Origin of the sequence: Oceanobacillus rekensis (assembly GCF_002153375.1) — a bacterium.
Taxonomy (GTDB): domain Bacteria; phylum Bacillota; class Bacilli; order Bacillales; family Amphibacillaceae; genus Oceanobacillus; species Oceanobacillus rekensis.
In genome coordinates, this window is record NZ_MTBQ01000002.1 from 634,388 (window position 1) to 692,058 (window position 57,671).

The window sequence follows — 57,671 nt, forward strand, 5'->3', positions numbered from 1 at the left end:
TCAATTATATATGGGCAAATAAAATTTAATCCAATCTTTTATACTATACACAATTTAATGCATTCAATTTATTTTCATACTTCTTTTCGATAGTTATAAGGTATTTTTTATGGACTGGAGAGAATGTTATCACAGGGTATTTTTAATTTCCTATCCGTTAATACTAGTTATAAAGGAGTGGAAAGATAATGCTTAAATTGCAAACTGATATTGAAGGGACAAAGGCATACTTTGGTGACGTACATAGATTATTTAAGTCTAACGGGTTTACCTTCTGTAGTAATTTTGAATATGATCATGGGAAATTTGATATGGTTTTGTGCCGGGAAGGGGGAGAAACAATTTATATCAGAATTCCCTTTGATGTTTTGCAAGGGGAACTGGATCACCCCAGTGCATACATACAATTTGGCCAACCATATGTCATAAAACATATTGTGAATACAGGACTAGATTGGGATGAAAATTCGCTATTGACGACAACAGGTTTTAATCAGTTCCAGGAGCCTGTTGATAAGGATGGAAAGATATTGGATAAAAGTAGGTGGGAGGAAGCTGGTGAGCAACAGATTCATCGTATGTTTCTTTCACTAAATGACTCGCGAATTTCCTAACATCGGTACATGAACATTTTAATGAAACAAAAATCGATCTTTCTTCTATAGATAAGGTCGATTTTTATTATGATTAAATCAAATTGCTATGTTCTCGCCCAATCCCAGCACATCACATTAGAGGTATTCGAAATCGTATGAATAGTAAAATTTACATTCATTAAGGGTTTATGCTTAAATAAATATAATACAGGAGTATATATAGGCCTGGTAGCGTCAAAATAGACAAAAGAGTCGTCCACATCGAACCCATCGCCGCATAATCCGTGTCCCCACCAAATTTTTGTGCATATAAGGCAATAGTTGGAGCTGCGGGCATACCGGAAACAAGTATTGCTGTTGCCAATAATGGAAATGGCAAAGAATAAAAGATAAGTGGAAATAACAATAAGGGAATAATTAGCAGTCGTAAACCTGTAACGATCCACAAGGTTTTATTTCTTAAAAGGAATAGCGATTTTTTCAAGTTCATATTTGCAACAAATGTCCCTATTACAAGCATGGATAGCGGAATGGTCATGTTCCCAATACTTTTAAGCATATCAGATACCATACTAGGCCAATGAATAGGGAGAACAAAGATTAGAAGTCCGATGAAGGTTGAAAGAATGCCTGGATTGAGGAAAATCGTTTTCCATGGAACATCATCTTTCTTACCCACAAAGAGATAGATACCATATGTCCAGATCAAAATAAGATAAGGCAAATTAAAAAGGGTGACATATAACGCTCCGAGATCAGGGAAAAGACTGGAGATTAATGCAAAACCAATAAAACCTTGATTCCCGAATATGATGAGACCTTCAAATACACCTTGTTGGTTTTCAGGCAATTTCAAAATCCTTCTCATTAGAAAAGCAATCACACAAGAAATGATCAAAATGAAAACAGATATGGGTATAAGCCAGAAAAGATGGCTTGCAATCTTCATAGTATAAGGCTGGTCCATGGAATAAAGAATCAAAAAAGGCAAGGTTAGCGACAGAATAAGTTGCGTTAAAACCTCAATCGAATGTTCATTAAGGATACCTTTTTTTCTTGCTAAAAATCCTACAAAACCAATTGCATATAATACGACTATTTGCTGCAAAAACACTGCTAAACTCACCATCATTCCCCCCCTTGCCAATAGAATATGAGATGGATTATCTACTGGTGTCTGATACATAAGGCATATAGAGGTTTAATGTGAAAAAACCCCGTATCAATATAAGATACAGGGTTTTAAATCTTAAGGATTACTTGTGTTGACAAACATGGAAAAGCGATAATATGTTTGTCTTAGATAAAAAACGTTTAAAAAATGATGTATGTTTAGATCAAAAGAATCGTCAAGTAGTCCATCTACATTAGTTATGGGCTATGTGACGATTCATTGTACTTTTTCCACTGTGCAATAATAAAGCAATAATCATCTATTATTAATCCCTCGTTGCAAATAAATCATTTCTTCGGCAAGTTTTTGAATTCTCTCGGAAACACTTTGATCTATAATTTCATCACTTTCCAAGTTAAAGGAGTCATTTTGGATATAGACATTCCCGGTAGGAATCAGTCCTTTGAAATAAGAAAGGACAGGCTTTAATTGATATTCTGGTACAAGAAAATGATTGCTGGACCATCCTGTTGCTATAATACCAGTGACTTTATATTTAAAGGCATTTTCAGGGAGAAGGTCCAGCAGGTTTTTTAATGCACCAGAAATGGATGCCTGGTAAATTGGCGTACCAAACACGAGAAAATCAGCAGATAATATTTTATTTACAACAGTCCAAGTGTCATCATTATAATCTATTAATGGGCCACCAACAGAAAATTCAATGTCATACTCCCTTAGGTCAATTAATTCCTTTTGTATCGTCGAGTCAAGAAGTTGGGCCTCGACCAAAACATTATTTACAGCTAGAGATGTTTTGTCACCAGCAAGTGCCCCTGATATTCCGACAAGTTTCATCATACACCCTCACTTTATAATTCGTATTTTGATTAAATATGGTATTCTTTACATCTTATTTAACAAATGTGTGTTTGAAACGTTTTACTGAGCTTTTCCTTTTTTAGTGAAGCTTATCTTATGCTGATTTTCCATGCAACTAAATTGCTTATCCCCGAGCGAGATTAATCCACTTGCCATATGATATGATGTTGTTAGTAAAAAAATAGATGGTAGGGGTTAGAGTGGTTTTTCTTATTTGTTTGATTATTGGATTGTTTACCGCTTTGATTGGTTCAACAATGGGTTTGGGCGGTGGAATTATCCTTATTCCAAGTTTGTTATTGATGGGATCTATTTCGGATAGTTTTTCCTGGGTGACACCACAGTCAATTGTTGGTGTTTCGTTGATAACAATGATTATTACAGCTTTAGCGTCCACGCTTTCATATGCTAAAATTAAACGAATAGACTATAAGACGGGTATTCTGTTACTTAGCGGAAGTATTCCTGGTGGTATGGTTGGATCTTGGCTAAACCAATTTATTAATTCACAGTCCTTTTTATTATATTTTGGAATGTTAATGATTGTCATTTCCCTTTTGTTCTTAATCAAACGAACAACGTCCAGTAAAAAACGCTACGATGGAGACATGCGTGGTGTACGGACGATTGAATTATATGGAGAGACATATCAATACCGGATAACCATTCCGGTTGCATTCCTTTTATCATTCGTTGTTGGTACGTTATCCGGCCTGTTTGGAATAGGTGGGGGATCGATTATTGTTCCTGCTTTGATTTTATTATTTGGAGTACCGACACATATTGCTACAGCTACCTCCATGTTTATGATTCTATTTGTAAGTATATTTGGAGCATCAACCCATATTGCATTGGGGCATATTCCGTGGGAGTACGTCATTTTCTTTATACCAGGATCCTGGATTGGTGGTAAACTTGGAGCAAAGGTGAATCAATTGCTGCCTGGAAAAGCGCTTGAATGGATATTGCGGATTCTGCTTGTTTTTATTGGATTGCGTATGATATATCAAGGTTTATAGTTAGGAGTTATATAAATGGAAGAAAAGCTTTATTTTTATTATACGAATGATCTACATAGTAATTTCGAACAATGGCCACGAGTATCAAGTTATTTAAAGAAATCCAAGGCACTCCGAAAACGAAGAGGGGAATCTAGCTGGATTATCGATATCGGCGATCATGTGGACCGTTCCCATCCAATTACGGAAGCCTCGATGGGTAAGTCCAATATCAAACTATTAAATAACGCAGATTATGATTTTGTAACGATTGGAAACAATGAAGGTATTACCTTATCACACCAAGATTTATATCACTTATACGATGAAGCGGATTTTCAGGTCGTGTGTGCAAATCTCAATAGTATGGATCAAGTGGAACCGCCATGGTTGAATAAAACAATCAAGATTGAATCGGTTAATGGAATAAAAATTGGTCTCATTGGATTGACTGCACCATTTAATGCGTTTTATGAATTATTGGGCTGGCATATTTCCAATGAGTTTGATGTGCTTGATTGGCATATTGCTGATTTAAAACAGTCCGTAGATGTTATTATCGTCATGTCTCATCTTGGTATTAGTGTTGATCAGGAAATAGCAAGAAGATATGAGGATATTGATGTTATTATTGGTGGCCACACCCATCATCTATTACGTCATGGTGAATATATAAATAATAGTGTCATTACTGCTGCTGGCAAGCATTGTTCATTTATTGGTGAAGTTATTTTAACATGGGATCATAGCGAGAAAAGTCTCGTGAAAAAAGAAGCTTATACAACCGATATAACAAATACTGTTAAGGATTTGCCAACAGAGCAACATATGCAGGAAATGCAACTGGAAGCAGATCAATTACTTGGCCAAACGGTTGTACAGTTAGATCAACCGATGGAAGTCAACTGGTTTACTGAAACACCAATAATAAAAGAGTTGACCAATACATTAAAGGTTTGGACGAAAGCCGACGCTGCGATGCTGAATGCTGGCATGTTGCTTGATGGATTGCCTGCAGGTGCTGTAACACACAAAGACATACACCGTATTTGTCCACACCCGATTAATCCCGTTGTTGTTGACCTAAAAGGGGATGAGCTAATTGAAGTAATCCGTGCTGCTCTCTCCCATGATTTTATGGAATTAAAATTGAAAGGTTTCGGTTTTCGTGGTGAGGTATTGGGCAGGATGATGTTTTCCGGTCTGAAAGTCGAAACAGCATATCATAAAAATGGAAAAGAGTATGTGAAACAAGTTTTACTTAGTAATGGTCAGCCAGTTGACCCAGATCATACGTATTATATTGCAACGGCAGATACATTTACATTCGGCCGCCTGCTACCGGAAATTGCCAAATCAGACACGAAGCATTATTTCGTACCAGAATTCTTGAGAGATCTACTTGCACACACACTTCGCACTAAGTTTTCCGGAAGGTAGTTTTCTACAAGATTGGTACTTAGATACTTGTCCAATAGAAAAATTTAGTTTTTGCTACGAAATCTATAAACTGCGCCATACCTACTGCTTCGGAAATACACTACGCGTCTTGCTTTAGGGCTCGCGAAGAGCATCCTCGTGAACAGGAGTTTTTGTGTATTACCGTGTCCTAGGGTGGAATGAAAGCTATCACTTTATTGATTAGAACATGAAATTCAACTATTATGGCAGTTGATTGGAGCGAAGGACAGTTGACTCCTGCGGGAATAGCACGTGTCCGCGGAAAGCAACTGCCCGTAGCGGAAATCAACCAGCAGTTACGTCGTAGTTTGAGAATATAAAATAACAAACATTAACCAAAGAGCCTTCCTAAAAGACTATCTCGGAGGATTAGTGACACGTTGCCCCCTGATTGCATACAAATATAAGGTAAATTGCGAAGGGGGCAATCATTTATTATGATTACGATAAATCCGCTTGAAGTAGATGGAATGATGTTCACGGCCGTTAGTGTTGAGCTTCCAAAAACAACTCTGTTAACGATTTCCAATGATACTGGCTACATTATGTGTGCAGCATTGGACGTGGATATCTTTAACGAGATTCCGAAATTAAAAGAACGTCATGTTGTAGCAGGCCGGGCTATGGGCGTACGCACGATTGATGAATTATTACATGCACCACTGGAAAAAATAACCGATGCATCGAAAGAACATGGTTGGGAAGTTGGCATGACAGGAAAAGATGCTCTACTGAAAATATCATAACACTGCTTTTGTTTTTTATTCTAAGCCCCCTCATACAAGCATAAATTGTATTTGAGGGGGTTTTTAGATTGAGATTCAAGAAACGTTATCGGAAGAAAAGATTCACAACGCCTCCAAAACATTATATTGTGATGATAACATTACTCTTATTTATAGGAAGTATCATTTTGAGCATCTGGATCGTTGATAAGGAGATTGAACCGGTATTAATGGAAATTGCTGAAGTGAAGACAGATGAATTCGCAACACGTGCCATTAACTCTGCTGTTAGATTTGCTGAAGACTATAGCTTCGAAGATATGTTACATATTACGTATGATAATGAGGGGAATTTTGTAACATACAATTATAATCCATCCATCATAAGTGAAATTAATCGAGTGGCGACAGATAGGGTGGAAGAATTCTTTATAAATGTAAATCGTGGAGAACCATTAGAATTTGAGGACCCAATTGGGGAACCACATGAATACAATGATGGAGCAGAAGACCTTGCCAAACAGGATCCTACATTAATAGAGATCCCTTTAGGGCAAGTCACTGGAAATTCAGTTCTTGCCAACCTTGGTCCTAAAATACCGATAAATCTGGAAGTTGTTGGCAACGTGCGAACGAACATTATTCGTGAAGATGAAGAATTCGGAATCAATGGTGCCTGGGTGTCTTTATATATTAATGTGGAGGCTGACGTGCAAATTGTCATCCCATTCACAACAGAAGTAAAGACCGTCAATACAGAAATCTACCTCGATGGCGGAGCAATTATGGGCAAAGTACCTGACTTTTACGGTGGTGACGGTGATGGTGATGGTCCGTCCATTGCGATACCTAAGGATGACTTGCAGAGTGACTGAAAATCTTGTATAGTTACTCTATAATTAAATATTAAACCTTATCAGATCGGTGAGGTAGAGGCGCAAATAATATGAGTAATTAATCGGAGGATGACAACGATGATGGTTGATGGAAGGATTGTTTGCCGAAGCATAATTTGAGTCAAACTTACTATTGCTGGTACATCTCCTGAATAAAGGGTGTACTGTCATGCAGACGAATAAGGGTGTGTATGGAGAACTACTGATCGAAATGGAGGATAACGTGTATATTGTAGAAACAATGATAGGTTATTTTCTGTCGTTGTTTTTTTGTGTGCAAAATTAATAATGCATACTCGTAAACTAGCCATTTCGTAATCACTATGTTCATCTTCTTGCACAATCAAGAATACTACTATTGGAGGTAACATAATGGAAGGAACCATTTTTTCAATTATTCCGGCTATACTCATGCTATTGCTAGTCATATTAACAAGAAAAGTATTACTATCATTAGGTGCAGGGATTGTCGTTGGAGCACTCATGATTCATGATTTTAATATTATAGATTCATTAACGGAAATCTGGGCAGTCTTTGTTGGAATTTTTGTTTCCGAAGGGTCTTTAAATACAGGAAACCTGCTATTATTAAGCTTTTTATTATTATTAGGTATGATGACAGCATTTCTGCAAGCGTCTGGTGGAAGCAGGGCGTTTGGAGAATGGATGATGAAACGGATAAAAACTCGTACAGGGGCACAAGCGATGACAGGTGTTTTAGGAATCATTATATTTATCGATGATTACTTTAATAGTCTAGCTGTTGGTCAAATTGCGAGACCATTAACAGATCGTCATAAAATTTCTCGTGCAAAACTTGCTTATTTTATCGATTCTACTTCAGCTCCAATAACAGTTATTTCTCCTATCTCAAGCTGGGGAGCTTATATTATTGGTATCCTTGGTGGTCTATTTACTGTAAATGGAATTACGGATATCCAACCATTAACAGCTTTTATCCAAATGATTCCGCTAAACTTATACGCGCTTTCTTCCATATTACTTGTGTTCTTAGTGGCCTATTTAAAAATCGATATTGGACCAATGAGGACACATGAAATACGTGCGATTGAAACAGGAGCACTACTGAATCCAGAACAGGATAAGGTACCCGGAGATTTAAGTGGTACGTTTGAGCCACATAAATCAGGGAAGATTATTTACTTAATCCTGCCAATTATTGTATTGGTAGTTGGCACGGTTCTGTCCATGATTGTTACAGGAGCTAATGCATCTGAAGGTACGATTACTATATTAACGATATTTGCTAATACAAATGTTAATCTTTCCTTATTTATTGGAGGGGTTGCTGCTGTTTTAACATCGTTATTATTCCACTTTGGGCTGAGTGCACCAAAAGTAAATGTAGGGAAGATTTTCATCGAAGGTATCAAAACGATGCTGCCAGCCATTTATATTCTGTTATTGGCATGGATGATTGGTTCCATTATAGGGGCTCTTGAAACAGGAACATACTTGGCAAAACTAGTTAGTGATGCTTCGATTAGTCCGTCCATGCTGCCAGTTCTGTTCTTTATCATCGCAGGAATAATGGCGGTGGCAACTGGTACGTCATGGGGCACATTTGGTATTATGTTACCAATTGCAGTTGAAGTTGCAGTCATCTCTGATATTGATATGCTTCTCCCAACATTAGCTGCAGTACTAGCTGGGTCTGTTTTTGGGGATCATTGTACACCTATTTCAGATACAACAATTCTTTCGTCAACAGGTGCAGGAGCAAACCATATTGATCATGTGGTAACACAATTACCATATGCCTTTATTGTTGCTGGAGCAGCTACCATAGGCTATTTGTTAGTAGGTATTACGAATATGGTATTCATACCATTACTAATTACACTTGGAATCGTACTAATTATAGGTATTACCATTCATTCTGTTAATAAGTCAAAAATGAAAAAAGCATAATCTTTCTAAAATAATCTTTCATCATTCTGATGAAGGATTATTTTTAGGTTCTGAGCAGAACAATTAATAGAATATTTAAAAAGTAAATTGACATAGGCGAAAAGCGTTGTTATAATACAAGCATAAATGTTAGAAAAGAAAGAAAATTTAAAACATTACTTTTTACTGTATTGCATAAGATTGGAAGTAGAAAGGTTAGAAAACTAAGGTGTCACTAAGTTTTTAAGTGACGACCTTAGTTACACTTATGCAGTAAGAAAGTATTGATACTTTCTTAACTGCAAAAAGGGGAGGTCAATACATGGAAAATCGTTCGCAATGGGGAACAAGAGCTGGTTTTATTTTGGCTGCAGTTGGATCTGCAGTTGGACTAGGTAATATTTGGCGCTTTCCGGCGGTTGCCTATGAAAATGGGGGAGGAGCCTTTTTTATTCCATACCTGTTTGCACTTCTAACTGCCGGCATTCCGATACTTATTATGGAATTTACGATGGGACATAAGTATCGTGGTTCAGCTCCTTTAACGTTTAGAAGAATGAATAAGAAAACAGAATGGGTAGGCTGGTGGGGAGTTTTAGTGGCATTTGTCATATCCACTTACTACTCTGTTATCATTGCCTGGGCAATATCATATTCTATTTTCTCCTTTAATCTAGGCTGGGGGTCAGATACAGAAGGGTTCCTATTCGGCGATTATTTAAATTTAACTGTTGATCCAGGACAGACGGGAAGCTTGGTACCCGGGGTCTTAATTCCATTAATCATTGTTTGGATTGTCGTTTTAGGTATTTTATTTAAAGGTGTTAAAAAGGGAATTGAACTTGCAAATAGAATTTTCATTCCAGCATTAGTAATTATTTTTCTTATCATTGTTATTTATGCATTAACATTGCCAGGAGCAATTACTGGCTTAGAGGCGTTCTTTGCACCAGATTTCAGTAGGATAGCTGACCCGGATGTCTGGGTAGCAGCATATGGACAGATATTCTTTAGTTTGTCGATTGCCTTTGCGATTATGATTACGTATTCAAGTTACTTGCCGAAGAAGTCTGATATCACAAATAACGCTTTTATTGTAGGTTTTGGTAACTCCAGTTTTGAATTGCTGGCAGGTATCGGTGTCTTCGCTATTTTAGGATTTATGGCAACAGCTGCTGGTGTGGGGGTAGATGAAGTAGTTGCTGGTGGTGTTGGTTTAGCTTTCGTCGTATTCCCAGCGATTATTAATGAATTCCCTGTCCTTAACGAATTCTTTGGTTTCCTTTTCTTTGCTTCATTGGTTTTAGCAGGATTGACTTCGTTAATGTCAATTACGGAGACATATGTTGCAGGACTTGTAGATAAATTTAAAATTTCCAGAGCAAAAGCAGTTTTATTTGGTGGCGGTTTGGCAGCGGTTATTTCATTACTCTATGCAACACAGGGTGGACTGTATTTCCTTGATGCTGCAGACTATTTCATTAACCAATTTGGAGTTGCTTTGATCGGATTAGTAGAAGTTGTCATGATTGCCTGGTTCTTGCGTGAATTAAAAGGACTTCAGTCATATGCAAATGAAATTTCGGATATTCGACTCGGGTCATGGTGGACGATATGTTTAAGTGTAGTTACACCAATTGTATTGGGTTATATGATGTTTGGACTGTTTAAACAAAACCTTCTAAAAGAATTTGCGACAGATAATGGTAACTATGAAGGTTATTCCAACACCTTTATTATGTTTGGTGGATGGGCAGTTGCGGCAGCAGCACTATTAGTCGGAATATTAATGTCGTTTACGAAATGGAAAACGACTGAAGCTGTTGAAGAAGAAATAGAAAAGACGGGGGAGGCAAAATAATGAGTGTTGGGGCTATTATTGTCATGATCTTTGGAATTGTAATTATATGGGGAGGACTTGGAACTAGTATTTGGAATGCGATTCGAAAAACAAAAGACGCAAAATAAAAGAAAAAAGAGCCTTCCATTTTTTGGAGGCTCTCATTTTTAATTTTTATCCTTTGCCATTCGTTCCCATTTAATCAAATATGGATAGGGATCGAACGACCATTCACTATATCCATTATCTTTATACATTCCATAATGAAGATGGGGAGGGAATTTCCCGGATGTGCCAGGAGGTCCATAGCCTGTAGACCCGACACTTCCTAGGACATCCCCAGGTTTCACAACTTGGCCAACTTTTAAATCGTCGCTAAAACCACTCATATGTGCATAATAATGATATATATTGAAAATATCACGTATTCCAACTCGCCAACCACCATAAAGATTCCAGCCCATCATTTCAATAACACCGTACGTGGTCGAATGAACGGGAACTCCATAATTTGCAAAGATATCTGTTCCTTCGTGAATTCGATTTCCTCCGAATCCGCGTTTGTCACCCCATGTATTCCGGTAACTGTAATTATGGTTTGTGGCCACTGGAAAGTCTCTGTCCGTTAAATGAATATCCTGAAACGTTTGGAATACTTTTGATGTATTCATAATGGTTTGTACCGTTAAGTCACGATTGTAATGGTTCCAAAGTGCAATTCGAATATCATCTTTTGAAGGTCCATATTCAAGAAGAATCATTGCCATTGTATAGAGAACATCTTCTTCGTTATCTGGATCTGCAATTCCATCTCCATTCCCATCTTTTCCTTTCCCGTTGAATGTATCGATGAGAGTGATTTCTTTCAGTGAGGAACTATTACCTAGACCAAACCATTTTTCTGGCTGAATTTCGATGGAGATGATTTGCTCGGGTTCGTCACTATTCTTAATATTACGCTCGTAATTATCAATTGCTGCTAAATAGTACCATGGAATCTGTGTTAATGCTTCTGTCTTCTTAAATAGAGCCATACGCTCGTCATAAATATTTTCCTCGTCGTCCTTTTCTGCATGAACATCATATGACTGTAATAGAAAAAACATTATACTTAAGCATATTAAGATAACCCGAAAGGACATTTTCTCACCTCCAATATGAATGAATTTGCAAAGCTTAATTGTTCCTTATTTCCTCATTATCCTTTCCTTGTGAAGACTTTTTCATTTCTTTAATAATCAGGTTTATGGTGTTATCGTAATTGCGATTTCCAGTTGAAGAATTGTGCAGACTTTGAATGTCATGTATTAGTGTTTCATTATCAGAGACATGAATGTCGAAATAGCTTGGCATAATTGACATTGCTGTTCGTTTGGCAATATCTGCTGCTGAACTTTCAGATGTTCCTTCATTTCTGTCATATGCAATGAGGACCTCACGATCTGTAACCAGTGTAGCAACTTCATTAAAGCCATTATTCTGTAAAATAATGCGAGTAATCATATCAGCCATTTCATTGCGGTCAATCGAGAATGTCTTATTCCTGTTTACAGTATCATTTTCAAACTGTTCCTTTGTATAGCGGACATAGCCGATTTGAGAGTTCGTATTGTCCCCGGCAGGTGCTTCATAATTTCTGGATGGATCCAACTCGTCTACAATCTGTTCTCTTTCAGTCATTGTATTATCATTGGTATTACATCCAGCGATAAATACAATACCAATAATAGCTGCAATAAATAATGATCTCATGTTTTCCCTCCTAACATATTATCAGATATCTATAGTTTCTTTAAAAGTCAGGAATTAATGCATGTAAAATATTTGTGGTTTCTATATTGGTTCGTATGGTAAACTAGAATCAGTTTAAGAGGTCGTTCAAAAAATCGGGTGAAAATGACACATCGCATTTCTTCGTTGGCTTTCCTTTTCGCTCCTTGGAAAAGAAAAACATTTTTCCTGCGTGCAAGATCGTTTGCTCGCGCTAAAATATTCAGGGATCTTCTACTAAAACCGTCCACGTCCTGGGACTCCGGTTACTCGTCCCGCCGAAAACATTTGTGGACAACGTAGAAGTCACCACATCCTGTGGAAGCCATGCCGCTTCGAACTGCTTGGTCCTTTTCATCGTCCTTTTTGAACACGCACTTTAAGTGGGGTGAGTTTCTTGGTCGAACTGAATGGAAAGAATTATGAGATTATAGAGGATATTAAAGATGGATTTCAGGAAGAAGCATTAAAAGCCCGATATTCTGAAATATTAGCGAAGTACGATTATATTGTAGGGGATTGGGGCTATGATCAGCTCCGATTAAAAGGGTTTTATAAAGATAGAAATGCGAAAGCAGCAATTGATTCAAAAATAGGTACATTAGACGATTACCTGCTGGAGTACTGTAATTTTGGTTGTGCTTATTTTGTACTGAAAAAATTACCGAAGTAGACATATAATTCGAAAGGCGACTGCAGTTTTACCAGCAGTCGCCTTCTGTTTTGGTCATAATTCTTTAATTATTCTTTCCCATCATGGGTTGGGTGGGCACCATCGGCTTGCCTTGGTAAGCCTTCATGCTGAGCTCTATCGGGAAAGACATATGCACTGTCACGATATTGTCCCTCTGTCCATGGTTCAGACTTTCCTGTAACCTTTTCATCCTGATTCATTTCTGAACCATATGCACCTTCAGGAAATTCTTCTGGTATCAACTGATTTCTTTGTTTTTCCACATTCGAAAAATCCGAAAACTCTTTCTCGCGATAATCCTTCAATTGAAATCACCACCTATTCTTTGCAAGGGGAGGATGCATTCACTATAGTATGTGTGCAAATGTAAGGATTATTATAAATTAAGGCTCTTAACTGCTGGTTTTTTATCAGTATGTAGAAACTTCGGCAACCGCTCTGGGAAATACAATGCGCGCATCCTAGGGCGGCTGGTGAGCCCCTTCATGCTGAAGCATTTCATTTTGAAGGGTGGCTGCTTAGTTTGCTTTATCTTTCACATCGTATATAACCCCTAAATTTCTTCTCAAGAAGTCTTCCTAAACGAAATAGTGCATCCTCATTACCTGTTGCGCTCATGATTTGAACACTGATTGGCATATTGTTCTCATCGACACCTACAGGAACCGTTAATGAAGGCAGGCCCCATACATTCGCATATGCTACATATGGCATAAACTGTAAAAATGTTTTTCGGATGGAGAATATCTCTTTAAATACTCGGCCATGTGGGAGTGCGCCAGTATGATATACAGGGAAAATCAATAACCGATTTTTTAGGTAAGTCGCCAGTAATTCATCCCCTTGTTCCAGTGTTTCCTCAATCTCACGTATTCGCTTTAACGACGGACGAAACATCTTTGATCCCAAAATCGCCCATGAAAGGTAGGGATGTACCTTTGTCCGCTGGGTTAGTTTTTCTTTGAAAAAAGAGGTATATACATTTGATCGATCATTGTTGTAAGCTTCTAATTCGATTAATTTGCTACCCTCAATGGACATTATTTCCTGCCAAATTAATGAACTGTTTTCAAAATAGGGTGGAATTGCCCGTTTCGTTGAGTACGTCTTTCCCAGAAGAAGATTAAGCTCATCAAGAATTTCCTTTGTGGTTTGTGATAAGGGATAATCCATGTTTCCTGGTAGTATTTCAATTCTAAATCGATGTAATGGTTTAGCATCCAGTGATGATCCTGTAAGTATTTGAAATAATAATTTCATATCACGGACAGTTTTACCCATCGGTCCGATTGTCATCATTCGCTCCTGTAGTGGATGTACTACTAGTGGGTAATGGCCATGGTTTGAAACTTGGTTCATTCCGGGTTTGAAGCCGATTACACCATTAAAGTGAGCAGGAAAACGAATCGAACCACCGATATCTGAGCCAATGCCAACAGCAGATCCACCTACAGCAAGGAGTGCGCCTTCACCACCACTGGAACCTCCTGCAGTTCGGTTAATATCCCATGGGTTATTTGTTCTACCATATAATTTGTTTTCTGTTTCTTGGCAAAAACTTAATGCAGGAGTATTCGTTTTACCTAATATAATGGCACCAGCATTTTTTAATTGGGTAATAACCTCTGCATCTTCCTTGGATATTAAATCCTGTCGATGTTCAAGCCCGCCGGTAGTTTTCATCTCTGCCACTTGTAAAGATTCTTTAATACTAATTGGAACACCATGCAACGGGCCTATTATTTCATTTCTATCGATTAATGCATCCATATCATGTGCTTCTTTGAGAGCCATCTCGAAACGATCTTCTACAAGAGCATTGATTGTGGGATTCTGTTCGGAGATATGTTTGATATAAGCCTGAACGGCATCGGTACTGGTTATTTCTCGTTTCTGAATGGCATTCGCAATCGTCGTTGCATCCATATTGATTATCTGTCTTTCTTCCATATTTTTCCCTCATTATATTTTCGTTATTTTAAATATATCATGTTGCAGCTTATATACCTAAAAAAATATGATATGATAAATTATAGACAGTTAATGGGGGTAATATGTATGTATTTCGTAGATCGAAGTAAAATTGAGCGAACGCTCTCATATATGGAAGGCATTCTTAGTGAAGTTAAGAAGCAGTCATTCAGTAGCTTGATGGAAAAATTAAGTTTGGAACGGATGGTTCATGTATTGATTGAGTCTATGCTTGATGTAGGAAATATGATGATTGATGGGTTTATTATGAGAGATCCGGGAAGTTATGAAGATATAATTGATATTTTAATTGATGAAAAAGTATTGCCAACTGAAGAAGAACCGGCCTACAAGTCATTCATTGGTCTTCGGAAAATGCTAGTTAATGACTATACAAATATTGATCATGCTGCATTGCTTCAGACGATGGAAAAACATGAAAGGGTATTAAACCAGTTCAGCAGCAATATTCGTATCTATTTAAAGAATGAACTTGGAGTAGCTAACGCTTTTTCAAATGAATGAGTAGATAAAACAGGCTAAAGTTAAAAAGGAAAAGCTGGTAACTCCTGAAAAAAGTTTTCTATCGAAAGAAGTGTCGGAATGAAAAAGTATAAAGGTTATTTAATTGACTTGGATGGAACAATGTATCGAGGAACGGAATCAATCAATGGTGCAGCTGATTTTGTTGACGAACTGTCTCGGAGAGGTATTCCTTATTTATTCGTTACCAATAATTCATCCAAAACACAGGAAGATGTTTCCAATAAATTGAATTCAATGGGAATAAAAGCGGAGCCAAATCAGATTGTTACAACAAGTCTCGCAACCGCAAACTATATTCGGTCACAGAAAGAGCAAGCCCGCTGCTTTTGTATTGGTGAAGACGGACTGCATCATGCTTTAGAAGCAAGTGGCATGGTAATGACAGATGTGGACTGTGACTTTGTTGTCATGGGAATTGATCGACAAGTGACATATGAAAAATTTACAAAGGCGTGTATTGCCGTACGAAATGGTGCTGCATTTATATCTACCAACAGTGATATTGCCATTCCAACCGAACGTGGTCTCCTACCAGGAAATGGTGCATTAACTTCGGTTGTTGCAGTCAGTACCGAGCAACAGCCAACATTTATCGGTAAACCGGAAGCAATCATAATGGAAGAAGCTTTAACTTTACTAGGTTTGACAAAAGAGGAAACGTTAATGGTAGGCGATAATTATAATACAGATATTAAGGCTGGAATCAATGCAAGTATCGATACATTAATGGTATTTACAGGAGTGACGCCATTTGAAGAATTGGCAAATGTAGATATCCAGCCTACATACCATGTACATAATCTGAATGATTGGATAGAACTTATATAGGCATCCTACAAAATGGAAAAGGCCGTGTACAATAATGTACACGGTCTTTAATTTTGCTATGACGGAAAGTTACTAATTATGCATAAATATTTTTTAAATAATTTTTTCTGTAGTACTAATAATGGAAACAAGCTACTTACACATCGACATCGTCCAAATCATCTGCATCACTATGTGCTAATCTGCTGGATGCTGCAGCAGCGATCGCGCCGACAATATCATCAAGGAAGGTGTGGATTTCACCGCTGGATTTATCGTTTAGCTTTTTTAGAATTCCTGGTTTTTGTTTGTCAATATATCCGAAATTAGTCATTCCTATAGAGCCATACACATTCACAATTGATAATGCGATAACTTCGTCGATTCCATATAGGCCTTCATCGATTTCGATTGTTTTCTGCAACGGTTGATCGAGTTTCTTTTGCTCTGCAAGAACATCGAGCTGAATTCCTGTGAGAATTGCATTTTGAACCTCTCTTTTTGTAAGTACTCGGTCAACATTATGCAGACATTCATCCATCGATAAATTTTTATGATAGTTGGATTGTAAATAATAGACCAATTCGGCAATATCATTTAATTCTACCCCACGTTGTGTCAGTAATTTTCTTGCCTTTACCTCGAGTTCACTTTTTGTAGTATATTTCGCCATTAGATCACCTTTTCATTTTTTGTAGTTAAGATATCTTCCATTCGTTCATACACTCTTATTAAAAGGGGAAGTTCAAAAAGTACCATATGATAAGCGGCAAATCTCTTCGTTGTCTTGCTTTTTGGCTACTTACTTATTAAAGTTTTAATTTCGTTCCATGTTAGGGAAAGATTCCTAGGTGTCCAAAGCTACGCAGCCACATTTTTCAAGACCCAATTCGGCACCCTTTTAAAAAAATAAAAAGGAGAGATTGCATTGCCATTGGAAGAAATGTTGAATATCCATTACCGTATCCAGTCGGACGATAAAGTATTTCTAGGTGTAAAAGAAGGATACAGGCAGGGTGATAATATCTATGTTACCATTTCTGGTAAGAACAGGGAAACAATTCTAATGGAACAAGCTGTCCTATCCTATTATTTAAGAGATAATTCAGTAGAAATGCTTGCAATACCAATCCCAAATTTGAATGGTGAATGGTACACACCCTATAAAGATGATTCTTGGATGGTTTTGCATATGAAAGAAGAAAGGAATGAAAGTCGTCTTAACGATAAACCAATCGGCCGCCAATTAGCGGAACTGCATCAGGTCGGTGGAAAATTTAGTTATGAGCCTAAAGCCATATCAAGCTATGGCAAATGGAAAGAACTATGGATTGAAAAATTAACAACCTTTGAGGAGGTAATCGAGGATCAGGCAAGGGAGACACCTTCAGACTATTACCGGACTTTGATGGACTTTCTGCCATATTTAATTGGTATAAGTGAAAATGCGATTCAATATCTTCAGGAAAGCGAGCGAGAAAAACGCATTTTAGATACCGACCAAGGGACAACAACATTTATTAGATTCGATCAGTTTATGGAACAGTCCATAGTTTGGACGGATCAACTAGCCTATGATCATCCTACAAGAGACATTGCTGAATATATACGTTCTTCCTTTTTAAAAAATGACAGCCCAAAAAAGATTATAAATTTTTTAAATGATTATCAGACGGTATCACCGCTTTCTATCTTCGGTTGGCGATTAGTTTATGCACGTTTACTCTTTCCTATCCAACTCTTTGATTTTATAGAACAGGGATTTACAAAGCCACAGAAGGAAATCGAATTAAGAAGGATGATTAAAATCCAGACAGCCTATGAAAAACAGCTCCGGGACTTTTATGAAATGGTAGGGGTGGATGCTGAAAAATGGGAGATCCCTGTGATACACTGGTTATAAAGAGGAAAGACGGACAGGATAATAATGATATTATAAATGGAATTGATGCAATAACAAATGTTAGGTAAGAAGAGAAAAAAGGCAGACAAAATGGATTGTCTGCCTTCTAATATAAAAGATGTCTTTAAAAGACTTGTTCGATTTCTTTAACACCAGGAACTTCTGCCATAAGTGCGCGCTCGATTCCTGCTTTTAATGTAATTGTGGAACTTGGGCAATTGCCACATGCACCCATAAGGCGAAGGAGAACAATACCTTCATCATCCACATCGATTAACTCGACATCTCCACCGTCACGCAGTAAGAATGGACGTAATTTATTCAATACTTCTTGTACTTGTTCTTGCATATCCATCTACTCCTTTCCATACTCCCATTATAAATTGTTCATGCCAAAAAATCTATCTTTAGAATTATATTAAGTATCCAGTTAATTATATTTTACCTTTATATGAACATTTTGTAAAATGAAAGTATCTACATTTAAGAAAAAACGAAAGGTGGGGGTTAAATGGGAACAAAGAAAGTTACGATTACCATTTATGGAGCGGAGCAAATTTGTGCCAGTTGTGTTGGGGCGCCAGGGTCAAAAGATACATATGAATGGCTCCAGGCTGCAATTGGAAGGAAATATATCGATGACCCAATTGCATATGAATATATTGATATCAATCAACCACAAGAAGAGGAAAAGCATCAACAGTTTGTGAAGCGGATAATGGAAGAAGACTTATTTTACCCGATTGTCTTTGTTAATGATGAAATGGTCGCAGAAGGGATCCCGCGTCTGAAGACGATCTATCAATCATTGGATAAATATGGTATTCAGTTGCAGGCATATAGAATTCAGGAATAAAAATTTGGCTGTTTCGCATAGATTGTTGTTATCTGCCTCGTAGTCGAGATAAATTGCGAAGTAACTGCTAGTAGAATTCTTTTATTATGTGCTTTTCCCGCCGTCCGGGATCGCTCTGGGCGGATGCGCACCTTAGGGTACGGCCTCAGCCCCGAAGAGAACTAAGCAGTTAATTGTTTACACCAGCTCTGGGAAATATACGTAGACTCCAGCCCGGAGGAAAGGCATAGGTAAGACAACATAGCGCTATAGCGCAAGTTGGCTCACCAGCCGCCCTAAGGTGCGTGAAGTAATGTTTCCCAGTGCGGTCGCCGAAGTTGCTACTTACTGATAGAAATCAACCAGCAGTTACTTCGCAGTTTAGATAAAATGCTACGAAGGTTAAAAAATATTTATCCTTTCAATAGAGACCAAATTAAAATTAAATGGTTGAATAACGGCAGTTGTATTTGTATACTTAAGATAAGTTAAATGAGGAGGTCCGTAAAATGGTCATTAATATTACTGAGAATGCCAGTGCCCAAATCAAAGAAATGATGAAGGAAGAATCGGCTGACGTACATTTCCGCTTTGGTATCAAAGGCGGCGGTTGCAGCGGATTATCTTATTCAATGGGATTTGATTATGAAGTAAATCAAGAATTAGATGTCGTAGAAGATATAGACGGAATTCCTGTAGTTTTATTCAATCAGGATGTTCCCATTATAGAAGGAACAACAATTGATTTTAAACAAAATATGATGGGCGGAGGGTTTAGTATCGATAACCCGAACGCAATCGTATCCTGTGGGTGTGGATCATCTTTCCGTACGAAGGATAAAGTAGGAAGCCCAGGAGACTGTTAAGATGAACCGAAGCGCAACACGAACGCTTCTTTTCTAACTCAACAGAACAAAAAACCTGCCAGCAATATTATTTGCTGGCAGGTTTTAAAAATAAAAAAGCATAAGCATTAAGTTCTTTATGAAGTTTTTAGTAAGGGTAAGCCACGTCCAGCTCCAGCGCCCAACGACTGATAGACTTCCTTCACCTCCGTCAGATAAGTCAACATCGATTCACTACGTTCCCAAAGAGTTTTCCTTGATCTTCAAAAGTTGTTATGGAAGTTCAACAAAACCGCCACATCACGTGGCAGGTGTTTTGATGGGGCGAGTAATCACAGTCCCAACGTTGAACCACACCACATCGTGTGGGGCGCAGTCTACAAGCGCTAAACCTAGCTTTAAGCTTTGGCTCCTTAAAACATTGCTGTTGAATGTTTTGGCTGAATACGTGCTTTTGGATCGATATAGTTTTTCGCGTTATTGACTGCTGTTGGACCTTCGCCAAAGCCGGTTACAATTAGCTTTACTTTACCTTCATATGTGCAAATATCTCCTGCAGCATAGATTCCTGGAATATTCGTTTCCATTTTCGTATTTACGACAATACTATTTTTCTCGATGTTAAGGTCCCAATCTTTTATTGGTCCAAGGCTTGAGATGAATCCATAATTACAGATGACATCATCGACTTCAAGTTCCATCTTTCTTTCACCTTTTACTTCTTCAAAAACAATTTTATCAATTTTATCTGACGTGACAATGTCTGATGGCGCAAATGGTGTAAGCACCTCTACCGAAGAATTCATCAACTGTTCTACACTATGTTCATGTGCACGAAATTGATCGCGACGATGGATAAGTTTCACATTCTTTGCAACCTTTTCAAGCATAAGTGCCCAGTCAACTGCAGAGTCTCCACCGCCCAGAAGTACAACGTTCCTATCTTTAAATTGATTCATGTCTTTAACATAATAATGCAAGTTATTTCCTTCAAAACTTTCGCTATTACCGATGTTTAAACGGCGTGGTTGGAATGCGCCGTTTCCTGCAGTAATAATAATGGTCTTCGTATAATGAACTTCACCGGTAGTGGAGGTCATTTTGAACGAATTGTCTTCCAGTCGTTCTAGTGTGTCGACCGCTTGTCCAAGAACAATCTCAGGATCAAACATACTAGCTTGCTCCTCGAGTTTATCTACTAGTTCCTGTGCACGAACATTTGGGAATCCCGCTACATCATATATATATTTTTCCGGATAAAGGGCTGTTAGCTGTCCACCAGTATGTGGAAGACTCTCGATTATTTTTACACTAGCCTGGCGCATTCCACCATAGAAAGCTGTAAATAATCCAGCTGGCCCCGCTCCGATAATTGTAATATCAAATACTTTTTCAGACATAGTAAACCCTCATTTCTAACTATTAATTTCTGCCAGTTATATCGTACCATAAACTGTTCAAGCATGCGTACATATAATCTTCAGAGAAGATCCAAGGAAGAGAAAAAGCATTAAAATCTATAATTAGGGTTGAAATTTATAATGAAAAAGGCTAGTATATAAAAGGTATTGTTACAAAAAGATTACAAAGAGATTTTATTTTTGTAACTTTTTCATTGATTCATAGTTATTTCAATGGTTTGCATTTTAGTGAAATTTATCAAATATTAAACAACTAAGATAATTGGAGTAGTGAAATATAATGAACAAAAAACATATAGTGATTTTGGGTGCTGGATATGGTGGTATGATGACAGCAGCAAAATTGCAAAAAAATTTGCATCCAAACGAAGCTGAAATCACACTAATAAATAAAAATGATTATCATTACCAAACCACATGGTTGCATGAGAATGCAGCTGGAACACTTCATCATGACCGAACTAAAATTAAAATTAAAGATGTCATTGACTCAAACAAAGTCAAAATCGTTTTAGATGAAGTCAAATGCATTAAGCCGGAGGAAAAAGCGGTTAAATTGCAAAATGGGGCCATCCATTATGATACCCTTATAATAGGATTGGGTTTTGAAACAGCTACATTTGGTATACCTGGAATAAAGGAACATGCATTTACGATTGGAAATATTAATAATGCCCGATTATTAAGGGAACACCTCGACTTTAATTTCGCTAGTTATCATAATGAATTAGAGAAAAAAAATGCCCGTCTAAACATTGTCATTGGTGGTGGGGGATTTACTGGAATTGAATTTGCTGGAGAATTGGCAAATCGCATTCCACAACTTTGTGAAGAATACGATATTGAAAAAGCACAAGTGCGTATCATAATCATGGAAGGTGCCGCTACTGTCTTACCTGGTTTTGATGAGCAACTCGTGGAATATGCAATGAATTCCTTGGAGTCTCGTGGTGTGGAATTTATTAATGGAGCACTGTTGAGAGAATGCAAGAAAGATAGTATTGTTTACGAAAAAGATGGTAAGTTATGTGAGCTTCCAACAATGACAACGATTTGGGCAGCGGGAGTACGCGCGAACTCCATTGTGGAAAAGTCTGGTTTTGAAACGAATGGTGGCAAAGTAGAAGTGCGATGTGACATGCGTACACCTGATTTTGAGGATGTTTTCGTTATTGGTGATTGTGCATTGATTAAAAACCAAGAAACTGGTCGAGCTTATCCTCCAACTGCCCAAATTGCGATCCAGCAGGCAGAAACAGTGGCAAATAATGTGAAGGCAAGCATCCACCAAGAAGAAATGGATAGCTTCACACCAAACCTGCAAGGGACAATTACTTCGCTTGGTAATAATGACGCGATTGCTGAAGTATTTGGACGTAAATTATTTGGCTGGAAAGCTTCGTGTATGAAAAAAATGAGCGATAACCGCTACCTGTTAAAATTAGGTGGATTAAGTCTCCTCATGAAAAAAGGGAAATTTAACTTCTTTTATTGATAATATTTAAGGCAATAAAGCAAAGGCCCCGAGCGTATAGCCTTTGCTTTTTCTTTAATTTATTATAAAATGGCTTTTGTATGCTTACATAGTTAGTAAAGGTGAGGGGAGATTATTCATTGATACAATTAATCGTATCCATTCTGTTATATTTTGTTATATTTTTCGGGATAGCTTTTATTTTGAATATGCTTTTAAGAAGGACTTGGCTCATGTCATTTATCTATCCGTTTATTGTGATTATGATCATAGATAATATTTCCACATGGAGTTATTTTACAAATACGGGAGAAGCAATGGCCACGTTATCTTCTGAAGTAACTAGTTTGGCAGTAATGGATATCGTTATTTTAGGGTCGGGATTTATTGGTACCATTGTTTCCGGATGGGTTATAAAATTCTTGCGTAAGAGTGGATATCAGATGTTTTAGTAATTTTTTTGAATAAAATTTTAATAGATTGGAAATGATAACATCCAAGAGGTGTTATCATGAAAAACAAAAGAAATATTTGGCATTTAGTGATGGTTCCGCTGATTATGGTACTGTTTTGGCAGGCAGTAACATCCATTGCAAATGTCAGTTGGAGTGAAGACCTTGTTGAGCCGGCAAATGCCCAGCCGTATACTCCACAAGCTGCAGTGTACAGACATATTGCATTAAAAGATAAAGGGTTAAATGTTTTACCAGCAAATCAAAGGCAAATCTCAAGCGATGAGATTGATACTCCCGAGACAATTGAAGAAGCAATTGATTTTGAACAATATCCAGTTGAAATGGTTTTGGCTACAGGCTACACCGCTGGAATTGAGTCGACGGGAAAAACACCTAATCATCCTGAATATGGGATTACTTTCTCGGGTGTTAAGGTGAAGCGAGACTTGTATTCTACTATTGCAGCAGATTTAGATGTTTATCCGATTGGGACAATCCTGTATATACCAGATTATGGATATGGTGTTGTTGCCGATAAGGGTAGTGCAATTACAGGAAATAAAGTCGATTTATTTTACAACACTGTTGACGATGTTTATTCCGAGTGGGGTAAAAAAGAAGTGGAAGTATATGTCATTGAAATGGGTGATGGGAAACTGAGTGAAGAGCAACTCATCCAACTAAATGAAGAAGAATCCATGCAGGTATTTAGACAACAAATGAATGAGAGTTAATATGAAAAGCAAGGGAACTTGAAGGTTCTCTTGCTTTTTGTTTTGCTTCTTTGGGACAAGAAACCTATTCCCAGGTTCCTCTGACTTCATGCTAATTTAAGTATAGCTGCTGTTCTTATTTGTTAATTGCTTGTGAGCATAGTCGAAGTATTAATTCTTTCATATCGACGAGTCGTGGAAATTTAATTTTTTCGGTGGTTCCAGCTATTACTAACGGTACCAGCGTTTCCTGTTTGTGTAATGAACCATGTGCTGCACCACTTAGGTGGAATGGGTTCGATTGAGATTTGAAATCACAGCCAGGTTTAGCATTAACTACAATGAAACGGCCTGAATGGGAATGCAGGGCACTATAAATTCTAGCTAATGCATCTGGATAATCCCCATAGGACAATTGTTTATTATTTGTCATATGTAAATCTAGAAGATTGGGATTTCCTTCAATTCCCCATGTTTGGTTATATACATCCTTATAATCACCTGTTGGAAAATAACGTAATGAACCTTCTCTCATACCTGACTTGATTTGGATATAATTTTCTTCCTTCCAGGCAATGATATCGATCCGTTGATCATTTTTAACTTGTTCAACAATAGCAGATAGTGGAATATTTTTATCCAGTACATAAATATAGGCCATGCGCTGGTTTACACATAGTACAAGCTGGTCCTTTTTATGTACAGGACGTTCGATTCGGGCTATGCGATATTTTTTTAGTATTTTACGCAAGTCAATAATAAATTTCTTATAATTGGCCCCTGTTGGAGAATGACCATTATCGCCCATCACCATCCATACATTTCGATTTAGTGCTTCCTCCCAGCTGGAATACATATTCAACATTTTTTGAATTTGCTTGTCAATCTTGGCAATGCCCTTTATATCCATCGGTCCTTTAAAATGGATACGACTGTCTAAATCTTGGAAGATGCAGAATGTAAACGCTGGAAGGTTATTTTTACGAATTAAATACTTAAGCTCCCGAGCGGTATATTTATAATTTCCAGCAGCTATTTGCGGTGTGAATCCATGTTGCCTTAGTTTGGAAAAAATTCCTAAAGACATGATGGGTGGTGTTTTCGTTGTCCACTCGCCATTTTCAAAGCGGGTCAAAGTGCTGAGCAGTCGAGGAACACGTAACTTTCTTGGTGTATTTCCACGATAGACAAACGAATTAATCGAAGCAGAAGGGAGGCCCATCTCAGCTAAATCCTCATAAATCGTCGAAACCTTACTGCTTAAATGCTCATTATTTAGTCGATAAAGCATATTATGGACGGATCTGCGGATACCTAATCGAAATGTTTCACGAAAACCTGTCCCATAGTTAATAATTTCTTTTCTGGAGTCATCGAACCAAGTTAACCCTGGAACATGGTGCATGTCAGCATATGTACCTGTTAAAAGACTGCTATCGATCGTTACCGACATTGTTGGAAATGAACTAACCATATTAGGAATATAAGTCCCATTCTCCATCAGAAATTCAAGTGCAGGAGCACGTCCGGTTTGAACAGCTACTTCCAACGGCTCAGACATTAAAGAATCGATATTTAGTAAGATTATTGGTTTTATCGTTTGTGGATTTTTCTTCATATAGTTTCATCCTCACTACTAGCTATTGGTTTGTAGTTATTGTTTGACTTTTAGCTTTTAATATACGGCTACTTTCTACTCGTAGTTATTACTTGGCGAACAGAAAGAGGGAGATTATGGATATTAAGACTTATCGTATATTAAATATAATTTCAACAATTCATTTAAAAAATGGGAATTTATATTTTTTCATGATAACCTAAATAAAAAAGCTAAAAGGGTGGAGTAACTTTATAATGAATATTTTAGTACAAGGTGCAGGAGCACTGGGAGGCTATTTCGGTGGTAGGATATTAGAGGCTGGTTATGATGTTTCATTTTTTGTGAGAGAAAAGCGGGCTGCCAGTTTAACAAAAGAGGGCTTGAAAATAACTAGCCCTGAAGGAATGTTTGAAAGTAAAAATGTAATGGTTTTCACTAGACTTGAGGAAATTAAAAACATCGATTTGGTGATACTCGCAGTAAAGGGTTATCATCTTGACCAAGTTATACCGCAAATTCAAGCGATTGTAGAACAGACTGATGCATTTGTGCTGCCATTATTAAATGGTGTGGAACATTTGGAAATACTACAGCAAGCTATTGGGGAAGAAAAAGTGTTGGGAGGTTTTGCTTCTATCATTGCAACGTTAAATGAGCAGGGGCATATCGTACATTCAAGTGGCAGCAGTGCGATCAAATTTGGTGCACTGCATAACGACCAAATAGAAGTATGTAAGCAATTGGAAGCGATGAATCAGCATGTCAAGACAAAAATTTTAAGAGAAGAAGCTATTTTAAAACATATGTGGAAAAAATACATATTCATTACGGCCTTTTCTGGAATTACTTCAGCAATGCAGTTGCCAGCAGGTTTTATCGCGAATACAGAAGCATCGTTTGCTACTGCTGGAAACGTAATCTATGAAATGAGTATGCTTGCTGAGAAAGAAGGGATTGTTTTAACCGAACAAGAAGTAGAAGGAATGGTAAATAGGCTAAGAGGCTTTTCCGGTGAAGCAACATCTTCCATGCATCAGGATATGAGAAAAGGTCTACCTATAGAAGTGGAGCATTTACATGGGGGAGCATTAAGAATGGCCGCCAAACATGGTGTGACTGTTCCAGTTATTGAAACATTGTATGGAATTTTGAAACCTTATGAAAATGGCAGACCTTAGTTTGGAAGGGAGGTTTCATACCTCCTTTCAAACGAATACTTGGAGAAACGATTTAGTTCGTTCATTTCAAAATAACCAACCCGATCGCTGCAGAAATAAAGCCTATAAGTATTGAGGTTAAAACATAAATTGCAGCTAGCTTTATCTTTTTTGTTAGTATGAGGTTTATAGTTTCGTTGCCAAAGGTTGAAAAGGTTGTGTATGCTCCGCAAAAACCAACACCGCTAAAATACCATAACCAATCACTAATTTGGTTCGTAAGATAAAAATGAGCGATTATTCCAAGCAAAAATGAACCTGTGATATTAATAATCCAAGTGCCGACTGGAAATGGGTGCAGCATATGTATTCCTCTATTAATCATGTTTCCCAATAGATACCTTGCTCCAGCGCCTAATGCACCACCTAATCCTATTATCCAAATCACGTAACATCGCCTTCTTTTAATGCTAATTTATAACCTAAATAAGATAATAATAGTCCTAATATTATAGAAGCCAAAACATAGAGCAGTCCCAACATAAAAAGACCTTGTTGCAATAAGGCAATCGTCTCCGCTGAAAAGGTTGAAAAGGTTGTAAATGAACCAATAAAGCCTGTTCCAATGAACAAGGTAGTGTTCGTGCTTATATTGTTCTTTTGACCTACGAATGTAAGAAACCACCCTAAAAGAAAGCAGCCAATGAAGTTTATTAGTAGGGTACCTAAAGGAAAACCATTGTTTGTATAGACCCATTCCCCTAAAGCATACCTGGAAATTGCCCCGAAAAAACCACCAATCATAACGAATAATGTATTCATTTAATCACCTTTTCCTAATATAAACAAAGACTCTTATTAAGAGATTGTTACAATTCTCCTATCCTGGTAAGTGTTAGTCTTCCTATACTCTACGAACAACAATACAAAAGATGGTTATATTATATCATTTTTTGCAGAAAAACTAACCGAAGTATTCGATTAACCCACCCTATACCTCCTAAAAGCAGTTATTCTTCCCATCGAAAAGCATTTACGAAATTATATAAATTACTTGGCATTTTATTCCAACTCACTGATGCCTAAAGTTAAATTAATATTTACAATCAAATATATGTTTGACTATTTGAACAAAAATGCATAAGATAATAATAATCAAACTTATATTTGAATATGGGAGTGAATGATATGATGAGCAAGGATGTATGTGAAACAACGTGTATTGATGAAGAAAAAGTGATTAGGGTTCAAAATAACCTATCTGAACAAAATCCCTTGGAAGTTGCAAAGATTTTCAAGGCTTTATCAGATGATACAAGAATTAAAATTGCATATGCTTTATCTTTAGAGGAAAAATTATGTGTATGCGATGTTGCGAATATTGTAGGTTCAACGACTGCAACGGCATCTCATCATTTAAGATTATTGAAAAACCTTGGTCTTGCTAATTATCGTAAAGAAGGAAAGTTAGTTTATTATTCACTAGATGATGAGCATGTGAAGCAACTTATATTACTCGCCTTTGCACATCATAAGGAGGTGCCTGAGGTTGGATGAAGCAGCGAAAACAATAGATGAGAAAAAAGTATATCGAGTCGAAGGATTTTCATGCGCTAACTGTGCAGGGAAATTCGAGAATAATGTTAAAAAAATTCCAGGTGTTCATGATGCAAAAGTAAATTTCGGTGCATCGAAAATATCCGTTTATGGCAAACCATCAATCGAAGAATTAGAAAGAGCCGGTGCTTTTGAGGATCTAAAGGTAGCTCCTGAAAAACGAAGACAACAGACTATAGAAGAGGTTGAAAAAGGAAAAAAAGATGAGAAAGTACCTTTTCATAAAAAGCATAGCACTTTACTAACTTCGATATTATTTCTTGTTTTCGGTTACCTATCTTTGTTTGTCAACGGTGAAGAAAACATTGTAACTATTTTATTATTTTTAGCATCCATGTTAATTGGAGGATTATCTCTTTTTAAAGTCGGATTTCAAAATTTATTACGCTTTGAATTTGACATGAGAACCCTAATGACAGTTGCCGTTATTGGTGGCGCTATTATAGGTGAGTGGGCTGAAGTTTCTGTAGTTGTAATTCTCTTTGCAATCAGTGAGGCAATGGAACGGTTCTCTATGGATAGAGCAAGGCAATCGATTCGATCCTTAATGGATATTGCTCCAAATGAAGCACTTGTTAGGCGTAATGGAAAAGAGATAATGGTCCATGTGGATGATATCGCTGTTGGCGACATTATGATTGTAAAACCAGGTCAAAAGATTGCGATGGATGGCGTGGTTGTAAATGGCTACTCTGCCGTCAATCAGGCAGCAATAACAGGTGAGTCTGTTCCTGTTGCCAAAACAATTAACAATGATGTATTTGCTGGTACTTTAAATGAAGAAGGTTTGCTTGAGGTTAGAATAACCAAACTTATAGAGGATACTACCATTTCCAAGATTATACATCTTGTCGAAGAAGCACAAGGGGAACGTGCTCCAGCTCAAGCTTTTGTTGATAAATTCGCGAAGTATTACACGCCGATTATTATGGTAATTGCTGCGTTAGTTGCTGTAATTCCTCCTTTATTTTTTGAGGGCAGCTGGGAAACATGGGTATATCAAGGCTTAGCTGTTCTGGTTGTTGGTTGCCCTTGCGCATTGGTTATATCCACGCCAATTGCCATTGTTTCAGCTATCGGGAATGCAGCGAAGAAAGGTGTACTTGTAAAAGGCGGCGTTCACTTGGAAGAAATGGGTAACTTAAAGGCGATTGCATTCGATAAAACAGGTACACTAACAAAAGGAGTTCCAGTTGTAACTGACTATAATTTGCTAGATAATCAGATGGAAGAAAAAGCGCTTCTCTCTATTATTACGGCCTTGGAATATCGTTCTCAACATCCCCTTGCCTCAGCAATTATGAAAAAAGCAGAGGGAGAAAACATTTCCTATTCTGCTGTAATCGTTGAAGGTTTCTCATCTATCACGGGTAGAGGTATTAAAGGCACCGTAAACGGAACAACTTACTATATAGGGAGTCCAAAGCTTTTTAAGGAAATATCTGTTACTGATTTTGACCCAGATATTGAGGAAAAAGTAAGAACCCTGCAAAACCAAGGAAAAACTGCCATGATTATTGGAACGGAGCAAAGTGTCCTTGCAGTTATGGCTGTTGCTGACGAGGTCCGAGAAACTAGTAAAGACGTAATTCGTAAGTTACATCAGTTAGGAATCGAAAAAACAGTTATGCTGACTGGTGATAATAAGGGGACTGCAGATGCAATCGGAGGATTTGTCGAAGTATCCGATATTCAAGCAGAACTGATGCCACAGGATAAATTAGACTATATTAAACAATTAAGGTCGGAGCATGGATTTGTTGCGATGGTTGGGGATGGAGTCAATGATGCGCCAGCTTTAGCTGCTTCAACAGTTGGAATCGCAATGGGTGGTGCTGGAACTGATACAGCAATGGAAACAGCTGACGTTGTTCTAATGGGAGATGACTTAAGAAAACTTCCTTTCGCAGTCAGACTAAGTCGAAAAGCTCTCAATATAATCAAAGCTAATATAGGCTTTGCAATAGCAATTAAATTTATTGCCTTACTGCTGGTTATACCTGGTTGGCTAACACTCTGGATTGCTATTCTTTCAGATATGGGGGCAACACTTCTAGTAGCATTAAATGGTTTAAGACTTATGCGGGTAAAAGAATAAATTTCAGAAAATCAATCTTATGAAAAAAATTAAATTCTTTTATTAAAAAGGTTTTATTTAAGGGATCTTTTTGCAATGGCTGTTGCATTTTAAGTATCGTAGTTGAGATAAACTGTGCACTACCCTCTATTCATGTACGATACTACACACAAAATCGAAAAAACAATGTAATTTTTAGAATACAGCCTATAGAAAGACTCATGCTTATTAGTGGATTAATATGCATGAGTCTTTCTATTTAATAAAAAAGCGGGTAAAGGAGGAAAGCTATGATAATTCCTGTTAATCCACCGAAAAAAACTTCAATGGGCTGGTGTCCGAGTAGTTCTTTCAATTCTTTACGCTTCTCTACTTCTCCCTTTTTATTCCAATCCTTTGCATTGTCTGTGAAGTATTGAAAGTCTTTGATTAAACGATTTAGAACAGCAGCTTGTTCTCCAGCCTGTCTTCGCACTCCAGAAGCATCGAACATTGTAATGACACTAAAAATACATGCCAATCCAAATACACTTGAGGTTACTCCCTCTACAATACCAATTGCTGTAGTCAATCCGGTAACAGCAGCAGAGTGACTACTGGGCATCCCACCAGTACTAAATGCTAGTCCTGGCTGGAATTCTTTTGTAAAGATTAATTTAATGGGAATCTTAATAACTTGGGCAAATACAATGGCCGCTAAAGCTGCCCATAAAGGGAAGTTGGAAAACAAAGCCATACAGTCATACATCCTTCCGCTGATCGAAATCCGTTCCTATACCGGTTCTCTTTCGTAGTTTTTTTAATTTTACCATACAGAAGTTTCCAGGTAAACGAATGTATGGTTTAATAAGTTTCTTATGTAGCCGTCTATAAAAGAAAACAGATTACCTACTTTTAAGGCAATCTGTTTTCACATGTAATTTATTTTATGACGGCATCTAAAGCAATTTCCATCATTTCATTAAAAGTTGTTTGGCGTTCTTCGGCTGTTGTTTCTTCACCAGTAAGAATATGGTCGGAAACAGTTAGAACAGATAATGCCTGTCTTCCATATTTAGCTGCCAATGTATACAATGCCGTTGTTTCCATTTCGATTGCCAGTACTTGATATTTAGCAAGCAGTTCATTGACTTCTTTTGCATTGTCGCGATAGAATGCATCACTTGTAAATACATTACCGACACGTAGGTTAAGCCCTTTATTCATCCCAGCCTCATATGCATTTCTCAATAGCTCAAAGTCGGCGATTGGAGCATAATCAATACCATTGAAAATTAATTGGTTTGTTTTTGAGTCGGTTGTCGCCCCTTGAGCTAATATGACGTCACGTACCTTGACATCTTTCTGAATGGCACCACATGTTCCGACACGTAATAGTTTTTTTACATCATAGCTTTGTATTAGTTCATTAACGTAGATGGAGATGGAAGGCACGCCCATACCTGTTCCTTGTACAGAAATACGTTCACCTTTGTATGTACCAGTATAGCCATACATGCCACGAACTTCATTATAAAGTTTTGCATCCTCCAGATAAGTTTCCGCGATAAATTTTGCGCGAAGCGGATCCCCGGGTAAAAGAATCTTATCAGCAATCTCACCTTGTTTAGCACCAATATGAACACTCATTTAATTTCCTCCTTATTTCTTGAAGTAACTTTATTAAAGGCTTTTCCCTAAAAGTTTCTGACTAGTGTTGCTCACTATTCCACCGAGGAGATTAGTTGTTTATGCTACAAAATATATAAAACTACGATGTAACTTCAGGTTTAAAATACAAGATGACTGCTAATGCTGCCGTCCGGATCGCTCTGGTGGAAGTGCAGCTTAGGGCACGGCCTCAGCCTCCTCGAAAAAATCACTCTGCGGGGGCATCGGACACGTTTAATTTCTGCCAGGAGTCACCGCCCAGAGTGGTTCCCGAAGTTACTTATCCTATGTCGCAGTTTATCTGAAAGCAACAATTCTTTTCGGTGGGACGAGTAACCGCAGTCCGGAACATTGCAAAAGTAACCTTTTAAAATAAAGTTATCATAACAGGGTGTTAAAGACAAATTTCCGTTAAAATCGGTGTTTTTTGCTTTATAACTTTCATAATATCCTGTAATTGTATATAATAAACGTAGGTTTATGTGAACCAATTAACAGGAATGGTTTAATGAATAAACAAACAAGGACAAATAGATATGGAAGGATGAGATAAAATGAAAACACAAACTTTTACTATTACAGCGGAAACAGGGGTCCATGCAAGACCTGCAACACTACTCGTTAATAAAGCGGGCCAATATAATTCTGAGGTAGAGTTATCTTATAGCGGAAAAAAAGTTAACTTAAAATCTATCATGGGTGTTATGTCTCTTGGAATTCCTAAAGGTGCTGAAATCGAAGTATCTGCTGAAGGTAATGATGAAGAGGAAGCATTGAATGGTGTTAAAGAAGTTATTAAAGAACATTTAGGCGAGTAAGTATGAAGCTAGGGAATTGCTCCCTAGCTTTTTTTCACCGGCAGTTAAGGAGGAAAAAATATTTTCTTATTGCATAAGTGAACCTAGGGTCGTCACTTAACAGCTTAGTATAACCTTAGTTTTCTAATAAAATTTATGATAGTAATTTTCTTCTAAACCATTCAGTTTTAACAGTGATTGACGGTTGAATTCACTATCCACCAAAGCTATTTTCTCTTTGTAATCTTCAACAGCCTTTTTCAGTGATTCTCCATAAGCAGGAATTTCAGCTTCGAAAGGGTGTACTGCTGCTTTTTTGACATTCATTTTTTCATGGAACGCAAGTGCTTTACGTTCATGGAAAAAGACATCTTCATGTTTTCCGTAGTTATGAAGATCTCCTTGAAGCGGATGTTTTATAACTGCTAGCACCTCAATTAGATAATTTGCACCACGATCCTCTTTTACTTCACCAATGTATGTACCAGAATTATAATGTGCTTTGACAATATCTGTACTTTTAACTTCCGCCATTTTATCACTCTCCCTAAATATATTGTGCCAAAGATGTAACAGTTTAGCGAATATTTGATCCTGAGGTATTGGTTACATTGAGAAATTTGGTATAATAGGTAAAGAAGGGTGTGAGGAATGATGATGCCATTTCTTTATTTTCCGGAAGATAAAGCAGAATATATACCAGCTGTCATCACACTGGCTATTTTTATAATCTTGGCAGTAATTGCGATGTATTTTATGATAAAAAAGTCAACAAAAGATGAAGAAAATTTTAAAGAAAAATACAATCAGCAGTTGGAAAATGCCAGTAACAAAGATAAGTCAAATTACTAAACCAAGTCTCCTTATTCTGAAAAGATGAGGGGCTTTTTTTGTTTAGTTTACTGCTTAAATGCAGATACTGAATAGAAAGAATGCAAAAGGAGATCATGTTATGCGGTTTATATTTTTATTTACCCTATTGGTTCTTACAGCCTGCCAGTCAGACAATCCGACTACACAAGTAGTGGAAATGTACAATAGTTCAGGTGATATGGTAGGAAATGCAACATTGAATGAAAGCGAAGATGGGGTTGGAATAGAACTTAAATTGGAAGGGCTTGAACCCGGATTTCATGGAATACATGTCCATGAATTTCCTAAATGTGAAGGACCAGAATTTACAACTGCAGGTAACCATTATAATCCGGAAGGGAAAGAACACGGGTTGATGCACCCAGAAGGGCCACACATCGGTGACTTACCAAATATTGAAGCGGATGCTGGTGGTCTCGTAGAAGCAGAATTGATGCTTGCAGGTGCAACTTTACTGGATGGTAAAAACTCACTTTTAAATGAAGATGGTACGTCTTTAGTTGTTCACGAAGGGCAAGATGATGGTGTCAGCCAGCCGAGTGGAGAATCAGGAGTTCGAATACTTTGCGGTGAAATAAAGAAGGACAAGGACAGCGAAGAATCAGAGGAATCACCAACAGACCCAACCGAATCGAATGAGGAGCAGAAAGAGTAGCGGTCGTATCATAAGAGAATAATTAAATGCATGCTACGTGGCTGGCTTGTTCAACTATGAAGGCGTGATAGATTTAGTATTCGTTATTTTATTACACCAAAGAGCACTGCATTATGCAGTGCTCTTTGGTGTAATAAATTATTTTTGTATGTTTAAATAATCAAAGTGCCTTTACCGCTTTAATAATGCGCTCCACGCCTTCTTCTAATGTGGCCCGTGGGCAGGCGATATTGATTCGCATGTGTTTGTCGCCCTCGTCTCCGTAAGAAACGCCAGCATTGAGACCGACTCTTGCCTTTTCTATCATGAATTTATTCAATTCTTTATTATTCATACCAAGTTCACTGCAATCAACCCAAAGTAAGTATGTTCCTTCAGGCTGAACAACTTTCAACTGTGGGATATGTTTATCAAACATTTCCGTTACGTAGTCGGTGTGACTTTTAAGTAATGCTACCAGTTCATCAAGCCATGCCTCACCGTGTGTATAAGCTGCTTCGAGTGCTGTATTCCCCATAGTGTTCAACATATTATGCAATCCTTGCTTACTGAATGTTGCTTCAAGTTTTTTTCTCTTGTCCTTATCGGTTGTTATTACATAGGAAGCATCCAGCCCAGCGAGATTAAACGTTTTGGATGGTGCCATACATGTAATGGTTTGATCAGCAATTTCTTCAGAAAGGGATGCAATTGGAATATGTCGTTCCCCTGGAAATACGAGGTCACTATGAATTTCGTCGGCAATAATCATCACATTGTATTTCAGGCAAAGTTTTGCCATCTTTTCTAATTCTTCCTTTTTCCAAACTCGGCCGACAGGATTATGTGGTGAGCATAGAATAAAGGCCTTCACACCACTTTTTAATTTCTTCTCGAAGTCATCGAAATCAATCGTATAATAATTATCCTTATTTATAAGCGGATTCTTAACTACAACCCTGTCATGTTCGGTAATCACACTGTAGAACGGTGTGTAAACAGGTGTTTGAATGAGTATCTTATCATTCGGTTCAGTAAAAGCTTGTACAGCCATATGCAGGCTTGTTACGACGCCAGGACTATAGGATAACCATGTTTTGTCGATTTTCCACCCATGCCGTTTCTGCAACCATTTAATAATTGAGTCAGACACATCATCATCGATAACGGTATATCCATAAATTCCATGCTGTGCACGTCTTACCAATGCATCATTAACTTCATCAGGTGCCTTAAAATCCATATCTGCAACCCACATTGGTAGAACATCGTCAGACTGGAAGACTTCCTTAAGCATATCCCACTTAACGGATCTCGTGTTTCTGCGTTCAAATAATTCATCAAATATACCCATCATCTGCCTCCTAATATTCAAGTAATGCTATTATACCAAAGAAAAATGTCAAAAAAAAAGCAAAGCGTCTAAACGCTTTGCCTACAGGGGGAATACGAGAAAGTCTTACACTCATAGTATTACCCCGTGTTGAGAAATATAAACATTCTTTTTAATTTTTTTAAAGGCGTTTTTCTAATTCTTCTTTTTCATTTTCAAAGCCAGGTTTCCCTAAGAGTGCAAACATATTTGTTTTGTATGCTTCAACACCTGGCTGGTCAAATGGATTTACACCAAGCAAGTAACCGCTGATGGCACAAGCTTTTTCAAAGAAGTAAACCATATAACCAAACGTATATGCATCAAGTGCAGGCAACTCGACGATTAAGTTTGGAACATCACCATCTGTATGTGCAAGCATCGTACCTTGGAATGCTTTGTCATTGATTTCGTGAATTGTTTTTCCAGCAAGGTAGTTTAAGCCATCGGAATTATTTTCTTCTGCTTCCAATGTCATCTCTTTTTTCGATGTGTTCACATGAAGAACCGTTTCGAAAATATTTCTGCGACCTTCCTGAATATATTGTCCCAATGAATGAAGGTCAGTTGTGAAATTGGCAGAAGAAGGGTAGATTGCTTTTTGATCCTTTCCTTCACTTTCACCAAATAACTGTTTCCACCATTCAGAGAAATATTGCAAGCTTGGCTCATAATTGATCAGGAGCTCAGTCACTTTCCCTTTGTTATATAAAACATTTCTTACTGCAGCGTATTGATATGCTGGGTTTTTTTCAAGGGATGGTTCAGCGAAATCATTCATCGCATCTTTAGCGCCTTGCATCATATCATCAATCGAAATACCACTTACTGCAATCGGAAGTAGTCCAACAGCCGTCAGAACAGAATAACGTCCACCAACATCATCTGGAATAACAAATGATTCATAGCCAGCTTCGTCTGCAGATGTTTTCAATGCACCTTTTGCCTTATCCGTTGTTGCATAAATACGACCTTTTGCTTCATCTGTGCCGTATTTTTCTTCTAGGTACTTTTTGAAAATACGGAAGGCAACTGCTGGTTCTGTAGTTGTACCACTTTTTGATATAACATTAATAGAGAAATCTCGGTCCTTTAGCACATCGAAAAGCTCGCTCATATATGTAGAGCTTAAATGATGACCGACAAAAATGATTTGTGGTGCATTCCGTTCTTCTTTAGAAAGCAGGTTTTGGAAGGAATGGTTCAGCATTTCAAGTGCTGCACGGGCACCTAGATAGGAACCACCAATTCCAATTACAAGCAAGATATCGGAATCATTTCTAATCTTTTCAGCGCTTGCTTTAATTCGCGCATATTCTTCTTTGTCATAGTTTTCAGGTAAGTCAACCCAACCGAGGAAATCACTACCGGCACCAGTTTTTTCGTGAATCATTTGGTGAGCCGCTTCAACGAAGGGGCTTAAGTTCTTAACTTCCTGCTCATCAAAGAATTTCAGAGCTTTATCATACGTAAATGAAACATGTGTCATTGTTATCCTCCTTATATGTACAGTAATAATACATTTTAACTTTAATCTATTAGTATTGTGAAATCAAGAACAAAGCAAGTAGATTTTCTAACTTTTTAGATAAAGGTCGATAAATGCAAAAAAAAGAGGCATACGTGGCAGATAATAACTTATCTACTGCGTATGCCTCTTTTTCAATACAGAAGAAAAAGGTCACTAACCTAGCATTGCTTTTGGTTTTTTATTTTTTCTCTGATTGATCGATCCACTCTTGAAGTTTGTCCTTCAATGTGTTGAAACCAGATGTATCATTGTCCTGTTGGTATGCAGGTTGTGATTTTTTTGCTCTAGGTGCTGCTGGTTTCTTTGGTGCTTCTTCTGTTGCACGAATGGATAGGGATACTTTATTTCGTGCTTCATCAACGTTCATAACTTTTACTTTAACGTCGTCCCCTACTGATAAATGCTCATTGATATCTTTAACATATCCATGTGTGATTTCTGAGATGTGAACTAATCCTTGATTTTCATCGTCTAAAGCAACGAATGCACCGTATGGTTGAATTCCTGTTACTTTACCGTCTATTATCTGACCAGCCTCAAATTTGTTAGTCATGCTGAACAACTCCTATACCTATATTCAATTCTTTATACACAATATATTATTATAGCACAGTTAATCGTTTCTAGCAAATTATTAAAAAAACAGGAAGGGGAGGTTACCAATGAGTTAAAGAGATTAGGGTATCATCTTTTGTTAAAATTCGTTCTGCATCTGGATGGATAAAATAGTCATCACTATTTTTAAAACCGAGTACCAGATATCCTTTCAAATACATTTGCCTCAACACTTCATGATAAGGTTGTTCTTCAAGTTCTATTGGAAGTTTTAGATGGGCAAATTGTTGTTGCCGCAAAATTTGGATAATATCTTCAAAGGGTGTAGCCATTTTAACATTGGAAATTTCATGAAAAAATAGTCCACTCATAAAATCATTGGACCGGATAATTGTCGTTGCACCTGCCCGTATCGCGTTTTCAATCTGAATTTTAGACAGAATTTCCGCTACAATCGGTACTTCATTATTATTCCCCCGAACAGCAATTGTAGTAAGTATCGTATAATTATCTGATTGCCGTTCATTTTTACCTATATCAGCACTAATTAGAACCCGATTGGCATTTGCTATATTAGCTTTCATCAATACACTATCCTCGGTCGCATCCCCATGAATAAAATGGACAGGATATTCCTGGAAAGTTATATGGTGTAACGACTTGTCAATCAATACAATCCGGGTGCTTGGGTACTTTTCGTCGACGATACGGATTAGTTGTCTTGTCCGTTCATTCCATCCGATAAAAATATAGTGGTTCATACCTTTGAAAGGAAGTTTTCCATTTTCAAGATCCTGTTCGCGTTTTACGGTAGCAGTCGACAAGGAAGTAATATAAAACGCAAGTAAACCACCACCAGTTAGAATCAATAAAATGGCAATGATTCTACCTATAGGTGTTAATGGAACTAAATCACCATAACCAACCGTTGCCCCTGTAACAAAAGCCCACCAAATACCATCAAACAAAGTAGGGAATTGTATGGGCTCTGCTATATGCATGAGAAAGCCAAACAAACACATCACGAAAAAAATAGTAATTAACAGTTTAAGTGCAATTGGAATACGAAAATAAATCTGTTTAAAAAAACGCATATACATAACTTCACCTTGAGCTTAGTTAGATTTTTAGTTAGTATGCTCATCCGTGTAAAGAAGTATGCTGATTTTGAGGGATATCGCTTTTAAAATCATTAGAGATTTTTGTGTTGTTTTAGTTAAATAATCATATTGATTCAATTCTTTGAGTGATTTAAGAGTTTGATTTTTCACTTATTGAGACGCAAAAAAACGAGTATTGAATTGTATAACAATTTAATACTCGTTTTCCACATTGATTCATAACACTATTGTAATGTTTCTTTCAAACTGTCATAAACATCTGTCCAAAAGTCCGTGTGATCACGATAGGATTTTGTCATGAACATATGCATTTCATTCGATTTTTCCTTAAAGTCTTCTGCGTCCTGTGGTGGTAGTTTGCTGCGGGAGTCGTCAACAAATTTTTGGACTCTTTCTGCACGTGGCCCCCATTTGGCCACTTCATTTCCATTTTCGTCAATGAAAACAAAGATTGGGATAGAGCGGGCTTTACCATTTGTCAGGTACTGATCCATTAATTCCAAGTTTTGATCGCGCAGGAGGATTCGTACTTGAATCTGTGCTGCTTCTGATAACTTCAGCAGTATAGGAAGATTTAACATGGCATCACCACACCAGTCTTCCGTTAAAACAATTGCGCGAAGATTTCTATCACGCAATTGCTCGAAAAAGGCTTCGTCGTTAGGCAAGATAAAGTTATCGTAAATTTGTAAAGTATCTTCCTTATGCTTTTCCATTGATTCAATATAGAGATCTGGCTTCATACCTTTTTCAAACCAATCATTCAAACTCATCATTCATTCACTCCTTAGAAGAGGATGTTCAAAAAGTCCGGTAAAAATGACACATCGAATTTCTCACGAATGCTTTCTTTTCCTGCGTGCGAGAACGTTTGCTCACGTATTAAAAGCATACGTTCCGCTACCGGGAGCTACGCTACCTCGAACTTCTCGGTCCTTTTTACCCTCCTTTTTGAACACACACTAGAATATAAACTTGTACTGAAAGTTTACCCATTATTTAACATGGCGTAAACAAAAGTGCTCTTCAAGTGAAATTTTGCTATCATGAAATTAGATTATAAGTTTTCGAGGAGGTACAGTGGATGGCTAAAGCTAATCAGGACTTTTTATTGGAATTATTAAAGACACCGTCTCCATCAAGTATGGAAATGGAAATTCAGAAAAAGTGGATCAACTATGTGAAAGATTTCGCTGATGAAATACGCACAGATAATGCCGGAAATGCAATTGGTGTATTAAATCCAGATGCGCCATTTAAAATATTGCTTGCAGGACACTGTGATGAGATTGCACTAGTAGTGAATCGGATAGATGAGAATGGCTATTTGCATTTTGATAAAATGGGTGGAATAAATCCAAAAGCTGCAGTTGGAATGCGTGTAACAGTACTTGGTTTTAATGGAAATGTTACAGGAGTGATTGGTGTTAATGCCCAACATCACGGTGGTTTGAAAAATGATTATGGTCTTGAGGATCTATTTATCGATTGCGGCTATAATTCAAAAGAGGAAGCTAAGGCATATATTCAAATCGGTGATCTTTGTGTATATAAAACAGAACCTGAGATTTTAATGGATCGTTATGTTGCAGGCAGGGGACTTGATAACCGGACAGGAGCATTTATCGTTGCAGAGGTTTTAAAACGTCTTTCTGAAAAGGACGTAAAGGTAGGCGTTTATGCTGCAAGCACGGTCAATGAGGAAACGAATATGGGTGGAGCATATTTTGCAGCGGCTGGTATCGAACCGACAATGGCAATAGCTTGTGATGTGACATTTGCAACCGATTATCCTGGCGTTAATAAAAATAAATATGGCGATATCACACTTGATGGTGGTCCAGTACTAGCAAAAGGTGCACCAATTAATATTAAAATTAATCAATTGCTTGAACGAACTGCCAAAAAGCTGAATATGGATGTCCAATATGAGCTTACACCGAGAATGACCGGTACAGATGCAGATAAGATGAGATTAACTGGCAAGGGAGTTCCTGTTTCATTAGTATCCTTGCCATTACGTTATATGCACTCACCAGTGGAAACAGCAAGTTTTAAAGATATAGAAGAGGAAATTGACTTAATTGTCACGATGATTGCTGATATGACTGGAGAAGAAAGTCTAAATCCACTGGAGGATTAACCAGAACAAAAGCTTAAAGCTAGGTTAGCGACGTATGGACAATCCTTTAGCCGCGGAGATAAAGGAAACCGGGGGCCTACAGGAAATAGGTCAGTTCGGTGTTGCGACTAATGTTTTCGGTGGGGCGAATAAGTGCAGTCCCAGGACGTCGCGTTTTTAACCGAATATCCTTTTAATTTACCGATGTTGAGTTAGATCACAGAGGGTGAGGGAAGTCCAATACGCTTCAGCGCTGGAGCTAGCTGGACGCGGCTGTTTATGTCAGTGAATGAACTGTTGCTAAATTTTTATATTTAATTCATTGTTTAGAAAGCCGATAAACTCCCTTGAAGAGTTTATCGGTTTTTTGATAGCAGGTTATTCAGAAATTTACCTCTTGCAATCATAGGAATATATAGTATACTATAAGTGTACAATTAAATAATCGATTCCAATCTTCGGGGCAGGGTGAAATTCCCGACCGGCGGTGATAAGCATGAATGCTTAAAGTCCGCGAACCTATGGCAGCTTTGCTATACGGTTGACCTGGTGTAATTCCAGGACCGACAGTTACAGTCTGGATGGGAGAAGATGTCGTGCCTTACTTGATGTGATTAGTCACATCATTATTTGCCGGTGAATTTATAACCCTAAAGCCCTTATTTGCTTTAGGGTTTTTGTGATTTTTCGGATTTTAGGCGGTATTCCTTCATTACGAGTGCGGAATCGATCAAATGAAGGAGGAATATGATGATGCAAAATTCAACCAAGCGATCATCAAATTTATTAAAACTTATTATTTTAGCATTACTGGGAACCATCTCTCTCGTATTATTCTTTATTAATTTCCCATTACCATTTTTACCACCATACTTGAAAATTGATTTTAGTGATGTACCGGCATTAATGGCCTCACTAATATTCTCACCAATTGCAGGTGTTATTGTTGTAGCGGTAAAAAATATTCTTTATTTAGCAGTATCTGGAGCGGGAGACCCAATTGGGGTTGCAGCAAATTTCCTTGCTGGCGTCATGTTTGTCGTACCGGTTTCAATTCTTTATCATAAATTCAGAGGTACAAAAAGTGTCGTATCAGGTTTAATCGCAGGAACAATTATTATGGCTGTAGGAATGAGTGTACTCAATTATTTCTTTGTTCTACCCGCATATAGTTGGTTTATGGGTTGGGAAATGACAGATCATGTGATTTGGACATCTGTATTGGTAGGTGTACTGCCATTCAATATAATTAAAGGCATTGTCATTGCGTTGTTATTTGTTCCGCTATATATCAAAATGCGCAGCTGGATAGAAAATCAACAAGCAAAATTTATATAGAATAAATAAAAAGCTAATCTCAGACGAGATTAGCTTTTTAAATTCAACCAAAAGGTCATCCTCATATTAAAGGGGGGACCTATTTTATTCCTCTTCTTCCACTAAATTCCTCGCAATCGGCATAACTTCTAGCCGCTCTTCGGGGATTGGTTTCCCTGATTTTTCGCTGAGACCGTAAGTACCGTCATCTATGCGTCCTAGTGCATCATCAATTTCTTTTAGCCGATCCTCACGCATGAGGTTCAAACCAGCATCACGCTGTTGTTCAAATTGCTCTGTACCCATGTCTGCCGGGTGGTTGTCGAAATTTGCAAGCTCCTGAATTGATTCATTAGGTCCTTGATTAGGAACCGATTCTATTTCCTGTTCCGTTTCTTTTCTCATTTGTAAGAGTTTTTCCTTAAAATATGCAAGCTTTTCTTTGCTAAGTTGATTACTCATTATTCCATCCTTCCTTTCAGTTGGAGGGGCTAAGTTCAAGTCGCATTCTTATTTGTTTAAATCAGCGCCGCAAAAAGTAGTGAAATACCTAAAAGAAATCCGTAAAATGTGTTTGTTTTTGCAGTTGCTACCATCGCAGGCATCATTTCAATGGCTTCTGTTTTTCCACGGAATTTTCGGATTGCATCACTTGCTTTTATCATACTAATGAATGTAATGATTGACCATAGTGGTAAAATACCGATGATAATTAAGACAGCAGTGATTACATAGGCAATAATCATTGAAACAGCAAGCAATGTAATTGATTTTTCCCTACCAATCAAAACAGCAATTGTTTTTCTGCCGCCTATTTTGTCTCCATCACGATCACGAATATTATTAGACAAATTGATACTACCAATGAAAATAGTGATCGGAATGGAAATCCATATCATGTCTGCCGTGATTGTTGCCGTTTGAATAAAATAAGTAATGCCAATAATTACCGATCCCATAATTACTCCCGAGAAAAGTTCACCGAATGGGGTATAAGAAATTGGAATCGGGCCTCCAGTATATAAATAACCGAATGCCATACAAACTAAACCAACTACTGCGATCCACCAGCTTGAAGCAATACAAATATAGATACCGATCAAAAGGGCAATACCATAGAAGGCAAATGCGAGATTCCGAATTTTTTTAGGTGCAATCCCATCCCTGACAATGGTTCCGCCGATACCAACTGATTCATCTGTATCCAAACCGAGAACAAAATCGAAGTATTCATTAAACATATTTGTTGCTGCTTGGATGAGCAACGATGCAACTAACATGGCTATAAATAAAAGCCAATTAATGGAACCTTCATTGAAGGCGATCATTGTTCCAACAAAAACAGGAACAAAAGATGCTGTAAGTGTATGTGGACGTACTAATCGCCACCAAACGTGAAAACCATCACGTTCATTTAATACTTGCTTTATTGTCGAATTATCTTTCGATTGCATGTATCCGTTCCCCCTGATTTTTATATCAACCATATTAATATTAGGTAAATAAAAGAAGCGTGTCAATCAATTCCGGCAGTTCTACTGTCGATTTTTGTAGAAACGGAAGGCTTTTCTTGAGAAAGTAATGAAAAGAGCTTAAAATGAGATAGGATATCTCTGACTTCAGGATATGACGGAGGTTTATATAGATGATTGAAATCAAAGAACAGCAAGTAGCATCCATCCTTGATGAGGTTATTCAAGGGCTTCAGAAAGAAGAGGACTCGAGACTTGTCAGTATAACTAAAAGAATAGAAGAAACGGATCCTTTATCTTTCTTTCGTGCTGCTAAACAATTCGGAGAAGATCGTACATTTTGGACAAGCTCATCCCAAAAGCTTTGGCTTGTAGGAGCGGGAAGGGCACACCAAATCAGTTCAGATTACTCCCGTTTTGAAGAGACAGAAAAACAATGGGACCAAGTACTAGAGAAGGCATTCGTTCATAATCCATATGAAATTCCAGGGACAGGGCTTGTTGCTCTTGGTGGTTTGTCTTTTGATCCAAAAAAGAAACCAACCAAATTATGGAATAAATTCAAACCGAGCCATTTTACAATTCCTAAATTTCTATTGACGAAATATGATAATAGATATTATTTTACAATAAATGTGTCTGTGAATAAAAATGATCATGCTAAACAACTGGCAGATGAACTCCATATAATGGAAAAACAATTGATGGTAAGTTATGTAGAAATGACAGATGAACTAACCATTACAAATGAACTTGAGATTGACCCGGAAGAATGGAAATCCAGTGTTCAAAAAGCAATGGAGGAAATTACACATGGCAGTGTAAAAAAAATAGTTTTGGCACGTGAAGTCCGTCTGAAGTTCGATCGGGAAGTAAATATCTCAACCGTTTTAACCAATCTATTAAAGACACAGCCTAACAGCTATATTTTCGCTTATGAAATTGACGAAGACTGCTTTGTGGGAGCGACACCCGAAAGACTTGTAAAGCTTGAAGGAAACAAGCTTTTATCAACATGTCTCGCAGGTACAGCCCCGCGTGGCAATACCAAAATAGAGGATTTGAAGTTTGCTGATCGACTGTTGAACGATGAGAAGAATCGAGAGGAACATCATTTTGTTGTGAAAATGATCAAACAGGCAATTAATGATTATTGTACAGATATAACTATTCCGGATAAGCCTGTTGTGTATCCTTTACGGAATTTACAGCATTTATATACACCAGTAACAGCAAATATAAAGAAAAGCTACAGTATTTTCGATATCATTAAGCAATTACATCCAACACCAGCGCTTGGTGGAACACCGCGAGAAGAATCACTTGCATTCATCCGTAAGCATGAACAATTGGATCGCGGTTGGTATGGAGCGCCAATTGGCTGGATGGATAGTAATCATAATGGAGAGTTTGCTGTAGCCATTCGCTCTTCTCTCATTCAACGTGATGTGGCATCCCTTTTCGCAGGGTGTGGGGTAGTAAAAGATTCTGATCCTGAAAGTGAATATGAAGAAACGAAAATTAAGTTTATGCCGATGTTATCTGTTTTGGGAGGCAAAAAATAAATGAATCATACAGAAACATTATCAAGATATACAGCAAATTTTGTAGATGAATTAATAAAAAGTGGTGTAACGGATGTTGTTATTTCACCAGGATCCCGTTCTACACCACTTGCATTGACATTTACGGAGCATCCACGGGTTAAAGAATGGGTGATTATCGATGAACGTTCTGCAGCTTTTTTTGCAATGGGGATAGCGAAGCAAAAAAATCTTCCTGTAGCTCTTGTATGTACATCAGGAACAGCTGCAGCGAATTATTTTCCTGCGATTGTGGAAGCACATTACAGCAGGGTACCGCTCATTGTCCTTACAGCTGATCGCCCTCATGAATTAAGGGATGTTGGTGCGCCACAGGCAATTGAACAAATAAAATTATATGGCGATTATGCAAAATGGTTTCATGAAATGGCCTTACCAGAAGGCTCCCCGGAAATGTTTCATTACGCAAGAAATAAAGCAGCAAGGGCGGTATATATGGCTCAGGAAGGAAATCCCGGACCGGTACATTTAAACTTTCCTTTCCGGGAACCGCTGAATCCAGACTTTTCTTTGGAAAATTTATGGGAATCCCCAACTGGACAGCAACGTACGCAATCGGTTAATCCAGTGCTTGACGGTAAAAAACGTTTGGCAAAGCAACAGGTTCAGGAGCTTGTAGATAAACTTGGGACTGGCCAAAAAGGTGTCATTGTATGTGGTCCGCAAACAGATCCGGAATTTGCCTCTGCTGTAACGGAACTTGCAAGTATTTGGGGTCTCCCGGTTTTGGCGGATCCACTATCACAGGTACGCACAGGTAGCCATCATAAAGATCAGGTTATCGAATCATATGATGCTTTTTTAAGGAATGAATCGATTCGTGCTAAGTTAAAGCCGGATTATATTATTCGCTTTGGTGCCATGCCTGTTTCCAAGGCATATCTTTATTATGTGAAGGAACATAAGGACCAGGAGCAATATTTGGTGGAAAATTATACGGGATACAGGGAACCAACAGGAAATGTAACAGAATTCATTTTTGCGGATCCGGTAATGCTCTGTGAGGATTTAGTTGCAGAATCAGCCGCCATTGATGTTGATACAGGGTGGTTGAACATCTGGCAGGAAATGAATAGTATTTCGAAAAAACATTTGCTGAGTGGTGTAGAAACCGCGATTACAGAAGGGGAAGTTGTCAGAGGTTTATGTGACGTCATCCCGGAAGACAGCACATTGTATGTTGGCAACAGCATGGCAATCCGTGATGTGGATTCATTCTTATTGACGACACATAAGCATATGTCCATACTTGCCAACCGCGGTGCAAATGGGATTGATGGGATGGTTTCAAGTGGTGTCGGAGCGGCAACAGCAGGCAAGCCAGTTACATTATTATTAGGTGATTTGTCCTTTTTCCATGATATGAACGGACTGTTGGCAGCGAAGCATTATAAACTTAATATCACTATTTTGCTCGTCAACAATAATGGTGGAGGGATTTTCTCATTTCTGTCCCAGTCAAGCGACAAAAGGCATTTTGAAGCACTGTTCGGCACACCAATGGATATTGAATTTGAAAAGGCCATCACCATGTACGGTGGAGAGTATGCTCAGGCAACAACAGAGGATCAATTAAAGGAACTGCTTTATATAAGTTACCAACACGTGGGTCTTTCTGTCATTGAAGTAAAAACAGATCGATCTGAAAATGTGGAATGGCATCGGGCTATATGGAATGCGATTGAGAAGGAAATACAAGAAGGGGACTGATATTTTTGTATTTTTCCAAAGACAACAAAACCTATTATTATGAAGTACGTGGTGAAGGGTTTCCGGTTGTAATGTTGCACGGCTTTACGGGAAGTTCTGCAACTTGGCAGAACTTTATTGATAAGTGGGGCTCTGGCTATCAGATCATAACGATTGATTTACCAGGCCATGGGAAAACAAGGACGCCTTCGTTACGTTCCATGGAGGAATGCTTACAGGACCTTAATAAACTGTTTCAGTCACTGGGATTGGAAACCTTTCATCTCTTGGGCTATTCCATGGGCGGCCGAACTGCTCTGTCATACACGATATTATATCCAGAACAGGTAAGCACATTAATTTTAGAAAGTGCATCACCTGGACTTGAAGATGTTAAAGAGAGAAGGCTGCGCCAGAAAAATGATGAGATGCTTGCAATAAGAATCGAACAGGAAGGTGTTCCATCGTTTGTAGATTATTGGCAGGATATTCCGTTGTTTCATTCACAAAAAAGTTTGCCACTTAAAGTTCAAAAAATAATCCGTTCAGAGCGGCTTTCCCAAACGAAAGAAGGGCTTTCGCTATCCCTACGCACCATGGGAACAGGTAGCCAGTTGTCTCTATGGTCACGTCTTCGGACCCTGGATATGCCAGTACTTATGATTATCGGCGAACTTGATCCGAAGTTTGTAGCGATTAATAAAAAGATGCAAAGTAAATTGAAATCGGGTAATCTGAAGATATGTGAAGATGCAGGACATGCAATTCACGTGGAAAAACCCAGAAATTTTGGTAAGATGGTAATAGGGTTTTTAAATGGTACAACTAAACTTGATTGAAGAACTACATATTAATTATATTTAAGGGGGATTTATGATGACTGTACAATGGCAAAATGTTAGAAACTATGAAGAAATTATTTATGAGAAATATAATGGAGTCGCAAAAATAACCATTAACCGTCCAGAAAAACGCAATGCTTTTACACCACTGACTGTTCAGGAAATGATTGATGCGTTTGCAGATGCACGTGATGATTCTTCGATTGGCGTAATTGTCCTTGCAGGTGCAGGGGAGAAAGCATTCTGCTCCGGTGGTGACCAGTCTGTTCGTGGCCATGGTGGCTATGTTGGAACAGACAACATTCCACGTCTGAATGTATTAGATCTACAAAGTTTAATCCGTAAAATTCCAAAACCAGTAATCGCTATGGTTTCCGGCTATGCAATCGGTGGGGGGCATGTACTGCATATTGTTTGTGATTTAACAATTGCTGCAGATAACGCTATTTTTGGACAAACCGGACCAAAAGTAGGAAGCTTTGACGCTGGATATGGTGCAGGCTACCTTGCACGCATGGTTGGACATAAACGTGCACGTGAGATTTGGTACTTATGCCGTCAATACAACGCAGATGAAGCATATGAAATGGGTATGGTGAACAGTGTTGTTCCACTTGAGAAATTGGAAGAAGAAACATTGCAATGGTGTGAAGAAATTCTCGAAAAATCACCAACAGCACTTCGTTTCTTGAAAGCATCTTTCAATGCAGATACAGATGGACTAGCTGGTTTACAACAACTTGGCGGTGACGCAACATTACTTTATTACACATCAGAGGAAGCAAAAGAAGGCCGCGACGCTTTCAAAGAAAAAAGAAAACCGGATTTCAAACAATTTCCGCGTTTCCCTTGATCTGAAATAGGTCGCACGATACAAAAACCTTTGCTGACAAATAGCAAAGGTTTTTGATTTTTTGTTTTGCGTAATGTTTTGCACTCCGGCTTGTACTCGCCCTGCCGAAGATAATTGTTGCTTTGTAATTGTCGCAGAGTTGAGATAAAGTGCGACGTAATTGCTGGCTGTTATCCAAAAACATGCGCTTTTGCCGCCGTCCGTGATCGCTCTGGGCGGATGCAGACCTTAGGGCACGGCCTCAGCTCCGAAGAACCGAAAACCACTCTTCTGGTCTTCGGACAAGTGCTTTTCCCGCAGGACAAGGAGGGCTTCGGCAACATTTGCATCTTCGTAAGAAAATTGGTTTGTATTTCCGAGGAGTCACCGCCCAGAGCGGTGCCGAAGTTTCAACACCATATTTACAGTAATCAACCAACAGATAGTTCGCAGTTTATAGATTTTGTGACAATACCAAACTCTTTTCGATGTCACAACCCATGGTGCATTCCTAATCTCTTAGAAAACAGCTATGATTTTATATGAACACGTTATTGGTTCTGTCAGTGGGAGGATTGCTTAAATCAGCATCCGAACAGATGTGAAACCAAGCTCACGATACATATATGCGAGGAGGATGAATATTAAATGACAGAAGTTATTCCGCATTGGTTAACGAAGCAGGCTGATTTGTCTCCAGATTCCATTGCAATTGAACTAGATGATGGAAGCACGGTAACATTTAATACACTAAAAGTAAAAAGCCAACGTTTCGCCAAACAGTTAGCAAACATAGGCGCTACAGAGGGCGATCATATAGGGATTTTATCGACCAATCAGGTGCCAATGATTGTGGCAATTCATGCACTGAGTTATTTAGGTGCTATTGGTGTTCTATTAAATACGCGCCTGGCTAATGAAGAGCTTAATTATCAGTTGAAGGATGCTGAAGTTTCCATCCTGCTTACTGCAGACGATTTGAAAGAAACAGCAAAAACATTAGACGTAAATAATATACAATCCTTCTCCGATATTGTAGCACAACCAGAGGAACAGGTAACGTTAAAGACGGAGCTATCCCTTGATGACACATTCACAATTATCTATACATCTGGAACAACTGGTTTTCCAAAAGGTGCGATCCATACTTATGGGAATCATTGGTGGAGTGCTATTGGATCTGCTTTGAATCTTGGCTTGAATCAAGATGATAAATGGTTGATTTCACTTCCTGTTTTTCATGTGAGTGGTTTATCCACTATTATAAAAAGTGTGATTTACGGTATGCCTGTTTATCTATTTGAAAAGTTTAATGCGAAAACAGTACATCAAGCAATCATGGATAAGGGAATTACCATCGTTTCTGTCGTAACCGTAATGGTGCAGCGACTTTTGGAACAGCTAAAAGATGATAGCTATCCAAACACATTGCGCTGTCTTCTGCTTGGAGGAGGACCAGCACCAAGACCAATGCTTGAGAGTGCCAAGGAGAAAAATGTTCCTGTATTCCAATCCTATGGTATGACGGAAACTGCTTCACAACTTGTAACACTTTCACCAAAAGATGCACTTGAAAAAGTCGGTTCAGCCGGAAAGCCATTATTTCCTGCACAGTTAAAAATTGCAGAAGCTTTAGATGGCACTATAGGTGAAATTCTTGTCAAAGGCCCCATGGTAACAAAAGGCTACTTTAAAAATAAAGATGCGAATGAAGAATCATTTGATGATGGCTGGCTGGCAACAGGTGATATAGGATATTTGGATGATGAAGGATTTTTATATGTTGTGGATCGGAGAAAGGACTTGATTATTTCAGGTGGGGAAAATATTTATCCATCTGAGATTGAAAGTGTCCTCAGTGGCATGGAACAAATTAAGGAAGTAGGTGTGGCAGGAAGGACGGATGATGTCTGGGGACAGGTGCCAGTTGCATTCATTGTAACAAATCAGGAAGTATCCGAGAAGGAAATTTACAAATATGCTGGAAATTTTCTGGCAAAGTATAAATTACCTAAAGAAATTCACTTCGTTAAGGAACTCCCAAGAAATGCTTCGAATAAATTGGTGCGGAATAAATTGATTTATTTAATATGATCTCGAACTTCATGCAGTACAAATTTTTTTATCCCCACTGTAGTTCCTTGGATTATCAACCTTAGAGTGGTTGTCTGCCTGCAGGTTAATACAGGATAATTATTTTATAACAGTTACTCCAAGCATATATGATAATGAAGCCTAATAATAAGCCTAAAAAGTATAACCAATTGAATTGAGGAGTATTTGCCTAAATGACAGGCGGATACTCCTTTTTTGGTTAAATTCCTGCAGATGAGCCAAATTAAAGACAGGAGGTGCTCGAAATGGAAAAAGAAAAATATTATATCAATATCGGTACAGGAGAAATTTCCGAAAACCGCTATCAAAATAATGATGATTATGTAATCTATGCAAATTCTGAAGATATATCCTTGTTAAGGGCCACCATGGAAAATATGCATGGGGCAAGCTTTGATTCGTTTATACGTGCACATATTCCAATCATGCCATACCATAACGACAAGGCTAATGATGAGTATGATGCCAATATGACTAAAGCATTTCGAATGGTACATCAACTCGGGGATGAGCAGACAAAATCACATATTGAATCCATGGGAATATTATCGGACAATCAATCATAAGCAGTTAAATTATGGAATATAAGTAAAAGAAAGTGTTTAGCCTCTTCAGATAAAAGGAATAGACATATAGAAAACACTTTATCAACAGGGGGGAATTAAAATGGGAAAACACCTAGTGAAAGTAAAGTGGATTATACCAATAGGCCTCATCGCGTTGTTCGTTCTGATTGGAAATCTGACAATAAATAAAGAAACTGCTTTTGCAAGTGATCATCTACAAATCGAAACATCCTCTTCCATAAAAGAAGTAGTAAATGTACAGGGAGAGAAAGAACTAACACATGAAGAAATAGTTGCATTAACCAATAGATTCATGGAAATTCTCGTGCAGGATATTGACTCAAATTATAAAGTAATTCAGTTTGATACAAAAGAGGAACTTCTGAATGAATTTGAAAAAGTAACAACGAAGGAAACAGCAATCCAACTTGTTGACTTTTATTACACGGAAAAAGTAGATGGACTGTATCTTTTGCCAACTGAGACACCACCATGGTTTCTAGAAGAAAATGATTATGATATGATAAGCATGGATGCTTCAACAGTAAAAGTTGTTCAGGATAACTATACAGAACTTGACGGCGACTACCAATTGGAGTTGGATTTCACATATGAGACCGATTGGAAAATAACGAACATTATGTATAATTAATTTTCCAACCAGCAAAAAAGGCAGTTGAATTATTTGATAACATTCAGAGATTACTACAACAATGAAGTAAAGCTTTCCTTTGAAGACCATCCCTTTTCAGAAAATCCTAGGCATGTTTGGGTAATCTGTATGCATAAGGGGCAGTGGCTTTTAACAAAACATAAGGAACGTGGATTAGAATTTCCAGGTGGGAAAGTTGAGGAAGGAGAAACAGCAAAAGACGCTGCCATTCGGGAAGTAATGGAAGAAACAGGCGGAACTATCCAGAATATTAGCTATATTGGACAGTACAGGGTAGATGGTAGAAGCGACACGGTAGTAAAAAATGTTTATTTTGCCACCATAAATAAACTAACAGAACAGGAAACCTATTATGAAACAGATGGTCCAATTCTGCTCAACTATATTCCCGGCAAAGTTAAATATATCAAGAAATACAGTTTTATTATGAAAGACGGAGTTCTGGAAAATTGTATGAAATATATTAAAACGAAAAACATGCAATAAACAAAGATCAAATCCGGTTGGGTTTGGTCTCTGTTTGTTGTTGGAATACGCTGTTTCCCAAGTGGAACAGAAATATATAGCCCACAAAATCAGGCTATATATTTCTGTTTCTAATCAGCCAGCGTTCGAGTTTTTCCACTAATTTATACATAATGCCTGCCAAGATTGCAATAATAACAAGACTAGACATAACGAGGGTGAAATCAAAGACTTGAAATCCATAAATGATTAAATAGCCAAGGCCTTGTTTAGATACGAGGTATTCCCCGACAATGACACCAACCCAGGAAAGCCCAACATTTACTTTTAACGTAGAAATCATCGCCGGCATTGCTGCTGGGAAAATGGCTTCCTTAAAACATTGCCATCTCGTTGCACCGAAACTTTGCAATACTTTTTCATAATTCGGGTCTACTTCATTAAATGCTGAAAAGACAACTAAAGTGGTTACAATAACTGAAATGATGAATCCCATGGCAATAATGGAAAGATAGCCAGGGCCTAGTGCAACGATAAGAATTGGACCGAGTGCTACTTTTGGCATGGCATTAAAGACAACAAGATATGGATCCATAATTTTTGCGAATCGTCCAGAAGACCAGAGCATGGTGGCGATAAGGATTCCGCCAATGGTACCGATAATAAATCCGATGATTGTTTCAAAGAGAGTAATCTGTAAGTGGCTGAATATGGAACCGTTCGCAAAACGGGTCACAATCAGACTGACAACTTTACTTGGCGAACTGAATAACAATGGATCAATCCAATAGAGGCGACTGGCTATTTCCCATATGGCAATAAACGCAATTAGAATGGATAATTGCCATGAGAGAACAATTTTTTTCTCTCGCTTCAATCCTTGTTGATAGCGTTCAAATAATTGACGGTCATTCATCTGGAATCTCCACCGCCTTTTTAACTGATTCCTTAGCTTCGAGTTCATCCCAAATTTTATCGAAGAGAATTTGATATTTCGGACGGCGCCTGACCATGAATGGTACTTCATTTCGCAATTCGATTGGAACTTCATATACTTTTGCAATGGATCCAGGGTTCGCATTCATCATGAAAATTCGGTCGCTCATGGCAATCGCTTCACCGATATCATGCGTTACCAATATTGCGGTTTTGTGATAGGATTTTAGTAAATCAGCAACAAGATCCTCTAGATTCAGTTTCGTCTGATAATCGAGTGCGGAAAAAGGTTCATCAAGCAATAAAATTTTTGGGTCATTAATAAGTGTTCTAACCAAAGCTACACGTTGGCGCATCCCACCGGATAGTTCATTTGGATATTTTCCGGATACAGCTTTTAAGCCAACCTCATCAAGTAATTGAGTTGCTTGATTTTTTAATTCTTCTGTTTTTTTATTGTTGATTTTTGGGCCGAGCAAGACATTATCGATAATTGTTTTCCATGGAAAAAGATAATCCTGCTGTAACATATATCCAATATCCATTTCCGATTCACCAATTGCATGGCCTTGAAGTAACACTTTTCCTTCTGTCTGTTGGATAATACCAGCGATAATGGAGAGCAGGGTAGACTTTCCACAACCGCTTGGTCCCAGTAGTGCGACGAATTCACCTTCTCTAAGTGATAAGGAAATACTATTTAATGCTTTTGTATAACTATCTTTTGAAAAATAATGATGGGAGACACGGTCCAACGTCAAAAATGACACAAGATCTCCTCCTTTTTAATCTGTCATTACTCTTTCAGCATAGTCTGTGTTGACTAAGTCATCATATGGTACATCTCCTGGAAGTTCACCAGCTTCATCCATAATTGATTTCAGATTATCCCACTCTTCCTCATCCAAAATTGGATCGGTAGCAAAGGACCCCTGACTCTTATAACGGTCAATGGAGGATGCAAGCATTTCTAAATCTGTATCCTCAAAATATGGTTCAATCACTTCAGCGATTTCTTTCGCACTATGTTCCTGGACCCATTGTTGTGCTTTGTAAACAGCACGGGTAAAAGCCTCTACTGCTTCATCATTTTCTTCCATGTAGCTTTGTTTCGTCATGAAAACGGTATATGGTACTTTGCCAGACTCCTCACCAAAAGATGCTACAATATGTCCTTGACCTTCTTTTTCAAAAACGCTTGCTGTTGGCTCAAACAACTGAACATACTCATAATCACCGGAAACAAACGCTCCAGGGATATTGGCGAAATCGATATTCTGAACCAAATCGAGATCTGCATGTGGATCAATACCATGCTCTTTTAAAACAAACTCACCAACCATTTGTGGCATGCCTCCGACACGTTGCCCTAAGAAATTACTATCTTTTAGGTCTTCCCATTTAAAATCTGGTTTCGGATCCTTTGCCACTAAAAATGTCCCATCTGTTTGGGTTAATTGAGCAAAATTAATCGCATAATCCTTGGAATCCTGTGCATACACATAAACCGACGTTTCTGATCCAACAAGTGCAATATCCGCACCGCCTGATAGAAGAGCTGTCATTGTCGTATCGCCACCCCATGTTGTTTGGAGCTCCACTTCTAGACCTTCTTCCTCAAAAAAACCCATTTCCAGTGCCACATACTGTGGTGCATAAAAAAGTGAACGCGTAACCTCCGCTAAATTTATCTTCGTTGTTTCTTCAGAATTACAAGCGGAAAGGAAAACAAGGAGAAAACCTGACAATAGAGCGATAAATCTAATTTTCTTCATACAATTCTTTCCCTTCAAAATAGGTGATAGTTTATTAACATATTTTATGCAAATCGGGAAAAATGTGTGAATGCCTATATTGGAAAAGTTGTTAAGCGGTGAATTGAGCACTACATACGAAACTAAATAACAGCACTACAATACGATTGCAAAAAAAATCGTAGCCTTCCTTGTCCTGCGGGAAAAGCATGTGTCCGCGGAAAGCATCCGCCCGGAGCGATCCCGGACGTAACAGTTACCTATGGCAATGTGTAATTACTTCGTGTTTATCCCGAATACGGGGGAGATAAATACAATCTATGCGAAATAGAAAAACAAAAAAGCCAGCCTCCATTAGGAGACTGGCTACCATTACATAGGCTGACCAATAATTCACTTATATTAACCTTTGTATAAAGGTCCTGCTTGCTTGATATCATTACTTGCCAATGTAAATTTCTCAAAGTTCTTTTGAAATTTAAGTGCAAGTGACTGTGCAGCTTCTTGATAGGCTGCTTTATCAAGCCAAGTGTTCTTAGGAATAAGAACTTCATCAGGAACACCTGGTACATGCATCGGGATTTCCAATCCAAAGACATCATCTTTTGTAGTTTCAACAGAATTCAATTCACCTTCCAATGCTGAGTGAACCATTGCCCGAGTATAAGAAAGCTTCATGCGTGTTCCATATCCATAGGAACCACCCGTCCAGCCGGTGTTAACCAAAAATACATTGGAATCGAACATATCAATCTTTTCTCCAAGCATTTCAGCGTATTTTGATGGTGCCAGCGGCAGGAATGGTGAACCAAAGCAAGCTGAGAATGTTGCTTGTGGTTCTGTCACACCACGCTCTGTTCCAGCAAGTTTGCTTGTGTAGCCACTAAGGAAATGATACATTGCCTGCTCCTTTGTTAAGCGGCTAATTGGTGGCAATGTTCCGGAAGCATCGGCTGTCAAGAAAATGATTGTATTCGGGTGTCCTGCAACACTTGGTATGACAATATTATCGATATTCTCGAGTGGATATGCCGCACGTGTATTTTCAGTTAGTGAAATATCATCATAATCTGCAATACGAGTCTTTGCATCTAAAACAACATTTTCCAGCACAGAACCATAGCGAATCGCATTGAATATTTGCGGTTCCTTTTCCTCAGACAGATTGATACCTTTTGCATAGCATCCGCCTTCGATATTAAACACGCCGTTTGGACTCCATCCATGCTCATCATCACCAATCAAACGACGATAAGGGTCTGCTGATAATGTTGTTTTCCCAGTACCTGAAAGTCCAAAGAATAATGCCACATCACCTTCTGCCCCGACATTTGCCGAGCAGTGCATGGACAGAACATCACGCTCTGGAAGCAGGTAATTCATTATTGAAAAAATTGATTTTTTGATTTCGCCTGCATATTCCGTACCTCCAATTAATACCACACGTTTTTTGAAGGAAATCAAAATGAATGCTTCCGAATTTGTACCATCTATAGATGGATCAGCTTTAAAGTCAGGAGCAGAAATCACAGTAAACTCAGCTTGGTGATTTTTTAATTCGTCTTCTTTAGGGTTGATAAATAATTGTCTTGCAAATAGATTATGCCACGCATATTCATTGATTACCTGAATCGGCAAACGATATCTCTCATCAGCTCCAGCAAAACCTTTAAATTGAAAAATTTCGTCTTTTTCATTTAAATAGTCAATTACTTTTCTATGGAGATGATCAAATACTTCTTCTGCGATAGGTTGATTTACTTTGCCCCAGTCAATAATATCCTTAGAAACTTCATCATTAACAATAAATTTATCCCCTGGTGAACGACCAGTGTATTTTCCAGTTGAAGCACAAACTGCACCAGTTGAAGTCAACATTCCTTCATTTCGATTTAAAATCTTCTCCACTAATTGTGCGACAGATAAGTTTTGATAAATATTCTGATGGTTGTAAAGCTCTGTTACTAATGACTTTTCCACAGTTTTCATATTGAAATCTCCTGCCTTTTTAAAGGTATTGTATGCTATAATGGAATAACTTTCCACGCTATTTAACTGAATCTAGTTATTAGTATAACACATTGATTTTAATAGTCCATACTATTTAAAAAGAAATAATGAAAATTATTTGACATCGTTTACATTTTCTAAACAGTTGACAGTTTGGCTTTGTTTCGTTAATCTAAAATTTGAACGGATACTCTCTTATTCAGAGTCGGTGGAGGGACAGACCCTTAAACGTTGATGTATCAATGGTTACAGCCGATTTATGAGAGTTGGTCCCATTACAACTTACTTAATAACCAAAAGACTACTTCCTATATATATAAGGGGGTGGTCTTTTTTTGTTAATCAAATTTGCTTATCAGGATTTCTTGGATGACAGGAGATTTAATAATACTACACCTAAGAATATAACCAACTACACTACATTGCTGGGTGA

60 protein-coding genes and 2 riboswitches (1 of these 62 cut by a window edge) are annotated in these 57,671 nt (G+C 38.0%); of the genes, 34 read left to right on the forward strand and 26 right to left on the reverse strand.

The annotated features are described in order from the left end of the window. Window positions 1-188 precede the first annotated feature (188 nt). Entirely contained in the window at window positions 189-614 is a 426-nt protein-coding gene (locus tag BV906_RS06920) for a YugN family protein (protein WP_087972695.1), read from the forward strand. 160 nt (window positions 615-774) lie between these two features. Here BV906_RS06920 and BV906_RS06925 read toward each other — a convergent pair whose 3' ends face one another. Continuing rightward, entirely contained in the window at window positions 775-1,725 is a 951-nt protein-coding gene (locus BV906_RS06925; protein ID WP_087972696.1) for an AEC family transporter, read from the reverse strand. A gap of 300 nt (window positions 1,726-2,025) precedes the next feature. Beyond that, a complete protein-coding gene (locus BV906_RS06930; RefSeq protein WP_087972697.1) occupies window positions 2,026-2,568 on the reverse strand; it encodes an NADPH-dependent FMN reductase in 543 nt (180 codons plus the stop codon). 242 nt (window positions 2,569-2,810) lie between these two features. Between BV906_RS06930 and BV906_RS06935 the strand changes: the two genes are divergently transcribed. The 7 genes from BV906_RS06935 to BV906_RS19150 all read left to right on the forward strand — a co-directional run bounded on the left by BV906_RS06935 (window position 2,811) and on the right by BV906_RS19150 (window position 10,551). Continuing rightward, window positions 2,811-3,611, forward strand: coding sequence for a sulfite exporter TauE/SafE family protein (locus BV906_RS06935; protein ID WP_342744363.1), 801 nt, complete (start codon window positions 2,811-2,813; stop codon window positions 3,609-3,611). A gap of 15 nt (window positions 3,612-3,626) precedes the next feature. Next, window positions 3,627-5,030, forward strand: coding sequence for a bifunctional metallophosphatase/5'-nucleotidase (locus tag BV906_RS06940; RefSeq protein WP_087972699.1), 1,404 nt, complete (start codon window positions 3,627-3,629; stop codon window positions 5,028-5,030). Window positions 5,031-5,488: 458 nt separating this feature from the next. Then, window positions 5,489-5,797, forward strand: a complete 309-nt coding sequence (locus BV906_RS06945) for a YunC family protein (RefSeq protein WP_087972700.1) — start codon at window positions 5,489-5,491, stop codon at window positions 5,795-5,797. A gap of 68 nt (window positions 5,798-5,865) precedes the next feature. Continuing rightward, the gene (gene yunB, locus BV906_RS06950) at window positions 5,866-6,651 is read left to right on the forward strand and encodes a sporulation protein YunB (RefSeq protein WP_245843956.1); all 786 of its coding nucleotides are present in this window, start codon (window positions 5,866-5,868) and stop codon (window positions 6,649-6,651) included. 47 nt (window positions 6,652-6,698) lie between these two features. Further along, window positions 6,699-6,882: riboswitch (Lysine riboswitch) on the forward strand. Between the two features lie 162 nt (window positions 6,883-7,044). Then, complete coding sequence (locus BV906_RS06955) at window positions 7,045-8,604, forward strand: Na+/H+ antiporter NhaC family protein (protein WP_087972701.1); 1,560 nt, start codon at window positions 7,045-7,047, stop codon at window positions 8,602-8,604. Between the two features lie 301 nt (window positions 8,605-8,905). Then, window positions 8,906-10,444, forward strand: a complete 1,539-nt coding sequence (locus BV906_RS06960) for a sodium-dependent transporter (RefSeq protein ID WP_087972702.1) — start codon at window positions 8,906-8,908, stop codon at window positions 10,442-10,444. Then, window positions 10,444-10,551, forward strand: coding sequence for a methionine/alanine import family NSS transporter small subunit (locus BV906_RS19150; RefSeq protein ID WP_140321970.1), 108 nt, complete (start codon window positions 10,444-10,446; stop codon window positions 10,549-10,551). The genes BV906_RS06960 and BV906_RS19150 overlap by 1 nt, the downstream gene beginning before the upstream one ends. Window positions 10,552-10,590: 39 nt before the next feature. On the opposite strand, the gene BV906_RS06965 is transcribed toward BV906_RS19150, so the two are convergent. Together BV906_RS06965 and BV906_RS06970 are read right to left on the reverse strand one after the other, a co-directional pair. Further along, on the reverse strand, window positions 10,591-11,529 hold the full coding sequence (locus BV906_RS06965) for a M23 family metallopeptidase (RefSeq protein ID WP_245843964.1): 939 nt from the start codon (window positions 11,527-11,529) through the stop codon (window positions 10,591-10,593). A 70-nt stretch (window positions 11,530-11,599) separates the two neighbouring features. Beyond that, entirely contained in the window at window positions 11,600-12,175 is a 576-nt protein-coding gene (locus BV906_RS06970; RefSeq protein ID WP_087972704.1) for a YhcN/YlaJ family sporulation lipoprotein, read from the reverse strand. A 415-nt stretch (window positions 12,176-12,590) separates the two neighbouring features. On the opposite strand from BV906_RS06970, the gene BV906_RS06975 reads away from it, so the two are divergent. Continuing rightward, window positions 12,591-12,866, forward strand: coding sequence for a YutD family protein (locus tag BV906_RS06975; protein WP_087972705.1), 276 nt, complete (start codon window positions 12,591-12,593; stop codon window positions 12,864-12,866). Between the two features lie 68 nt (window positions 12,867-12,934). Here the strand turns inward: BV906_RS06975 and BV906_RS06980 are convergent, their stop codons facing one another. Further along, the gene (locus BV906_RS06980; protein ID WP_087972706.1) at window positions 12,935-13,192 is read right to left on the reverse strand and encodes a hypothetical protein; all 258 of its coding nucleotides are present in this window, start codon (window positions 13,190-13,192) and stop codon (window positions 12,935-12,937) included. Between the two features lie 223 nt (window positions 13,193-13,415). After that, complete coding sequence (locus BV906_RS06985) at window positions 13,416-14,837, reverse strand: amidase (RefSeq protein ID WP_087972707.1); 1,422 nt, start codon at window positions 14,835-14,837, stop codon at window positions 13,416-13,418. A 108-nt stretch (window positions 14,838-14,945) separates the two neighbouring features. On the opposite strand from BV906_RS06985, the gene BV906_RS06990 reads away from it, so the two are divergent. After that, window positions 14,946-15,383 (forward strand): DUF86 domain-containing protein, encoded by a 438-nt coding sequence (locus BV906_RS06990; protein ID WP_087972708.1) that lies wholly within the window; start codon window positions 14,946-14,948, stop codon window positions 15,381-15,383. Between the two features lie 78 nt (window positions 15,384-15,461). Next, window positions 15,462-16,232, forward strand: a complete 771-nt coding sequence (locus tag BV906_RS06995; protein WP_087972709.1) for a TIGR01457 family HAD-type hydrolase — start codon at window positions 15,462-15,464, stop codon at window positions 16,230-16,232. 136 nt (window positions 16,233-16,368) lie between these two features. On the opposite strand, the gene BV906_RS07000 is transcribed toward BV906_RS06995, so the two are convergent. After that, window positions 16,369-16,884, reverse strand: a complete 516-nt coding sequence (locus tag BV906_RS07000; protein WP_087972710.1) for a phosphatidylglycerophosphatase A family protein — start codon at window positions 16,882-16,884, stop codon at window positions 16,369-16,371. Between the two features lie 255 nt (window positions 16,885-17,139). Between BV906_RS07000 and BV906_RS07005 the strand changes: the two genes are divergently transcribed. Then, the gene (locus tag BV906_RS07005; protein WP_087972711.1) at window positions 17,140-18,114 is read left to right on the forward strand and encodes a protein kinase family protein; all 975 of its coding nucleotides are present in this window, start codon (window positions 17,140-17,142) and stop codon (window positions 18,112-18,114) included. A gap of 124 nt (window positions 18,115-18,238) precedes the next feature. Here BV906_RS07005 and BV906_RS07010 read toward each other — a convergent pair whose 3' ends face one another. Then, on the reverse strand, window positions 18,239-18,469 hold the full coding sequence (locus BV906_RS07010) for a NifU family protein (protein ID WP_425435176.1): 231 nt from the start codon (window positions 18,467-18,469) through the stop codon (window positions 18,239-18,241). 156 nt (window positions 18,470-18,625) lie between these two features. On the opposite strand from BV906_RS07010, the gene BV906_RS07015 reads away from it, so the two are divergent. Together BV906_RS07015 and BV906_RS07020 are read left to right on the forward strand one after the other, a co-directional pair. Continuing rightward, window positions 18,626-18,970: a YuzD family protein gene (locus BV906_RS07015; RefSeq protein WP_087972713.1), complete on the forward strand. Its 345-nt coding sequence runs from the start codon at window positions 18,626-18,628 to the stop codon at window positions 18,968-18,970. A gap of 488 nt (window positions 18,971-19,458) precedes the next feature. After that, window positions 19,459-19,815 carry a HesB/IscA family protein gene (locus BV906_RS07020; RefSeq protein WP_087972714.1) on the forward strand — a complete coding sequence of 119 codons (357 nt, stop codon included), beginning with the start codon at window positions 19,459-19,461 and terminating at the stop codon, window positions 19,813-19,815. A 392-nt stretch (window positions 19,816-20,207) separates the two neighbouring features. Here the strand turns inward: BV906_RS07020 and BV906_RS07025 are convergent, their stop codons facing one another. Further along, window positions 20,208-21,194 (reverse strand): NAD(P)/FAD-dependent oxidoreductase, encoded by a 987-nt coding sequence (locus tag BV906_RS07025; RefSeq protein WP_087972715.1) that lies wholly within the window; start codon window positions 21,192-21,194, stop codon window positions 20,208-20,210. 301 nt (window positions 21,195-21,495) lie between these two features. On the opposite strand from BV906_RS07025, the gene BV906_RS07030 reads away from it, so the two are divergent. From BV906_RS07030 to BV906_RS07040, 3 genes are all read left to right on the forward strand, one after another. Beyond that, window positions 21,496-22,710, forward strand: coding sequence for an NAD(P)/FAD-dependent oxidoreductase (locus tag BV906_RS07030; protein ID WP_087972716.1), 1,215 nt, complete (start codon window positions 21,496-21,498; stop codon window positions 22,708-22,710). 119 nt (window positions 22,711-22,829) lie between these two features. Further along, window positions 22,830-23,141, forward strand: coding sequence for a YuiB family protein (locus tag BV906_RS07035; protein WP_087972717.1), 312 nt, complete (start codon window positions 22,830-22,832; stop codon window positions 23,139-23,141). 59 nt (window positions 23,142-23,200) lie between these two features. Beyond that, entirely contained in the window at window positions 23,201-23,878 is a 678-nt protein-coding gene (locus BV906_RS07040; protein ID WP_087972718.1) for a 3D domain-containing protein, read from the forward strand. A gap of 115 nt (window positions 23,879-23,993) precedes the next feature. Here BV906_RS07040 and BV906_RS07045 read toward each other — a convergent pair whose 3' ends face one another. Beyond that, window positions 23,994-25,475: an alkaline phosphatase family protein gene (locus BV906_RS07045; protein ID WP_087972719.1), complete on the reverse strand. Its 1,482-nt coding sequence runs from the start codon at window positions 25,473-25,475 to the stop codon at window positions 23,994-23,996. A 236-nt stretch (window positions 25,476-25,711) separates the two neighbouring features. Between BV906_RS07045 and BV906_RS07050 the strand changes: the two genes are divergently transcribed. Further along, window positions 25,712-26,635 (forward strand): ketopantoate reductase family protein, encoded by a 924-nt coding sequence (locus BV906_RS07050; RefSeq protein ID WP_087972720.1) that lies wholly within the window; start codon window positions 25,712-25,714, stop codon window positions 26,633-26,635. Window positions 26,636-26,696: 61 nt separating this feature from the next. Here the strand turns inward: BV906_RS07050 and crcB (BV906_RS07055) are convergent, their stop codons facing one another. Both crcB (BV906_RS07055) and crcB (BV906_RS07060) read right to left on the reverse strand, forming a co-directional pair. Continuing rightward, entirely contained in the window at window positions 26,697-27,062 is a 366-nt protein-coding gene (gene crcB / locus BV906_RS07055) for a fluoride efflux transporter CrcB (protein WP_087972721.1), read from the reverse strand. Then, the gene (gene crcB / locus BV906_RS07060) at window positions 27,059-27,436 is read right to left on the reverse strand and encodes a fluoride efflux transporter CrcB (RefSeq protein WP_087972722.1); all 378 of its coding nucleotides are present in this window, start codon (window positions 27,434-27,436) and stop codon (window positions 27,059-27,061) included. Before crcB (BV906_RS07060) ends, crcB (BV906_RS07055) begins: the two co-directional genes overlap by 4 nt. 369 nt (window positions 27,437-27,805) lie before the next feature. Between crcB (BV906_RS07060) and BV906_RS07065 the strand changes: the two genes are divergently transcribed. Beyond that, window positions 27,806-28,171: an ArsR/SmtB family transcription factor gene (locus BV906_RS07065; protein ID WP_087972816.1), complete on the forward strand. Its 366-nt coding sequence runs from the start codon at window positions 27,806-27,808 to the stop codon at window positions 28,169-28,171. Beyond that, on the forward strand, window positions 28,158-30,329 hold the full coding sequence (locus BV906_RS07070; RefSeq protein ID WP_425435182.1) for a heavy metal translocating P-type ATPase: 2,172 nt from the start codon (window positions 28,158-28,160) through the stop codon (window positions 30,327-30,329). The genes BV906_RS07065 and BV906_RS07070 overlap by 14 nt, the downstream gene beginning before the upstream one ends. A 238-nt stretch (window positions 30,330-30,567) precedes the next feature. On the opposite strand, the gene BV906_RS07075 is transcribed toward BV906_RS07070, so the two are convergent. Then, window positions 30,568-31,044: a divergent PAP2 family protein gene (locus BV906_RS07075; RefSeq protein WP_087972724.1), complete on the reverse strand. Its 477-nt coding sequence runs from the start codon at window positions 31,042-31,044 to the stop codon at window positions 30,568-30,570. Between the two features lie 185 nt (window positions 31,045-31,229). Then, window positions 31,230-31,937 (reverse strand): purine-nucleoside phosphorylase, encoded by a 708-nt coding sequence (gene deoD / locus BV906_RS07080; protein ID WP_087972725.1) that lies wholly within the window; start codon window positions 31,935-31,937, stop codon window positions 31,230-31,232. Window positions 31,938-32,512: 575 nt separating this feature from the next. Between deoD and BV906_RS07085 the strand changes: the two genes are divergently transcribed. Next, window positions 32,513-32,776, forward strand: coding sequence for a phosphocarrier protein HPr (locus BV906_RS07085; RefSeq protein ID WP_087972726.1), 264 nt, complete (start codon window positions 32,513-32,515; stop codon window positions 32,774-32,776). Between the two features lie 123 nt (window positions 32,777-32,899). On the opposite strand, the gene kapB is transcribed toward BV906_RS07085, so the two are convergent. After that, a complete protein-coding gene (kapB, locus tag BV906_RS07090) occupies window positions 32,900-33,289 on the reverse strand; it encodes a kinase-associated lipoprotein KapB (protein ID WP_087972727.1) in 390 nt (129 codons plus the stop codon). Window positions 33,290-33,406: 117 nt separating this feature from the next. Here kapB and BV906_RS07095 point away from each other — a divergent pair, with 117 nt between their 5' ends. Both BV906_RS07095 and BV906_RS07100 read left to right on the forward strand, forming a co-directional pair. Continuing rightward, complete coding sequence (locus BV906_RS07095) at window positions 33,407-33,607, forward strand: hypothetical protein (RefSeq protein WP_342744364.1); 201 nt, start codon at window positions 33,407-33,409, stop codon at window positions 33,605-33,607. Between the two features lie 100 nt (window positions 33,608-33,707). Continuing rightward, window positions 33,708-34,283 carry a superoxide dismutase family protein gene (locus BV906_RS07100; protein WP_087972728.1) on the forward strand — a complete coding sequence of 192 codons (576 nt, stop codon included), beginning with the start codon at window positions 33,708-33,710 and terminating at the stop codon, window positions 34,281-34,283. A gap of 160 nt (window positions 34,284-34,443) precedes the next feature. Here the strand turns inward: BV906_RS07100 and BV906_RS07105 are convergent, their stop codons facing one another. From BV906_RS07105 to BV906_RS07125, 5 genes are all read right to left on the reverse strand, one after another. Continuing rightward, window positions 34,444-35,616: a MalY/PatB family protein gene (locus tag BV906_RS07105; protein ID WP_087972729.1), complete on the reverse strand. Its 1,173-nt coding sequence runs from the start codon at window positions 35,614-35,616 to the stop codon at window positions 34,444-34,446. A 160-nt stretch (window positions 35,617-35,776) separates the two neighbouring features. Beyond that, window positions 35,777-37,123, reverse strand: a complete 1,347-nt coding sequence (locus BV906_RS07110) for a glucose-6-phosphate isomerase (RefSeq protein ID WP_087972730.1) — start codon at window positions 37,121-37,123, stop codon at window positions 35,777-35,779. Between the two features lie 220 nt (window positions 37,124-37,343). Beyond that, complete coding sequence (gene yugI / locus BV906_RS07115) at window positions 37,344-37,718, reverse strand: S1 domain-containing post-transcriptional regulator GSP13 (RefSeq protein ID WP_087972731.1); 375 nt, start codon at window positions 37,716-37,718, stop codon at window positions 37,344-37,346. Between the two features lie 103 nt (window positions 37,719-37,821). Continuing rightward, window positions 37,822-38,814, reverse strand: a complete 993-nt coding sequence (locus BV906_RS07120) for a potassium channel family protein (RefSeq protein ID WP_245843966.1) — start codon at window positions 38,812-38,814, stop codon at window positions 37,822-37,824. Window positions 38,815-39,065: 251 nt separating this feature from the next. Further along, window positions 39,066-39,614, reverse strand: a complete 549-nt coding sequence (locus BV906_RS07125) for a thioredoxin family protein (protein ID WP_087972818.1) — start codon at window positions 39,612-39,614, stop codon at window positions 39,066-39,068. Window positions 39,615-39,925: 311 nt separating this feature from the next. On the opposite strand from BV906_RS07125, the gene BV906_RS07130 reads away from it, so the two are divergent. Both BV906_RS07130 and BV906_RS07135 read left to right on the forward strand, forming a co-directional pair. Beyond that, window positions 39,926-40,984: a M20/M25/M40 family metallo-hydrolase gene (locus BV906_RS07130; protein WP_087972733.1), complete on the forward strand. Its 1,059-nt coding sequence runs from the start codon at window positions 39,926-39,928 to the stop codon at window positions 40,982-40,984. 429 nt (window positions 40,985-41,413) lie between these two features. Beyond that, window positions 41,414-41,560, forward strand: a riboswitch (FMN riboswitch). 156 nt (window positions 41,561-41,716) lie between these two features. Then, the gene (locus tag BV906_RS07135) at window positions 41,717-42,301 is read left to right on the forward strand and encodes an ECF transporter S component (protein WP_087972819.1); all 585 of its coding nucleotides are present in this window, start codon (window positions 41,717-41,719) and stop codon (window positions 42,299-42,301) included. 84 nt (window positions 42,302-42,385) lie between these two features. Here BV906_RS07135 and BV906_RS07140 read toward each other — a convergent pair whose 3' ends face one another. Continuing rightward, window positions 42,386-42,742, reverse strand: a complete 357-nt coding sequence (locus BV906_RS07140) for a TraR/DksA C4-type zinc finger protein (RefSeq protein ID WP_087972734.1) — start codon at window positions 42,740-42,742, stop codon at window positions 42,386-42,388. A gap of 56 nt (window positions 42,743-42,798) precedes the next feature. Next, window positions 42,799-43,734: a 1,4-dihydroxy-2-naphthoate polyprenyltransferase gene (locus tag BV906_RS07145; RefSeq protein WP_087972735.1), complete on the reverse strand. Its 936-nt coding sequence runs from the start codon at window positions 43,732-43,734 to the stop codon at window positions 42,799-42,801. 191 nt (window positions 43,735-43,925) lie between these two features. Between BV906_RS07145 and BV906_RS07150 the strand changes: the two genes are divergently transcribed. From BV906_RS07150 to ytkD, 8 genes are all read left to right on the forward strand, one after another. Beyond that, entirely contained in the window at window positions 43,926-45,317 is a 1,392-nt protein-coding gene (locus BV906_RS07150; protein WP_087972736.1) for an isochorismate synthase, read from the forward strand. Continuing rightward, entirely contained in the window at window positions 45,318-47,066 is a 1,749-nt protein-coding gene (menD, locus tag BV906_RS07155; protein ID WP_087972737.1) for a 2-succinyl-5-enolpyruvyl-6-hydroxy-3-cyclohexene-1-carboxylic-acid synthase, read from the forward strand. A gap of 5 nt (window positions 47,067-47,071) precedes the next feature. Continuing rightward, window positions 47,072-47,884 (forward strand): 2-succinyl-6-hydroxy-2,4-cyclohexadiene-1-carboxylate synthase, encoded by an 813-nt coding sequence (gene menH / locus BV906_RS07160; protein ID WP_245843974.1) that lies wholly within the window; start codon window positions 47,072-47,074, stop codon window positions 47,882-47,884. A 37-nt stretch (window positions 47,885-47,921) separates the two neighbouring features. After that, on the forward strand, window positions 47,922-48,740 hold the full coding sequence (gene menB, locus BV906_RS07165; RefSeq protein ID WP_087972738.1) for a 1,4-dihydroxy-2-naphthoyl-CoA synthase: 819 nt from the start codon (window positions 47,922-47,924) through the stop codon (window positions 48,738-48,740). Window positions 48,741-49,367: 627 nt separating this feature from the next. Then, on the forward strand, window positions 49,368-50,813 hold the full coding sequence (locus BV906_RS07170; RefSeq protein WP_087972739.1) for an o-succinylbenzoate--CoA ligase: 1,446 nt from the start codon (window positions 49,368-49,370) through the stop codon (window positions 50,811-50,813). 266 nt (window positions 50,814-51,079) lie between these two features. After that, window positions 51,080-51,400, forward strand: coding sequence for a hydrolase (locus tag BV906_RS07175; protein WP_087972740.1), 321 nt, complete (start codon window positions 51,080-51,082; stop codon window positions 51,398-51,400). A 100-nt stretch (window positions 51,401-51,500) separates the two neighbouring features. Further along, window positions 51,501-52,052, forward strand: coding sequence for a hypothetical protein (locus tag BV906_RS07180; RefSeq protein WP_245843975.1), 552 nt, complete (start codon window positions 51,501-51,503; stop codon window positions 52,050-52,052). Window positions 52,053-52,085: 33 nt separating this feature from the next. Next, on the forward strand, window positions 52,086-52,559 hold the full coding sequence (gene ytkD / locus BV906_RS07185) for an RNA deprotection pyrophosphohydrolase (RefSeq protein ID WP_087972742.1): 474 nt from the start codon (window positions 52,086-52,088) through the stop codon (window positions 52,557-52,559). A gap of 94 nt (window positions 52,560-52,653) precedes the next feature. Here ytkD and BV906_RS07190 read toward each other — a convergent pair whose 3' ends face one another. From BV906_RS07190 to pckA, 4 genes are all read right to left on the reverse strand, one after another. Next, window positions 52,654-53,454 carry an ABC transporter permease gene (locus BV906_RS07190; protein WP_087972743.1) on the reverse strand — a complete coding sequence of 267 codons (801 nt, stop codon included), beginning with the start codon at window positions 53,452-53,454 and terminating at the stop codon, window positions 52,654-52,656. Then, on the reverse strand, window positions 53,447-54,244 hold the full coding sequence (locus tag BV906_RS07195) for an ABC transporter ATP-binding protein (protein WP_087972744.1): 798 nt from the start codon (window positions 54,242-54,244) through the stop codon (window positions 53,447-53,449). The genes BV906_RS07190 and BV906_RS07195 overlap by 8 nt, the downstream gene beginning before the upstream one ends. Window positions 54,245-54,259: 15 nt before the next feature. After that, window positions 54,260-55,249 carry an ABC transporter substrate-binding protein gene (locus BV906_RS07200; RefSeq protein ID WP_087972745.1) on the reverse strand — a complete coding sequence of 330 codons (990 nt, stop codon included), beginning with the start codon at window positions 55,247-55,249 and terminating at the stop codon, window positions 54,260-54,262. 381 nt (window positions 55,250-55,630) lie between these two features. Then, window positions 55,631-57,217: a phosphoenolpyruvate carboxykinase (ATP) gene (gene pckA / locus BV906_RS07205; protein ID WP_087972746.1), complete on the reverse strand. Its 1,587-nt coding sequence runs from the start codon at window positions 57,215-57,217 to the stop codon at window positions 55,631-55,633. Window positions 57,218-57,573: 356 nt separating this feature from the next. Here pckA and BV906_RS07210 point away from each other — a divergent pair, with 356 nt between their 5' ends. Beyond that, window positions 57,574-57,671, forward strand: the beginning of a protein-coding gene (locus BV906_RS07210) for a tyrosine-type recombinase/integrase (protein WP_087972747.1). It continues 814 nt past the right edge of the window; the window shows 98 of its 912 coding nt (coding positions 1-98); the start codon lies at window positions 57,574-57,576; its stop codon lies beyond the right edge, outside the window.

Coding starts and splice junctions, on each gene's coding strand:
- BV906_RS06920 (WP_087972695.1), top strand. CDS start 189: ATGCTTAAATTGCAAACTGATATTGAAGGGACAAAGGCATACTTTGGT.
- BV906_RS06925 (WP_087972696.1), bottom strand. CDS start 1,725: ATGGTGAGTTTAGCAGTGTTTTTGCAGCAAATAGTCGTATTATATGCA.
- BV906_RS06930 (WP_087972697.1), bottom strand. CDS start 2,568: ATGAAACTTGTCGGAATATCAGGGGCACTTGCTGGTGACAAAACATCT.
- BV906_RS06940 (WP_087972699.1), top strand. CDS start 3,627: ATGGAAGAAAAGCTTTATTTTTATTATACGAATGATCTACATAGTAAT.
- BV906_RS06945 (WP_087972700.1), top strand. CDS start 5,489: ATGATTACGATAAATCCGCTTGAAGTAGATGGAATGATGTTCACGGCC.
- BV906_RS06955 (WP_087972701.1), top strand. CDS start 7,045: ATGGAAGGAACCATTTTTTCAATTATTCCGGCTATACTCATGCTATTG.
- BV906_RS06960 (WP_087972702.1), top strand. CDS start 8,906: ATGGAAAATCGTTCGCAATGGGGAACAAGAGCTGGTTTTATTTTGGCT.
- BV906_RS19150 (WP_140321970.1), top strand. CDS start 10,444: ATGAGTGTTGGGGCTATTATTGTCATGATCTTTGGAATTGTAATTATA.
- BV906_RS06965 (WP_245843964.1), bottom strand. CDS start 11,529: ATGTTTTTTCTATTACAGTCATATGATGTTCATGCAGAAAAGGACGAC.
- BV906_RS06970 (WP_087972704.1), bottom strand. CDS start 12,175: ATGAGATCATTATTTATTGCAGCTATTATTGGTATTGTATTTATCGCT.
- BV906_RS06985 (WP_087972707.1), bottom strand. CDS start 14,837: ATGGAAGAAAGACAGATAATCAATATGGATGCAACGACGATTGCGAAT.
- BV906_RS06990 (WP_087972708.1), top strand. CDS start 14,946: ATGTATTTCGTAGATCGAAGTAAAATTGAGCGAACGCTCTCATATATG.
- BV906_RS06995 (WP_087972709.1), top strand. CDS start 15,462: ATGAAAAAGTATAAAGGTTATTTAATTGACTTGGATGGAACAATGTAT.
- BV906_RS07000 (WP_087972710.1), bottom strand. CDS start 16,884: ATGGCGAAATATACTACAAAAAGTGAACTCGAGGTAAAGGCAAGAAAA.
- BV906_RS07010 (WP_425435176.1), bottom strand. CDS start 18,469: ATGGATATGCAAGAACAAGTACAAGAAGTATTGAATAAATTACGTCCA.
- BV906_RS07015 (WP_087972713.1), top strand. CDS start 18,626: ATGGGAACAAAGAAAGTTACGATTACCATTTATGGAGCGGAGCAAATT.
- BV906_RS07020 (WP_087972714.1), top strand. CDS start 19,459: ATGGTCATTAATATTACTGAGAATGCCAGTGCCCAAATCAAAGAAATG.
- BV906_RS07025 (WP_087972715.1), bottom strand. CDS start 21,194: ATGTCTGAAAAAGTATTTGATATTACAATTATCGGAGCGGGGCCAGCT.
- BV906_RS07030 (WP_087972716.1), top strand. CDS start 21,496: ATGAACAAAAAACATATAGTGATTTTGGGTGCTGGATATGGTGGTATG.
- BV906_RS07040 (WP_087972718.1), top strand. CDS start 23,201: ATGAAAAACAAAAGAAATATTTGGCATTTAGTGATGGTTCCGCTGATT.
- BV906_RS07045 (WP_087972719.1), bottom strand. CDS start 25,475: ATGAAGAAAAATCCACAAACGATAAAACCAATAATCTTACTAAATATC.
- BV906_RS07050 (WP_087972720.1), top strand. CDS start 25,712: ATGAATATTTTAGTACAAGGTGCAGGAGCACTGGGAGGCTATTTCGGT.
- crcB (WP_087972722.1), bottom strand. CDS start 27,436: ATGAATACATTATTCGTTATGATTGGTGGTTTTTTCGGGGCAATTTCC.
- BV906_RS07065 (WP_087972816.1), top strand. CDS start 27,806: ATGAGCAAGGATGTATGTGAAACAACGTGTATTGATGAAGAAAAAGTG.
- BV906_RS07075 (WP_087972724.1), bottom strand. CDS start 31,044: ATGGCTTTGTTTTCCAACTTCCCTTTATGGGCAGCTTTAGCGGCCATT.
- deoD (WP_087972725.1), bottom strand. CDS start 31,937: ATGAGTGTTCATATTGGTGCTAAACAAGGTGAGATTGCTGATAAGATT.
- BV906_RS07085 (WP_087972726.1), top strand. CDS start 32,513: ATGAAAACACAAACTTTTACTATTACAGCGGAAACAGGGGTCCATGCA.
- kapB (WP_087972727.1), bottom strand. CDS start 33,289: ATGGCGGAAGTTAAAAGTACAGATATTGTCAAAGCACATTATAATTCT.
- BV906_RS07095 (WP_342744364.1), top strand. CDS start 33,407: ATGATGATGCCATTTCTTTATTTTCCGGAAGATAAAGCAGAATATATA.
- BV906_RS07100 (WP_087972728.1), top strand. CDS start 33,708: ATGCGGTTTATATTTTTATTTACCCTATTGGTTCTTACAGCCTGCCAG.
- BV906_RS07105 (WP_087972729.1), bottom strand. CDS start 35,616: ATGGGTATATTTGATGAATTATTTGAACGCAGAAACACGAGATCCGTT.
- BV906_RS07110 (WP_087972730.1), bottom strand. CDS start 37,123: ATGACACATGTTTCATTTACGTATGATAAAGCTCTGAAATTCTTTGAT.
- yugI (WP_087972731.1), bottom strand. CDS start 37,718: ATGACTAACAAATTTGAGGCTGGTCAGATAATAGACGGTAAAGTAACA.
- BV906_RS07120 (WP_245843966.1), bottom strand. CDS start 38,814: ATGCGTTTTTTTAAACAGATTTATTTTCGTATTCCAATTGCACTTAAA.
- BV906_RS07125 (WP_087972818.1), bottom strand. CDS start 39,614: ATGAGTTTGAATGATTGGTTTGAAAAAGGTATGAAGCCAGATCTCTAT.
- BV906_RS07130 (WP_087972733.1), top strand. CDS start 39,926: ATGGCTAAAGCTAATCAGGACTTTTTATTGGAATTATTAAAGACACCG.
- BV906_RS07135 (WP_087972819.1), top strand. CDS start 41,717: ATGCAAAATTCAACCAAGCGATCATCAAATTTATTAAAACTTATTATT.
- BV906_RS07140 (WP_087972734.1), bottom strand. CDS start 42,742: ATGAGTAATCAACTTAGCAAAGAAAAGCTTGCATATTTTAAGGAAAAA.
- BV906_RS07145 (WP_087972735.1), bottom strand. CDS start 43,734: ATGCAATCGAAAGATAATTCGACAATAAAGCAAGTATTAAATGAACGT.
- BV906_RS07150 (WP_087972736.1), top strand. CDS start 43,926: ATGATTGAAATCAAAGAACAGCAAGTAGCATCCATCCTTGATGAGGTT.
- menD (WP_087972737.1), top strand. CDS start 45,318: ATGAATCATACAGAAACATTATCAAGATATACAGCAAATTTTGTAGAT.
- menB (WP_087972738.1), top strand. CDS start 47,922: ATGACTGTACAATGGCAAAATGTTAGAAACTATGAAGAAATTATTTAT.
- BV906_RS07170 (WP_087972739.1), top strand. CDS start 49,368: ATGACAGAAGTTATTCCGCATTGGTTAACGAAGCAGGCTGATTTGTCT.
- BV906_RS07175 (WP_087972740.1), top strand. CDS start 51,080: ATGGAAAAAGAAAAATATTATATCAATATCGGTACAGGAGAAATTTCC.
- BV906_RS07180 (WP_245843975.1), top strand. CDS start 51,501: ATGGGAAAACACCTAGTGAAAGTAAAGTGGATTATACCAATAGGCCTC.
- BV906_RS07190 (WP_087972743.1), bottom strand. CDS start 53,454: ATGAATGACCGTCAATTATTTGAACGCTATCAACAAGGATTGAAGCGA.
- BV906_RS07200 (WP_087972745.1), bottom strand. CDS start 55,249: ATGAAGAAAATTAGATTTATCGCTCTATTGTCAGGTTTTCTCCTTGTT.
- pckA (WP_087972746.1), bottom strand. CDS start 57,217: ATGAAAACTGTGGAAAAGTCATTAGTAACAGAGCTTTACAACCATCAG.